Origin of the sequence: Pseudomonas putida (assembly GCF_028682175.1) — a bacterium.
In the GTDB taxonomy this organism is placed as follows: Bacteria; Pseudomonadota; Gammaproteobacteria; order Pseudomonadales; family Pseudomonadaceae; genus Aquipseudomonas; species Aquipseudomonas putida_AD.
The window spans coordinates 1-56,355 of record NZ_JANHKS010000010.1 but is presented as its reverse complement, the minus strand read 5'-3'; the positions used below and the strand labels follow the sequence as shown (position 1 = coordinate 56,355).

53 protein-coding genes, 3 tRNA genes and 1 pseudogene are annotated in these 56,355 nt (G+C 62.1%); 48 read left to right on the top strand and 9 right to left on the bottom strand.

All coding sequences use genetic code 11. The annotated features are described in order from the left end of the window. The first annotated feature begins 155 nt into the window (after positions 1–155). On the top strand, positions 156–1,061 hold the full coding sequence (locus NPS29_RS09615) for a LysR family transcriptional regulator (RefSeq protein ID WP_274132227.1): 906 nt from the start codon (positions 156–158) through the stop codon (positions 1,059–1,061). Positions 1,062–1,182: 121 nt separating this feature from the next. On the opposite strand, the gene NPS29_RS09610 is transcribed toward NPS29_RS09615, so the two are convergent. The 4 genes from NPS29_RS09610 to NPS29_RS09595 form a co-directional block, all read right to left on the bottom strand. Further along, positions 1,183–2,271: an LLM class flavin-dependent oxidoreductase gene (locus NPS29_RS09610; protein WP_274132226.1), complete on the bottom strand. Its 1,089-nt coding sequence runs from the start codon at positions 2,269–2,271 to the stop codon at positions 1,183–1,185. Positions 2,272–2,505: 234 nt separating this feature from the next. Further along, complete coding sequence (locus tag NPS29_RS09605) at positions 2,506–2,916, bottom strand: PA2817 family protein (protein ID WP_274132225.1); 411 nt, start codon at positions 2,914–2,916, stop codon at positions 2,506–2,508. A 100-nt stretch (positions 2,917–3,016) separates the two neighbouring features. Further along, positions 3,017–3,220, bottom strand: a complete 204-nt coding sequence (locus NPS29_RS09600; RefSeq protein ID WP_274132224.1) for a hypothetical protein — start codon at positions 3,218–3,220, stop codon at positions 3,017–3,019. A 204-nt stretch (positions 3,221–3,424) separates the two neighbouring features. After that, positions 3,425–5,869: an acyl-CoA dehydrogenase gene (locus NPS29_RS09595; RefSeq protein ID WP_274132223.1), complete on the bottom strand. Its 2,445-nt coding sequence runs from the start codon at positions 5,867–5,869 to the stop codon at positions 3,425–3,427. A gap of 224 nt (positions 5,870–6,093) precedes the next feature. Here NPS29_RS09595 and NPS29_RS09590 point away from each other — a divergent pair, with 224 nt between their 5' ends. The 3 genes from NPS29_RS09590 to NPS29_RS09580 all read left to right on the top strand — a co-directional run bounded on the left by NPS29_RS09590 (position 6,094) and on the right by NPS29_RS09580 (position 8,595). Further along, the gene (locus NPS29_RS09590) at positions 6,094–6,717 is read left to right on the top strand and encodes a glutathione S-transferase family protein (RefSeq protein WP_274132222.1); all 624 of its coding nucleotides are present in this window, start codon (positions 6,094–6,096) and stop codon (positions 6,715–6,717) included. A 169-nt stretch (positions 6,718–6,886) separates the two neighbouring features. Beyond that, positions 6,887–7,819, top strand: a complete 933-nt coding sequence (locus NPS29_RS09585) for an ABC transporter ATP-binding protein (RefSeq protein ID WP_274132221.1) — start codon at positions 6,887–6,889, stop codon at positions 7,817–7,819. After that, positions 7,816–8,595: an ABC transporter permease gene (locus tag NPS29_RS09580; RefSeq protein WP_274132220.1), complete on the top strand. Its 780-nt coding sequence runs from the start codon at positions 7,816–7,818 to the stop codon at positions 8,593–8,595. Before NPS29_RS09585 ends, NPS29_RS09580 begins: the two co-directional genes overlap by 4 nt. Before the next feature lie 119 nt (positions 8,596–8,714). Here NPS29_RS09580 and NPS29_RS09575 read toward each other — a convergent pair whose 3' ends face one another. Then, entirely contained in the window at positions 8,715–9,233 is a 519-nt protein-coding gene (locus tag NPS29_RS09575; protein WP_274132219.1) for a DUF2062 domain-containing protein, read from the bottom strand. Between the two features lie 154 nt (positions 9,234–9,387). Between NPS29_RS09575 and NPS29_RS09570 the strand changes: the two genes are divergently transcribed. From NPS29_RS09570 to NPS29_RS09535, 8 genes are all read left to right on the top strand, one after another. Further along, the gene (locus NPS29_RS09570; protein WP_274132218.1) at positions 9,388–11,604 is read left to right on the top strand and encodes a DNA internalization-related competence protein ComEC/Rec2; all 2,217 of its coding nucleotides are present in this window, start codon (positions 9,388–9,390) and stop codon (positions 11,602–11,604) included. An 84-nt stretch (positions 11,605–11,688) separates the two neighbouring features. Continuing rightward, positions 11,689–12,363, top strand: a complete 675-nt coding sequence (locus NPS29_RS09565) for a MotA/TolQ/ExbB proton channel family protein (RefSeq protein WP_274132217.1) — start codon at positions 11,689–11,691, stop codon at positions 12,361–12,363. Continuing rightward, positions 12,360–12,791, top strand: a complete 432-nt coding sequence (locus tag NPS29_RS09560; protein WP_274132216.1) for an ExbD/TolR family protein — start codon at positions 12,360–12,362, stop codon at positions 12,789–12,791. Before NPS29_RS09565 ends, NPS29_RS09560 begins: the two co-directional genes overlap by 4 nt. After that, positions 12,791–13,786 (top strand): tetraacyldisaccharide 4'-kinase, encoded by a 996-nt coding sequence (gene lpxK, locus NPS29_RS09555; protein ID WP_274132215.1) that lies wholly within the window; start codon positions 12,791–12,793, stop codon positions 13,784–13,786. Before NPS29_RS09560 ends, lpxK begins: the two co-directional genes overlap by 1 nt. 17 nt (positions 13,787–13,803) lie before the next feature. Next, positions 13,804–13,989, top strand: coding sequence for a Trm112 family protein (locus tag NPS29_RS09550; protein WP_274132214.1), 186 nt, complete (start codon positions 13,804–13,806; stop codon positions 13,987–13,989). Beyond that, positions 13,986–14,750 carry a 3-deoxy-manno-octulosonate cytidylyltransferase gene (kdsB, locus tag NPS29_RS09545; protein ID WP_274132212.1) on the top strand — a complete coding sequence of 255 codons (765 nt, stop codon included), beginning with the start codon at positions 13,986–13,988 and terminating at the stop codon, positions 14,748–14,750. The genes NPS29_RS09550 and kdsB overlap by 4 nt, the downstream gene beginning before the upstream one ends. Further along, a complete protein-coding gene (murB, locus tag NPS29_RS09540; RefSeq protein ID WP_274132210.1) occupies positions 14,747–15,766 on the top strand; it encodes a UDP-N-acetylmuramate dehydrogenase in 1,020 nt (339 codons plus the stop codon). Before kdsB ends, murB begins: the two co-directional genes overlap by 4 nt. A gap of 63 nt (positions 15,767–15,829) precedes the next feature. Then, positions 15,830–16,429: a nucleotidyltransferase family protein gene (locus tag NPS29_RS09535; protein WP_274132209.1), complete on the top strand. Its 600-nt coding sequence runs from the start codon at positions 15,830–15,832 to the stop codon at positions 16,427–16,429. A gap of 369 nt (positions 16,430–16,798) precedes the next feature. Here the strand turns inward: NPS29_RS09535 and rne are convergent, their stop codons facing one another. After that, on the bottom strand, positions 16,799–20,029 hold the full coding sequence (rne, locus tag NPS29_RS09530; RefSeq protein WP_274132208.1) for a ribonuclease E: 3,231 nt from the start codon (positions 20,027–20,029) through the stop codon (positions 16,799–16,801). Positions 20,030–20,744: 715 nt separating this feature from the next. On the opposite strand from rne, the gene rluC reads away from it, so the two are divergent. Genes rluC through sppA form a run of 3 tightly spaced genes read left to right on the top strand, consistent with a single transcriptional unit; the run spans position 20,745 to position 23,374 of the window. Beyond that, a complete protein-coding gene (gene rluC, locus NPS29_RS09525; protein WP_274132206.1) occupies positions 20,745–21,704 on the top strand; it encodes a 23S rRNA pseudouridine(955/2504/2580) synthase RluC in 960 nt (319 codons plus the stop codon). Further along, positions 21,694–22,356, top strand: coding sequence for an HAD-IA family hydrolase (locus NPS29_RS09520; RefSeq protein WP_274132204.1), 663 nt, complete (start codon positions 21,694–21,696; stop codon positions 22,354–22,356). The genes rluC and NPS29_RS09520 overlap by 11 nt, the downstream gene beginning before the upstream one ends. A gap of 25 nt (positions 22,357–22,381) precedes the next feature. Further along, a complete protein-coding gene (sppA, locus tag NPS29_RS09515) occupies positions 22,382–23,374 on the top strand; it encodes a signal peptide peptidase SppA (protein WP_274132203.1) in 993 nt (330 codons plus the stop codon). Positions 23,375–23,527: 153 nt separating this feature from the next. On the opposite strand, the gene NPS29_RS09510 is transcribed toward sppA, so the two are convergent. Beyond that, positions 23,528–24,106, bottom strand: a complete 579-nt coding sequence (locus tag NPS29_RS09510; RefSeq protein WP_274132201.1) for a Maf family protein — start codon at positions 24,104–24,106, stop codon at positions 23,528–23,530. A 106-nt stretch (positions 24,107–24,212) separates the two neighbouring features. Here NPS29_RS09510 and NPS29_RS09505 point away from each other — a divergent pair, with 106 nt between their 5' ends. The 13 genes from NPS29_RS09505 to NPS29_RS09445 all read left to right on the top strand — a co-directional run bounded on the left by NPS29_RS09505 (position 24,213) and on the right by NPS29_RS09445 (position 34,479). After that, positions 24,213–24,740: a YceD family protein gene (locus NPS29_RS09505; RefSeq protein WP_274132199.1), complete on the top strand. Its 528-nt coding sequence runs from the start codon at positions 24,213–24,215 to the stop codon at positions 24,738–24,740. A 13-nt stretch (positions 24,741–24,753) separates the two neighbouring features. Continuing rightward, positions 24,754–24,936, top strand: coding sequence for a 50S ribosomal protein L32 (gene rpmF / locus NPS29_RS09500; protein ID WP_003179396.1), 183 nt, complete (start codon positions 24,754–24,756; stop codon positions 24,934–24,936). A gap of 4 nt (positions 24,937–24,940) precedes the next feature. After that, positions 24,941–25,948 carry a phosphate acyltransferase PlsX gene (plsX, locus tag NPS29_RS09495; protein ID WP_274132198.1) on the top strand — a complete coding sequence of 336 codons (1,008 nt, stop codon included), beginning with the start codon at positions 24,941–24,943 and terminating at the stop codon, positions 25,946–25,948. 129 nt (positions 25,949–26,077) lie between these two features. Continuing rightward, the gene (gene fabD, locus NPS29_RS09490; protein WP_274132197.1) at positions 26,078–27,016 is read left to right on the top strand and encodes an ACP S-malonyltransferase; all 939 of its coding nucleotides are present in this window, start codon (positions 26,078–26,080) and stop codon (positions 27,014–27,016) included. Between the two features lie 17 nt (positions 27,017–27,033). Further along, positions 27,034–27,771 (top strand): 3-oxoacyl-ACP reductase FabG, encoded by a 738-nt coding sequence (fabG, locus tag NPS29_RS09485; RefSeq protein ID WP_274132196.1) that lies wholly within the window; start codon positions 27,034–27,036, stop codon positions 27,769–27,771. Between the two features lie 186 nt (positions 27,772–27,957). Beyond that, positions 27,958–28,194 carry an acyl carrier protein gene (gene acpP / locus NPS29_RS09480; protein ID WP_003175607.1) on the top strand — a complete coding sequence of 79 codons (237 nt, stop codon included), beginning with the start codon at positions 27,958–27,960 and terminating at the stop codon, positions 28,192–28,194. A 107-nt stretch (positions 28,195–28,301) separates the two neighbouring features. Then, positions 28,302–29,546: a beta-ketoacyl-ACP synthase II gene (gene fabF, locus NPS29_RS09475; protein WP_274132195.1), complete on the top strand. Its 1,245-nt coding sequence runs from the start codon at positions 28,302–28,304 to the stop codon at positions 29,544–29,546. Next, entirely contained in the window at positions 29,543–30,361 is an 819-nt protein-coding gene (gene pabC / locus NPS29_RS09470; protein ID WP_274132194.1) for an aminodeoxychorismate lyase, read from the top strand. The genes fabF and pabC overlap by 4 nt, the downstream gene beginning before the upstream one ends. Positions 30,362–30,364: 3 nt before the next feature. Then, positions 30,365–31,630, top strand: coding sequence for an endolytic transglycosylase MltG (mltG, locus tag NPS29_RS09465; protein ID WP_274132193.1), 1,266 nt, complete (start codon positions 30,365–30,367; stop codon positions 31,628–31,630). 19 nt (positions 31,631–31,649) lie between these two features. Beyond that, positions 31,650–32,294: a dTMP kinase gene (gene tmk / locus NPS29_RS09460; RefSeq protein ID WP_274132192.1), complete on the top strand. Its 645-nt coding sequence runs from the start codon at positions 31,650–31,652 to the stop codon at positions 32,292–32,294. Further along, positions 32,287–33,273 (top strand): DNA polymerase III subunit delta', encoded by a 987-nt coding sequence (locus NPS29_RS09455; protein WP_274132191.1) that lies wholly within the window; start codon positions 32,287–32,289, stop codon positions 33,271–33,273. The genes tmk and NPS29_RS09455 overlap by 8 nt, the downstream gene beginning before the upstream one ends. Before the next feature lie 43 nt (positions 33,274–33,316). Beyond that, positions 33,317–33,673 (top strand): PilZ domain-containing protein, encoded by a 357-nt coding sequence (locus NPS29_RS09450; RefSeq protein WP_037011754.1) that lies wholly within the window; start codon positions 33,317–33,319, stop codon positions 33,671–33,673. A 14-nt stretch (positions 33,674–33,687) separates the two neighbouring features. Continuing rightward, positions 33,688–34,479 carry a TatD family hydrolase gene (locus NPS29_RS09445; RefSeq protein ID WP_274132190.1) on the top strand — a complete coding sequence of 264 codons (792 nt, stop codon included), beginning with the start codon at positions 33,688–33,690 and terminating at the stop codon, positions 34,477–34,479. 229 nt (positions 34,480–34,708) lie between these two features. Here the strand turns inward: NPS29_RS09445 and NPS29_RS09440 are convergent, their stop codons facing one another. Beyond that, positions 34,709–35,842 (bottom strand): aminotransferase class V-fold PLP-dependent enzyme, encoded by a 1,134-nt coding sequence (locus NPS29_RS09440; protein ID WP_274132189.1) that lies wholly within the window; start codon positions 35,840–35,842, stop codon positions 34,709–34,711. 78 nt (positions 35,843–35,920) lie between these two features. Between NPS29_RS09440 and NPS29_RS09435 the strand changes: the two genes are divergently transcribed. Next, the gene (locus tag NPS29_RS09435; RefSeq protein WP_274132188.1) at positions 35,921–36,583 is read left to right on the top strand and encodes a TetR/AcrR family transcriptional regulator; all 663 of its coding nucleotides are present in this window, start codon (positions 35,921–35,923) and stop codon (positions 36,581–36,583) included. Between the two features lie 107 nt (positions 36,584–36,690). Continuing rightward, a complete protein-coding gene (locus tag NPS29_RS09430; RefSeq protein ID WP_274132187.1) occupies positions 36,691–37,659 on the top strand; it encodes a GTP 3',8-cyclase MoaA in 969 nt (322 codons plus the stop codon). A gap of 656 nt (positions 37,660–38,315) precedes the next feature. Here the strand turns inward: NPS29_RS09430 and NPS29_RS09425 are convergent. After that, complete coding sequence (locus NPS29_RS09425; protein WP_274132337.1) at positions 38,316–38,543, bottom strand: hypothetical protein; 228 nt, start codon at positions 38,541–38,543, stop codon at positions 38,316–38,318. Between NPS29_RS09425 and NPS29_RS09420 the strand changes: the two genes are divergently transcribed. The 18 genes and pseudogenes from NPS29_RS09420 to NPS29_RS09335 all read left to right on the top strand — a co-directional run bounded on the left by NPS29_RS09420 (position 38,494) and on the right by NPS29_RS09335 (position 56,279). Next, positions 38,494–39,099: a DUF4823 domain-containing protein gene (locus NPS29_RS09420; RefSeq protein WP_274132186.1), complete on the top strand. Its 606-nt coding sequence runs from the start codon at positions 38,494–38,496 to the stop codon at positions 39,097–39,099. The two genes, NPS29_RS09425 and NPS29_RS09420, sit on opposite strands and share 50 nt — an antisense overlap. A 10-nt stretch (positions 39,100–39,109) precedes the next feature. Beyond that, the gene (locus NPS29_RS09415; protein WP_274132185.1) at positions 39,110–39,673 is read left to right on the top strand and encodes a DUF1285 domain-containing protein; all 564 of its coding nucleotides are present in this window, start codon (positions 39,110–39,112) and stop codon (positions 39,671–39,673) included. A gap of 85 nt (positions 39,674–39,758) precedes the next feature. Further along, positions 39,759–40,769, top strand: coding sequence for an aspartate-semialdehyde dehydrogenase (locus NPS29_RS09410; RefSeq protein ID WP_274132184.1), 1,011 nt, complete (start codon positions 39,759–39,761; stop codon positions 40,767–40,769). A gap of 116 nt (positions 40,770–40,885) precedes the next feature. Continuing rightward, positions 40,886–43,654 carry a FimV/HubP family polar landmark protein gene (locus NPS29_RS09405; RefSeq protein ID WP_274132183.1) on the top strand — a complete coding sequence of 923 codons (2,769 nt, stop codon included), beginning with the start codon at positions 40,886–40,888 and terminating at the stop codon, positions 43,652–43,654. A gap of 310 nt (positions 43,655–43,964) precedes the next feature. Then, positions 43,965–44,789 (top strand): tRNA pseudouridine(38-40) synthase TruA, encoded by an 825-nt coding sequence (gene truA / locus NPS29_RS09400; protein ID WP_274132332.1) that lies wholly within the window; start codon positions 43,965–43,967, stop codon positions 44,787–44,789. A 58-nt stretch (positions 44,790–44,847) separates the two neighbouring features. Continuing rightward, entirely contained in the window at positions 44,848–45,468 is a 621-nt protein-coding gene (locus tag NPS29_RS09395) for a phosphoribosylanthranilate isomerase (RefSeq protein WP_274132182.1), read from the top strand. Positions 45,469–45,757: 289 nt separating this feature from the next. Beyond that, entirely contained in the window at positions 45,758–46,678 is a 921-nt protein-coding gene (gene accD / locus NPS29_RS09390; protein ID WP_274132181.1) for an acetyl-CoA carboxylase, carboxyltransferase subunit beta, read from the top strand. After that, a pseudogene (gene folC / locus NPS29_RS09385) lies at positions 46,675–47,981 on the top strand (bifunctional tetrahydrofolate synthase/dihydrofolate synthase). Before accD ends, folC begins: the two are co-directional and overlap by 4 nt. Beyond that, on the top strand, positions 47,965–48,651 hold the full coding sequence (locus NPS29_RS09380) for an SPOR domain-containing protein (protein ID WP_274132180.1): 687 nt from the start codon (positions 47,965–47,967) through the stop codon (positions 48,649–48,651). The pseudogene folC and the gene NPS29_RS09380 overlap by 17 nt, the downstream one beginning before the upstream one ends. 353 nt (positions 48,652–49,004) lie before the next feature. Next, positions 49,005–49,592: a CvpA family protein gene (locus NPS29_RS09375; RefSeq protein WP_274132179.1), complete on the top strand. Its 588-nt coding sequence runs from the start codon at positions 49,005–49,007 to the stop codon at positions 49,590–49,592. A 12-nt stretch (positions 49,593–49,604) separates the two neighbouring features. Continuing rightward, complete coding sequence (purF, locus tag NPS29_RS09370; protein WP_274132178.1) at positions 49,605–51,113, top strand: amidophosphoribosyltransferase; 1,509 nt, start codon at positions 49,605–49,607, stop codon at positions 51,111–51,113. 21 nt (positions 51,114–51,134) lie between these two features. Continuing rightward, positions 51,135–52,346, top strand: coding sequence for an O-succinylhomoserine sulfhydrylase (locus tag NPS29_RS09365; protein ID WP_274132177.1), 1,212 nt, complete (start codon positions 51,135–51,137; stop codon positions 52,344–52,346). A gap of 24 nt (positions 52,347–52,370) precedes the next feature. Continuing rightward, positions 52,371–53,135, top strand: a complete 765-nt coding sequence (locus NPS29_RS09360; protein WP_274132330.1) for an SDR family oxidoreductase — start codon at positions 52,371–52,373, stop codon at positions 53,133–53,135. A 136-nt stretch (positions 53,136–53,271) separates the two neighbouring features. After that, a tRNA-Val gene (locus NPS29_RS09355) sits at positions 53,272–53,347 on the top strand. 77 nt (positions 53,348–53,424) lie between these two features. Beyond that, positions 53,425–53,501: transfer RNA gene (locus NPS29_RS09350), tRNA-Asp, on the top strand. Between the two features lie 130 nt (positions 53,502–53,631). Further along, positions 53,632–53,708 (top strand) — tRNA-Asp (locus tag NPS29_RS09345). Between the two features lie 189 nt (positions 53,709–53,897). Beyond that, positions 53,898–55,163 carry a 3-phosphoshikimate 1-carboxyvinyltransferase gene (locus tag NPS29_RS09340; protein WP_274132176.1) on the top strand — a complete coding sequence of 422 codons (1,266 nt, stop codon included), beginning with the start codon at positions 53,898–53,900 and terminating at the stop codon, positions 55,161–55,163. 261 nt (positions 55,164–55,424) lie between these two features. Further along, complete coding sequence (locus tag NPS29_RS09335; RefSeq protein WP_274132175.1) at positions 55,425–56,279, top strand: DUF2242 domain-containing protein; 855 nt, start codon at positions 55,425–55,427, stop codon at positions 56,277–56,279. Positions 56,280–56,355 lie beyond the last annotated feature (76 nt).

Below are 56,355 nucleotides of genomic sequence, written 5' to 3'. Positions count from 1 at the left end.
GCATAATGCCGGCGTTTAATATGCTATTTATTAATGATTAGGTTATAACGAAAAAGCATTTGATAACCGCAAGGAAGGTGGATGGGCTATCCACGGGCGGCAATTGGAATTATGCTTTTTGCCTATCTCCTGCCTTTTTTATATGTGTCTTTCGAATGAAAATTGATGATATCGATGCCTTCGTAGCGGTGATTCGCTGTCAGTCGATCAGCCATGCAGCCGAATCCCTGGCGCTGACTCAGCCGGCGATCACCCGGCGAGTGCAAAATTTTGAGCAGGCGCTGGGGGTCGAGCTGTTCGACCGCAACACCAAACCGCTCAAGCCGACGCCTATGGGCACACAGGTGTATCAGAAGTGTCTGGCCATCCTGCGGGAAATGGACTCGCTGCGTGAACTGGTGGCCAACGATACCCCGCCCAGCGGCCTTCTGCGCCTGGGCGTGCCGCAGACCATCGGCGATGTGGTGCTGCTCGACGCGCTGAAACAGCTGCGCGGGCAATTCCCGGAGCTGCGTGCCCAGGTATCGACGGGCTGGGGCAGCCACTTGGTGAGCAAGATCGAGAATGGCGAGATTGATGCGGCGGCAGCGCTGTTTCCCGCGGGCAAGATTTTTCCGGAAGGCATCATTGGCGAGTCCATTGGCAAAATGGAGCTGGTGGTGGTTTGTGCTGCGGACCGTGTACCGAAAAAGCCGGTCAAGCTGGCCGACTGTTATGACCAGGGCTTTGTGCTCAATCCGGATGGTTGCGGTTTCCGCGCGGGGCTGCAGCGTACCCTGGCCGATCAGGGGTTGAGCCTGAAGGTCAATCTTGAGACCTTCGGCACTGAATTGCAGTTGGGGCTGGTGGCTGACGGCATGGGCCTTGGACTGGTACCGCGACCTTTGCTTGAGCGCAGCGCCCACCGGGAATCCCTGGCGGTGCTGCCGCTCAAGGATTTCAAACCGGTGATGGATTTGTGGCTGATCTACCCAAGGTTCCTGGGCAACCTGCAGGCGCCGGTGGCGTCCTTCGGGCGCCTGGTGGCGGATGCGTTGAGGCAGGGGCGGGAAGCAGCGTAATCAGTTGCCTCCCTGCTCCCGTAGCAGCACGGCCGGGCGGCGTTCCGATGCCGGCGGGGGCGATCTTGAGGCCGCCCCCGCCGGCAAGCCGTGCTGCTACGAAAAGTACACCCGAAAATCCTCAGGCAACTTTTTCGCGCTTCTCCCGTTCGCGCCGGGCCACCAGCTCGCGGGTCAGCGGGATCAGTTTCCTGCCGTAATCGATGGCATCGTCCAGCGGGTCGAAACCGCGGATCAGGAAGGTGGTTATCCCCAGGTCGTAGTAATCGAGCAGCGCGTCGGCCACCTGTTCGGCAGTGCCAACCAGTGCAGTCGAGTTGCCCTTGGCGCCCAGAAGACCCGCAATTCCGGTCCACAGGCGCTTGTCCAGGCGCGCACCCTGCGCGGCCGCTTGCAGCAGGCGTTTCGAGCCTTCGTTGGCTGGCTCCCGGCGCTCGAATCCGCTGGCCTGCGCCAATGCCTTGGCTCGCTCCAGAATACTGTCGGCGCGGGCCCAGGCCTTTTCCTCGGTCTCTGCCAGAATCGGCCGCAATGACAAACTGAAACGTACCGTACGCCCGTGCTTCGCGGCTTCGGCACGCACCTGTTTGACGATATCCCTGACCTGCTCGTAGGTCTCACCCCACAATGCATAGACATCGGCATGCTTGCCCGCGACTTCGATGGCCGCCTGTGAAGCACCGCCGAAGTACAGCGGGATATGCGGCTGTTGTGGCGACTTGACCAGCGAATGGGCGCCTTCGAACTGGTAATAGGTGCCGTGGTGGTCGAAGGGCTTTTCTTCAGTCCATTCCTTGCGCACCACGCTCAGGTATTCATCGGTGCGTGCATAGCGCTCGTCCTTGCCGATGAAACTGCCGTCGGCGCGCAGCTCCTGATCGTCACCCCCGGTAATGATATGCACCGCCGTGCGCCCACCGTTGAACACATCCAGCGTGGTGAATTGCCGGGCGGCGACGGTGGGGGAGATGAAGCCTGGGCGGTGAGCGACGAGGAACTTCAGCTTTTTCGTGACGCTGGCGGCGTAGGATGCAACGAACGCGCTGTCCGGGCTGTTGGAGTGGTAGGCGACCAATGCGCGATCGAAGCCCGCTTCCTCGTGGGCGCGAGCGACCTTTTCGACATATTCAGGCTGAATCGTCTGACCGCTGCGTGGGTGGATTTCCGAGCCGGGTTGCGTGGCGATATAGCCGATGAATTCGACGCTCATGACAATTCCTTGTGTTGTTGAAAGACCGGGCGCAGGAGTAGGCGCCAGCGCTAGTCAGCAACATAAGGGGATGGGCGCAAGCTGTGAAATTCGATTTGGCGCTAAGCTAATTATAAAAATAATGCATTTACTTGAAATGCTTATATTACAAAACTGTAGCAGCACGGCTTGCCGGCGTCAGCGATCCCAGATACGCCGACGCCGGCAAGCCGGATTGCTACCTGCGTGTCGATATCAGTGGCGCGGGCCGTCCTGTCCCAGGGCCAGCAACTGCTTTTCCTGTTCCCAATCGAACGGTTCTTCGTTTTCTTCAGCCTCGAAACGGCGCTCTTCGAGGGCGGTGTACATGTCGATTTCTTCGTCGGGCATGAAGTGCAGGCAGTCGCCGCCGAAGAACCACAAAAGGTCGCGGGGCACCAGATGGGCGATTTGCGGATAGCGCTGGATCACCTGGCAGAGCAGGTCCTGGCCCAGGTACTGGCTTTCGATCGGCTCCACAGGCAGCAGGGCCATCAGTTCGTCATAACGCTCCAGGAACAGGTCATGGCTTTCTTCGGGAACCTGTTCTGCTTCACCCAGCGCGACCAGGATGCCGCGCAGGTGCGTCAGCAGGTTCAGAGTGTGGTCGAGATTGGCGTTGGCCATGATGAGGTCCTCAGAGACAAAAACAGGCGCGGGAGTATAGATCTCCCCAAGGCCTGCCGATAGTCCGCCGAGGACCTGCGGTCGTGCAAGGCGTGCGGGTTCAGTGCCAGAGGCCGGCCAGGTATCGGTGCCCGGCTTCGGTCAGGGCGATGTGGGAGAAGGTGTTGTCAGGGCTGGGCTGGCGTGTCACGAAGCCGATGAGTAACAGGGTTTGCAGGGTCTGGGTGGGTTTGCCGCTGTGAAGGTCCTCCCCCGAGGCGATTTCAGCAAGCAGGCAGCGATGAGTCATGCGTTGATCGATCATGATGCGTCCCCTTGGTGTTTTCTTGTTGTTACCGGGGAGTGTAGGACAATGTTGGGGGATGTGCAGGCTAGAGCGGTATTTCATGCGCTAGCCCTGTAGGAGTGAGCTTGCTCGCGATAGGTTTCATCGGCTGCCAGATGTGTGTCTGATGTACCGCTATCGCGAGCAAGCTCACTCCTACAGGTGCGCGTTTTCATTACTGATTCAGCGGATTTTGCCTTCGGACGCGGTCAACTGCTCCTTGTCGAAATCATTTACGTCAATCACCTTGCGCCGCGCAGTTTCGGCGGCGCGCAGTTTCTCGGCTTCGGCCACCTGCAGCACCCCGGCATTGAGTGCGGCATCGACCACATGCTCGCCGGCAGCGGGTTTCACCTGCCCACCTTTGAGCGCCTGATGCAGCCGAACATGCAGCGGCTTGGCTTCGTGCAGGCGGTCCGCCGCGTGTTGCAGGGCACCGACCGGATCGTCTTCGGCGGTGGGGCGGTAACAGCCGGCCAGCACCGACTCCAGCGCCGGATCGCCCTTGGCGCGGCCGATGATCTGCGCGACCTCGGCATCCAGTGCATCGGACGGGCCTTTGTGGCGGCGGCCAAACGGGAACACGATCACCCGCAGCATCCCGCCCAGAATCCGGTTCGGGAAGTTGCTGAGCAACTCATCCAGTGCGCGTTCCGATTCGCCAAGCGCCTCTTCCATCGACCAGCGCAAAAGCGGCGCCAGCGCTTCGGGGTAGTCCAGGTCGTGGTAGCGCTTGAGGGCCGCCGAGGCCAGGTACATGTGGCTCAGCACATCACCCAACCGCGCCGACAGACGCTCGCGGCGTTTCAGTTCGCCGCCCAGCAGCATCATCGACAGGTCGGCAAGCATGGCGAAGGCCGCAGCCTGACGATTCAGCGCGCGGAAGTAGCCCTGGCTCAGGCGGTCCCCCGGCTGGTTTTCAAAATGCCCGAAGCCCAGGTTCAGCACCAGGGTGCTGGCGGCGTTGCGCACGGCGAACCCGATGTGTTGCAGCAGCAGGTCATCGAATTCGACCACGGCCTGGTCGTGATCTTCACGTCCGGCCAGGGCCATTTCCTTGAGCACGAATGGATGGCAACGGATCGCGCCCTGACCGAAGATCATCAGGTTGCGCGACAGGATGTTCGCGCCTTCCACCGTGATGAAGATCGGCGCACCTTGCCATGCGCGGCCGAGGTAATTGTTCGGCCCCATGATGATGGCCTTGCCGCCGTGCACGTCCATGGCGTGGGTGATGCACTCGCGGCCGCGTTCGGTCAGGTGGTACTTGAGTATCGCCGACAGCACCGACGGTTTTTCGCCCAGGTCCACGGCATTGGCGGTCAGCATCCGCGCGCTGTCCATCAGCCAGGCATTGCCGCCGATGCGCGCCAGGGCTTCCTGAATCCCTTCGAACGCCGCCAGTGGCACGTTGAACTGCTCGCGGATCTGCGTGTACTGGCCGGTGACCAGGCTCGCGTGCTTGGCCGCGCCGGTGCCTACAGCAGGCAGGGAAATCGAACGGCCTACTGACAGACAATTCATCAGCATCATCCAGCCTTTGCCGAGCATGTCCTGGCCGCCAATCAGATACTCCAGCGGGATGAAAACGTCCTTGCCGGAGTTGGGCCCGTTCATGAACGCGGCGCCCAGCGGCAGGTGACGACGACCGATTTCCACGCCCGGCGTGTCGGTGGGGATCAGCGCCAGGCTGATGCCCAGATCTTCTTCCTCACCCAGCAGGTGTTCAGGGTCGTAGGCCTTGAACGCAAGGCCCAGCAGGGTGGCGACGGGCCCGAGGGTGATGTAGCGCTTTTCCCAGTTCAGGCGCAGGCCAATCACTTCTTCGCCCTGCCACTGGCCTTTGCAGATGATCCCGGTGTCGGGCATGGCGCCTGCGTCGGAGCCTGCCAGCGGGCCGGTCAAGGCAAAGCAGGGAATGTCATCGCCACGGGCCAGGCGCGGCAGGTAGTGATTGCGCTGCTCGTCAGTCCCGTAATGCAGCAGCAGTTCCGCTGGCCCAAGGGAATTGGGCACCATGACAGTGGACGCCAGATCGCCGCTGCGGGTCGCCAGCTTCATCGCCACCTGCGAGTGGGCGTAGGCCGAGAAACCTTTGCCGCCGTACTCCTTGGGGATAATCAGGGCAAAGAAGCCGTGGGTCTTGATGTGCGCCCAGGCTTCGGGCGGCAGGTCCATCGCCTGGCCGATTTCCCAGTCGCTGACCATGGCGCACAGCTCGTTGGTCGGGCCATCGATAAACGCCTGTTCTTCTTCGGTCAACTGACTTTTCGGATAGCTGAGCAGGGTGTTCCAGTCCGGGCGGCCACTGAACAGTTCGCCGTCCCACCAAACCGTGCCAGCGTCGATGGCATCACGCTCGGTTTCTGACATAGGCGGCAACACTTTCTGGAACCAGGCGAACATCGGCGCGCTGAAATACTTGCGGCGCAGGTCCGGCAGCGCCAGCGGCAAGGCCACTGCCAGCCACAACGCCCAAGGGACTATCATCCAGCCATGGGCATGGCTGAGCGCCCCCATCACCAGCAGGTAAACCGCCACAATTCCAAGGGCGGGGAAGGGCGCGACGCGCCGATGGGCCAGCCAGGCCACGCCGATCACCAGAACCACGATCCACAACAACAGCATAGGAATCCCTCCATAAAGACGGCGAAACAGGCGCCATCGAGCACGCAGACAAGGCTCTGCCCTGCGCATCGATAGTGACCCCTGCCTGCCATGGGAGTTCGAACCGTGGCCGATGCGCGTGAGGGTGTGGCTCTAATACCCCCTTGGCCCTGCGGTCGGGTAGACTGCCTGCCCACAGGCATATGCCACTAATTCATTGTCACCGTACGCAGGAGAATAAAAAGATGCTGAAGATCTGGGGTCGCAAGAATTCGTCCAACGTTCGCAAGGCGTTGTGGATCGCGCAGGAACTGGGGCTCCAATACGAGTCGATCAACGCGGGCGGCGCGTTCGGCCTCAACGATCAGCCTGAGTACCTGGCAAAGAACCCCAACGGCGTGGTGCCGATGATCGAAGACGGCGACTTCGTGCTGTGGGAATCCAACGCCATCGTGCGCTACCTGGCGGCGCAGTACGGTGCCGATGCGGCGCTTTATCCTGCCGACCCCAAAGCCCGGGCCCAGGCCGATAAATGGATGGACTGGACCACCTCGACTTTCGCCGGCCCTTTCCGCACCGTGTTCTGGGGCGTGCTGCGCACCCCGGCCGAGCAACAGGACTGGAACCAGATCAACGCCGCCAGGGCGACGGTCGAAAATCTGCTGCGCATCGTCGACAAGACCCTGGCGAGCCAGCCGTACCTCTCGGGCAATGAATTCGGCATGGGCGACATCCCGCTGGGCAGCTTTATCTACGCCTGGCTGGAAATGCCGATTGAACGTAGCGAGCTGCCTCACCTCAAAGCCTGGTACGAGCGCTTGCAGCAGCGTGAAGCCTATCGCACGGCGGTCATGACGCCGCTGACCTGAACGCCCGCCGCGTTGAATTAATATCTACTATCAATAGAACTCGCTGTACTTGCGCGGCCTCGGCAAGCACCATGGCTATCCGGGCCGCGTTTGCAACGGAATGTTTCAGTGGCGGTCGTTTTGTATCAGTCCTCTTTTCCCTTTTCCTTTTATTGGTGTGTTTTCAGTCATGAGTTCAGCTCTGTCCATCCGGCAGCTAACCAAGACCTACGGCAATGGATTCCAGGCCCTCAAGGGCATCGATCTGGACGTTGCCGAGGGTGATTTCTTCGCATTGCTCGGCCCTAACGGTGCCGGCAAATCCACCACCATCGGCATCATCTCGACCCTGGTCAACAAGACCACCGGCACGGTGAACATCTTCGGCAACGACCTGGACCGCAATCCGGCGCAACTCAAGCGCTCGATTGGCGTAGTGCCCCAGGAGTTCAACTTCAACCAGTTCGAGAAGACCTTCGACATCGTGGTGACCCAGGCCGGTTACTACGGCATTCCGCCGAAGATCGCCAAGGAGCGCGCCGAGCAGTACCTGACCCAGCTCGGGCTGTGGGACAAGCGCGCAGTGCCGTCGCGGTCACTTTCCGGCGGCATGAAACGCCGTTTGATGATCGCCCGCGCGCTGATTCACGAGCCGCGCCTGTTGATCCTTGATGAGCCGACTGCGGGCGTGGACATCGAACTGCGCCGTTCGATGTGGACCTTCCTCACCGAGCTCAACGAGAAGGGCATCACCATCATCCTCACCACCCACTATCTGGAGGAGGCTGAGCAGCTGTGCCGCAACATCGGCATCATCGACCACGGCACCATCATCGAAAACACCGGGATGAAGACGCTGCTCAACAAGCTGCACGTCGAGACTTTCCTGCTGGACCTCAAGGATCCGATGGCCGTTGCGCCGCTACTTGCCGGCTATCCGTCGCGTCTGGTGGATAACCATACTCTTGAAGTGCAGGTGGACAAGACCATCGGCATTACCGCGCTGTTCGGTCAACTGGCCCTGCAAAACGTTCAGGTGCTGAGCCTGCGCAATAAAACCAATCGCCTTGAGGAGCTGTTCGTGGGGCTGGTCGAGAAGAATCTGTCGAAGGTGGCGGTATGAGTTCGGAGCTGCGCCCCAACCTGATCGCCATGAACACCATCGTCTACCGGGAAGTGCGTCGCTTCATGCGCATCTGGCCGCAGACCCTGCTGCCGCCTGCGATCACCATGGTTCTGTACTTCGTGATCTTCGGCAACCTGATCGGGCGGCAGATCGGCGACATGGGTGGCTTCACCTACATGCAGTACATCGTGCCGGGCCTGATCATGATGTCGGTGATCACCAACTCCTATGGCAACGTGGTGTCCAGCTTCTTCGGCGCCAAGTTCCAGCGCTCGGTGGAAGAGCTGATGGTGTCCCCGGTGTCGCCGCACACGATTCTGATCGGCTTCACCCTGGGCGGGATGCTGCGCGGGTTGATGGTGGGTGTCATCGTCACCATTCTGTCGATGTTCTTCACTGACCTGCAGGTGCACCATCTGGGCGTGACCATCGTCGTGGTGCTGCTGACCGCAACGATCTTCTCGCTGCTGGGTTTCATCAACGCTGTCTTCGCACGTAACTTCGACGATATCTCGATCATCCCGACCTTCGTCCTGACCCCGCTGACGTACCTGGGCGGTGTGTTCTACTCGATCAACCTGCTGCCGCCGTTCTGGCAGACAGTGTCCCTGGCCAACCCTGTGCTGCACATGGTCAACGCCTTCCGCTTCGGGATCCTGGGTGTGTCGGACATCAAGATCAGCATCGCCCTGGCGTTCATGGTCGTGGCGACCATCGTGCTGTACCTGGGCTGCGCTCGCCTGCTGGTGAGTGGGCGCGGGATGCGGCAATAGCTATCTGCCAACCCTGTGGGAGCGGGCTCGCCCGCGAATAGGTCCATTCGACACATTCGTTGTGCCGGTCGGGCCCGATTCGCGGGCGAGCCCGCTCCCACAGTGGATTGCCTTGAGTTTCAAGAGCTGCGTTTGTGCTGACGCGCTTTCCACTGCCGTCCCACCCACCAACGCCAATACCCCATCGTCCCGAAGTACCCCACCAGCCCCAGCACGATCCCCGCCACCACAGATCCCAGCAAGAACGGCTGCCACAGCGTCGACAGCTGGCCGCTGATCCATTCCCAGCTCATTTCGTCCGGAAAACTGCGCGGCGGCAGGCCCATCAGCAGCGCGCCGATCTTGTAGGTGCAGTAGAACACCGGCGGCATGGTCAGGGGGTTGGTCAGCCAGCACAGGCTGACGGCAATCGGCATGTTGGCCCGTACCCAGACAGCCAGAAAGGCGGCCAGCAACATCTGCAGCGGCATGGGCATCAGCGCGGCGAACAGACCGATGCCCATGGCACGAGCCACGGAGTGCCGGTTCAGGTGCCAGAGGTTCGGATCGTGCAGCAGGCGCCCGAGAAAACGTAAGGACTTGTGTTCCCGGATGCTGTGCGGATCGGGCATGTAGCGTTTGATCAAGTGACGTGGCATTCGGTAATCCGGCGGCTGGACGGAAAAGTGCGGGCAAGTATGCATGGATGGTGACCGATGCAAATTCAGACTTTGTGACAATTAATAAAAAGCGCTCGCTGTCCAGTGGGCTAAGCCATGGGGGTGTCTTTCATACGTCTGCAAGGAAAGCCTTATGCGCACAGGGATGGTGGCGCTTGCGCTGGGGCTGTTGACCCTGCGCTTTCTGCCGGAATTACCGCCGGTCTGGTTGCTGCTGGTCATGCCGGTGCTGGGGTTGATGCTGCTGCCGTTTCGCACCTACCCGCTGGCGTTGTTTCTGTTCGGGCTGACGTGGGCCTGTGTGTCGGCCAAGTCCGCGCTGGATGATCGGCTGCCCGCGCGCCTCGATGGCCAGACCTTGTGGCTGGAGGGCAAGGTAGTGGGCCTCCCGGGTGCCGTGGACGGCGTGGTGCGGTTTCAGATCGACAGCCCGCAGTCCCGGCGTACGGCGCTGCCGCAACGCATCCGCGTCGCCTGGTACAACGGCCCTGCGGTGGGTTCAGGCGAGCGCTGGCGGCTGGCGGTCAAGCTCAAGCGTCCGGCGGGCCTGGTCAATCCGGGTGCGTTCGACTACGAGGCCTGGCTGCTGGCGCAGCGTGTGGGCGCAACCGGGACGGTGATCGACGGGCAGTTGCTTCAGGCGGCTGCTCCTTCCTGGCGCGATGGCGTTCGTCAGCGCTTGCTGGCGGTTGACGCACAGGGGCGTGAAGGCGCGCTGGCGGCACTGGTGCTGGGGGACGATTCCGGGCTGAGCGCCGCCGACTGGAAAGCCTTGCAGGACACCGGGACAGTTCATCTGCTGGTGATTTCCGGCACCCACATCGGGCTGCTGGCCGGGTTGCTTTATGCACTGGTAGCGGGCCTCGCACGCCTGGGCCTGTGGCCGCGCTTTGTGCCGTGGCTGCCCTCGGCGTGCGGCCTGGCGTTCGGCGGGGCGCTGGCCTATGGCTTGCTGGCGGGTTTCGAGGTGCCGGTGCAGCGCGCCTGCGTGATGCTCGGGCTGGTGCTGTTGTGGCGGCTGCGCTTCCGGCATCTGGGCATGACCTGGCCTTTTCTGATCGCCTTGAATCTGGTGTTGATCGCCGAACCGCTTAGCAGCCTGCGGCCGGGGCTGTGGCTTTCGTTCGCGGCGGTGGCGATCCTCATGCTGATTTTCGGTGGTCGCCTGGGAGGCTGGAGCTGGCTGCAGAGCTGGTCGCGGGCACAGTGGCTGATTGCCCTGGGGTTGCTGCCTGCGTTGCTGGCGTTGAATCTTCCGGTGAGCCTGAGCGGTCCGCTGGTCAATCTGGTGGCAGTGCCCTGGGTCAGCGTTTTCATCCTGCCGCTGGCGCTGTTCGGCACACTTCTTCTCGGGCTTGAGCCGATTGGCCAGGGATTGCTCTGGCTGGCAGGCGGCTCGATGGAGTGGCTGTTCGCTTTTCTGGGCTGGGCGGCGGACCTGCAGCCTGCCTGGACCGGCCCGGCCGTACCGCCTTGGGTCTGGCCGCTGAGCCTGCTGGGCGCGTTCCTGCTGTTGCTGCCCAGAGGCTTGCCAATGCGCCCGCTGGGTTGGCCCATGTTGTTGCTGTGTGTGTTCGCGCCGCAGAAGAGCCTGGCGCCCGGCCGCGTCGAAGTGATGCAACTGGACGTGGGGCAGGGCCTGGCAATCCTGCTGCGCACTAAGGGGCACAGCTTGCTGTATGACGCGGGGCCCAGGGTCGGGGATGTCGATATCGGCGAGCGGGTGGTGCTTCCCGCGATCCGCCGGGCGGCAGTCAGGCAACTGGACATGATGCTGCTCAGTCATGCCCATCTGGACCACATCGGCGGTGCCCAGGCCATCGTGCGCGCGCTGCCGGTGACCAGAGTCCTGGCCGGTGACCATCAGCGCATGCCCCGCTCACTGCGCGGCGACGCCTGCCGGGATGGCGAGACATGGACCTGGGACGAAGTGACGTTCACCACCTGGGTCTGGAGTCAGGCGAAAGAGAGCAACCCTGCCTCCTGCGTGCTGCGGGTCGAAGCCAACGGCGAACGGCTGCTGCTGACCGGCGACATCGATGTGCACGCCGAACGCGCCATGCTGGCCCAGGGGTTTGATGTCAGGGCCGACTGGCTGCAATCGCCCCATCACGGCAGCCGCAGTTCTTCGTCCCAGGCGTTCCTGCGGGCCGTGGGGCCTCGCGCTGTGTTGATTTCCCGTGGACGCAACAACACCTTTGGTCATCCACACCCGCTGGTGATGGCACGCTATCAGCGACTGGGCATGCAGATTCACGACAGTGCCGAGCTGGGTGCCATCACCTTGCAATTAGGCGAGTTCGGGGACGCCCGGGCCGAGCGTAGGACGCGTCACTTCTGGCGTGAATGAAATGGCTGGTTTTTCGTCGCCGGGTTCGGTGAGGCTGCGACGCTATGTTAGAGTACCGCCACTTTTTTTCAGGGGGTGGTCGCTGTGTGGGAGCTGGTCAAATCTGGTGGCTGGATGATGCTACCGATCATTTTGAGTTCCATCGCCGCCGTCGGGATCATCATCGAGCGCCTGTGGACCCTGCGCGCCAGCCGCATTACGCCACCGCATCTGCTCGGTCAGGTGTGGCGCTGGATCCAGGACAAACAACTGAGCAGCGACAAGCTCAAGGAGCTGCGCGCCGACTCGCCGCTGGGTGAAATCCTGGCGGCAGGCCTGGCCAACTCCCGGCATGGTCGCGAGATCATGAAAGAGTGCATCGAGGAAGCCGCCGCCCGGGTCATTCATGATCTGGAACGCTATCTGGCAACCCTGGGTACCATCGCCGCGATGGCGCCGCTGCTGGGGCTGCTGGGCACCGTGCTCGGCATGATCGACATCTTCAGTTCGTTCACTGCCACCGGCATGACCGGCAACGCAGGCATGCTCGCCGGCGGTATCGCCAAGGCGCTGATCTGCACCGCTTCGGGCCTGACCGTGGCGATTCCTGCGATTTTCTTCCATCGTTACCTGCAAAACCGGGTCGATGAGCTGGTCGTCGGCATGGAGCAGGAAGCCATCAAGCTGGTGGAAGTGGTGCAGGGCGACCGTGACGTCGACCTGACCGACGCCCAGCCAGACCTCAAGGCCGCAGCCCGTGGCGAGGGTCGCAAGAAGTGAAATTCCGCCGTCGCAAACCCCGGGAGACCATCGACATCAACCTGGTGTCGCTGATCGACGTGGTGTTCATCCTGCTGCTGTTCTTCGTGGTCACCACCACATTCACCCGCGAAACCCAGTTGCGCGTGGATCTGCCCCAGGCCGTGACCGGCGCCTCGGCCGACGATGTCGACAAGAAGCACGTCGACATCACCATCAATGCCGATGGCGTCTATTCGGTGAACAACACCCTGCTGGTCGACAGCAAGCTGGACACGTTGATCGATGCCCTGCAGAAGGAATCCGGGGGCGACACCAGCCTGCCGCTTTCCATCAGCGCCGACGGCAAGACCCCGCACCAGGCCGTCATCACTGCCATGGACGCTGCCGGGAAAATGGGCTTCGCCCATCTGCGCATGACCACTGTCGAGGCCGCCTCGGGTAACTGATGGCACTGACCGACCGCTTGCTCGATGCCTGGTACAACGGCCATCCGGCCCTGGCCTTGCTGCGTCCGCTGGAATGCCTGTATCGCCGGGTGGTCAACGGCAAGCGCGCGCGGTTCGTGGCGGGGCAGGGCGACATCTACAAGGCGCCGGTACCGGTAATCGTGGTGGGCAATATCACGGTGGGCGGTACGGGCAAGACGCCGCTGATCCTGTGGATGATCGATTACTGCCGCCGTCGCGGGTTGCGGGTGGGCGTGGTCAGCCGTGGCTACGGTGCCAGGCCGCCGAGCCTGCCGTGGCGGGTATTGGCGCAGCACAGCGCCGATCAGGTCGGGGACGAGCCGCTGCTGATCGTCAAGCGCACCGGCGTGCCGCTGATGATCGACCCGGATCGCGCACAAGCGGTCCGTGGCCTGCTGGCACAGGAGCCGCTGGACCTGATCCTCACCGACGACGGCCTGCAGCATTATCGCCTGGCCCGGGACCTTGAACTGGTGCTGATCGACGCCGCCCGTGGCCTGGGCAATCGCCGCTGCCTGCCTGCTGGTCCCTTGCGTGAGCCGGTGGAGCGTCTGCAGAGCGTCGATGCGCTGCTGTACAACGGCGCCAGCGAGGACCGCGACGATGGCTACGCCTTCAAGCTGCAGCCGTCGGCACTGGTCAACCTGCTGACCGGCGAGCGCCAGCCTGTGGACTATTTCCCGGCCGGCCAGGCGCTGCACGCGGTCGCCGGTATCGGTAACCCCCAGCGTTTCTTCAACACCCTCGAAGGGCTACACTGGCGGCCTGTTCCCCATGCATTCGCCGATCATGCCGTTTTCAGCCCGCAGGCGCTGGCGTTCACGCCGGACCTGCCGTTGGTCATGACCGAAAAAGACGCCGTGAAGTGTTCATCCTTTGCGGCGGCCAACTGGTGGTACCTGGCGGTAGAGGCCGTGCCCTCCGCAGCGTTCGTCAGTTGGTTCGATTCCCAGTTAAACCGCCTTCTTCCATGACTCGTTCAGGATCTCCTATGGACACCAAATTGCTCGACATCCTCGCCTGCCCGGTCTGCAAGGGTCCGCTCAAGCTCAGCGCCGACAAGACCGAGCTCATCAGCAAGGGCGCAGGCCTTGCGTTCCCGATCCGCGACGGCATTCCTGTCATGCTGGAAAGCGAAGCCCGCACCCTGACCACCGACGAGCGTCTGGACAAATGACCGCAGCGTTTACCGTTGTCATCCCGGCGCGTTACGGCTCCAGCCGTTTCCCCGGCAAGCCGCTGAAAACCATCGCCGGCAAGCCGATGATCCAGCACGTCTGGGAACAGGCGCGCAAGAGCAGCGCCCAGCGCGTAGTCGTGGCCACCGACGATCAGCGCATCGTCGAGGCCTGCCAGGCATTCGGCGCCGAGGTCCTGATGACCCGCGACGACCACAACTCCGGCACCGACCGCCTGGCTGAAGTGGCTTCGTTGCTGGGGCTGGCCAACGATGCCATCGTGGTCAACGTTCAGGGCGACGAGCCTATGATCCCGCCTGCAGTGATCGACCAGGTCGCTGATAACCTGGCGGCGCACACCGAGGCGCGCATGTCGACCCTGGCCGAGCCTATCGATGACGTGGCCGCGCTGTTCAATCCCAACGTGGTCAAGGTCAGTTCCGACCTCAATGGCCTGGCCCTGACCTTCAGCCGCGCGCCGCTGCCATGGGCGCGTGATGCCCTGGCCAAGAGCCGCGACGAATTGCCTGAAGGCGTGCCGTACCGTCGTCACATCGGCATCTATGCCTACCGCGCCGGTTTCCTGCATGACTTCGTCAGCTGGGGCCCGTGCTGGCTGGAAAACACCGAGAACCTGGAGCAGTTGCGCGCCTTGTGGCATGGCGTGCGTATCCACGTTGCCGACGCGCTGGAAGCACCGCCCGCCGGTGTGGACACTGCCGAGGATCTGGAACGCGTGCGCCGTCTGCTGGAGGTTTGATGTTGCACGTGCAATCGGATGTTTCTCTCAAGCCGTTCAACACCTTTGGCGTTGAGGTCAAGGCGCGCTGGTTCGTCGAAGCTCACAACGACAGCGACGTGCGTGATGCGCTGGCCTGGGCCTCTGAAAAGAACGTCGAAGTGCTGGTGGTCGGCGGCGGCAGCAACCTGCTGCTGACCGGCGACATCGATGCGCTGGTGCTGCGCATGGCCAGCCGCGGGATTCGCATCACCCACGAAGACTGTGGAGGGGCGATTGTCGAGGCCGAGGCAGGCGAACCCTGGCATCCCTTCGTGCAGGATATGCTGGCGCGCGGATTGTCGGGGCTTGAAAACCTCAGCCTGATTCCCGGCACGGTCGGCGCTGCACCGATGCAGAACATCGGCGCTTATGGCGTCGAAATCAAGGATGTTTTCCACAGTCTGGTCGCGCTGGACCGTCAGACTGGCGAGTTGCGCGAGTTTGCGTTGCAGGACTGCGCCTTTGGCTATCGCGACAGCGTGTTCAAGCATCAGGTGGGGCGCTGGCTGATTCTGCGGGTCCGGTTCAAGCTGAGCTTTGCTGCGACGCTGCATCTGGATTACGGCCCAGTGCGCCAGCGTCTGCAGGAGCAGGGCATCGAGCAGCCGACGCCGATCCACGTCAGCCGTGCGATCTGCGCAATTCGCAGCGAGAAGTTGCCGGATCCCGCCGTGCTGGGCAATGCCGGCAGTTTCTTCAAGAATCCTGTGGTTCCTGCTGAACTGGCGGCGCGCATCAAACAGGAACATCCGGGGCTGGTGGCTTATCCACAGGCCGACGGGCAAGTGAAGCTTGCTGCTGGCTGGCTCATCGAGCAAGCCGGCTGGAAGGGCTTTCGCGAGGGAGATGCCGGTGTTCACGCCTTGCAGTCGCTGGTACTGGTGAACTACGGCGCTGCCACCGGGCTTGAGTTACTGAAGCTGGCGCAGCGCATCCAGGCCGATATTCTTGAACGCTTTGGTGTTTCGCTGGAAATGGAGCCTAACCTCTACTGAGGTTGGGCGTTCAGGCCCGGCTTTTGCTTTTACGACCTCATCGGCCATCCATGAGTAAGCGCCATGAACCAGACCCTGTGCGCCATCGTCCTTGCCGCCGGGCAGGGCAGCCGCTATCGGCAGGTGGCCGGCGAGCATCGCAACAAGCTCCTTGCGCAATGCACGGGGCGTGATGGCGTCGAGCGCTGCGTCCTGGAGCATGTGCTGTTCAATCTGAGCGCAACGGTCGACAAGATCGTGTTGCTGACCCGTCCCGATTATTCCTGTGTGGCAGAGATCGGCCTGCGCCATGGCTGTGAGGTGGTGGTGCTGGATTCATCAGGCATGGGCGACAGCATCGCTGCTGCGGTAGCGGCGCAGCCGAACCATCGCGGTTGGCTCATCGCCCTGGGCGACATGCCATTCATTCATCCGGATACCCTCGAAAAGGTGGCTGCCTCTCTGGAGCCGGGGGGGATCAGTGTGCCTGTCCATGATGGGCGGTACGGGCACCCCGTGGGGTTTGGTCGAGAGTTTGGACCTGCACTGATGGGGCTAGCCGGGGAGAAGGGCGCCAGACGCCTGTTCGAGGCCGCCGGGGTAATCGAGCTGGAGCTGAATGACCCAGGTGCTCTGTGGGATGTGGACGTGCCTTCGGCGCTGGTGTTCAGAGAAAAGCCTTGACGCACACTTCGTAGGAGCGCGCTTGCCCGCGATTGGCCGTGCAGGCGATGAAGATGAGTGGATGTGCCCGCGACAGGGCCGTGTCAGGCGATGAAGATGTGTCGGATGTACTCTGCGGGTGTAGGAGCGCGCTTGCCCGCGACGGGGCCGTGTCCGGCGATGGAGATGTGTCGGGTGTACCCCCGTCATCGCGGGCAAGCGCGCTCCTACAGGGCGGTGGTGTTCTTTCGTCTGGTGCAGATCCTGTAGGAGTGAGCTTGCTCGCGATTGGGCGGGTCAGACGATGGTGGATTGGCGGATGTGCCACCAAATCCCGGGCATAAAAAAGCCCCAGCTGCTTGCGCAGTTGGGGCTTTTTTTACCTGGAGATTACACGAGCGGTTTGTGCTCTTTGTTTTCTTCCAGTTCTTCACCGTTTTCAGTCACGACTTCCCGCGCTGGCTCGAAAGCTGGCGCAGGTGCTGCGGCTGCAGCGGCCTCCGCTTCTTTCTGCAGGCGTTCTGCTTCCAGGCGGCGACGGCGGACTTCACGAGGATCGTTCGGTGCGCGACCTGAGCTTGCCATTGGCAGCGCAGGCTTGTCTTCTACCGGAGCTGGAGCCGGCTCGACCGCAGCAGGGGCTGCGACGATTTCCGGGGCGGCCAGTTCAACCGGTGCAGGTGCCGGAGCAACCACTTCAGCGACGACTGGCTGTTCAACCACTGGCTTCTCGACAACCGGCTGTTCAACCGCAGGCTGTTCAACAACGATCTCGGCGGCTTTCGGCGCTTCGACAGGAGCTGCGGCAACAGGGGCCTCGACGACCGGAGCCGGTGCCGGAGCAACAGGCGCTGGGGCGACAGCTTCAACCGCTGGCGCTTCAACATCAGCTGGGGCGTCAACTTGTTCGGCTTCAGCGGCGGCTTTCACCTGGCGCTCGAACGGGCTGAGGCTGGCGTCGAACTGTGCCACTGCAACTTCCGGCAGGATCGAGCGCTTGGCCGGTGCTGCTGGAGCCTCGACAACTTCCTGCTGAACCACTTCGGCTTCAACGACAGTCGCTTCGACAGCGGCAGTTGCACGCTCGGCCTGACGATTCGCATCGGCTTCGGCTGGGGCGCTGATCACGCTTTCTGCAACGGCGGCAGTCACAGCCAGGCCTGCGGCGATTTCCGCGCCGGTGCCTTCGCTGCGTACGGTTGCGTTCGCGGCGGACGGTTCCTGTTCGCCTTCGTTGCCTTCGCCGTTCTCGATCACGTCACCGTTGGCGTCACGTTGACGCTCACGGCGGTTGCTGCGACGACGCTGGCCACGGGAGCGACGACGAGGACGATCGCCTTCGGCGGCTTCCTGGTTGTCATCCTGCAGCTCTTCGCTGTTCGGCAATGCTTCGTCTTCGGCTGCTACAGCGGCCTGTTCGGCGCGTGGCTGGCGTTCTTCACGCGGTGGACGTGGCTGACGCTCTTCACGCGGGGCGCGCTCAGGGCGTTCTTCACGTGGCACGTTGACGGCAGGAGCGGCGTCCAGCGGCTCGCGCAGTTCACGCACGCGCTCTTCACGCGGCTTGCGCTCACGCGGTGCACGCTCTTCACGAGGGGCACGCGGTGCGCGTTCTTCACGCGGTGCGCTGTCTTCGCGGGCTTCACGTGGCTCGCGAGGAGCACGTTCTTCACGCGGGGCACGTTCCTCGCGCGGTGCACGCTCTTCACGAGGTGCACGCTCTTCGCGTGGGGCGCGTTCTTCACGCTCGGCACGCGGCGCACGTTCTTCACGCGGCTTGCGCTCTTCATCGCGGCGGCCGTTACGGCTGCGGCTCTGCTGGCGACCGTTGCGGCGCTCTTCGTTGCGCGCAGGACGCTCGGCAACCGGTTTCTCGACCACGGCAGCCGGTGCGACAGGCTCTTCCTTGGTGGCGAACAGGCTCACCAGGGATTTCACCAGGCCCTTGAACAGGCTTGGCTCGTGAGCGACCGGAGCAGGGGCCACCGGTGCTGCGACTTCGGTCGGGACCGGAGCGTTGGCACGGGCAGGTGCGGTCTTGACTGCTGCTTCCTGGCGAACCAGGGTGCGGGTGGCTGCGGTCGGCTGGACTTCTTCGACTTCGGCGGCAGCGGCTGCGATCTCGTAGCTCGATTGCAGGCTGTGGGCTTCAGGGCTGTCGTCACGCAGGCGCTGCACTTCGAAGTGCGGCGTTTCCAGGTGATCGTTCGGCAGGATGACGATGCGCGCACGAGTACGCAGTTCGATCTTGGTGATCGAGTTGCGTTTCTCGTTGAGCAGAAACGCGGCGACCGGGATCGGCACCTGGGCGCGGACTTCGGCAGTACGGTCCTTCAGGGCTTCTTCTTCGATCAGGCGCAGGATCGCCAGCGACAGCGACTCGACGTCACGGATGATGCCGGTGCCGTTGCAACGCGGGCAGACGATGCCGCTGCTTTCGCCCAGGGATGGACGCAGGCGCTGACGGGACATTTCCAGCAGGCCGAAGCGCGAGATGCGGCCAACCTGAACGCGGGCGCGGTCGGCTTCCAGGCTTTCGCGGACTTTCTCTTCCACGGCGCGCTGGTTCTTGGCCGGGGTCATGTCGATGAAGTCGATGACGATCAGGCCGCCGATGTCGCGCAGACGCAGTTGACGGGCGATTTCCTCAGCCGCTTCAAGGTTGGTCTGCAGGGCGGTTTCTTCGATGTCGCTGCCTTTGGTGGCGCGCGCCGAGTTGATGTCGATGGACACCAGGGCTTCGGTCGGATCGATGACGATGGAGCCACCGGAAGGCAGTTCGACGACGCGCTGGAAGGCGGTTTCGATCTGGCTTTCGATCTGGAAGCGGTTGAACAGCGGAACGCTGTCTTCGTACAGCTTGATCTTGCTGGCGTACTGCGGCATCACCTGGCGGATGAAGGTCAGGGCTTCTTCCTGGGCTTCGACGCTGTCGATCAGGACTTCACCAATGTCCTGGCGCAGGTAGTCGCGGATGGCGCGGATGATGACGTTGCTTTCCTGGTAGATCAGGAACGGCGCGGCGCGATCCTGGGACGCTTCCTTGATGGCGGTCCACAGTTGCAGCAGGTAATCGAGGTCCCACTGCATTTCTTCGCTGCTGCGGCCAAGGCCGGCAGTGCGCACGATCAGGCCCATGTCGGCCGGGGCGATCAGGCCGTTCAGCGCTTCACGCAGTTCGTTGCGCTCTTCGCCTTCGATGCGGCGCGAGATGCCGCCGGCACGCGGGTTGTTGGGCATCAGCACCAGGTAACGACCGGCCAGGCTGATGAAGGTGGTCAGGGCGGCGCCCTTGTTGCCACGTTCTTCTTTCTCGACCTGAACGATGACTTCCTGGCCTTCGCTCAGGACGTCCTTGATGTTGACGCGGCCTTCAACGGACTTCTTGAAGTATTCGCGGGAGATTTCCTTCAGCGGCAGGAAGCCGTGACGCTCGGAGCCGAAGTCGACGAAAGCCGCTTCCAGGCTCGGCTCGATGCGCGTGATCCGGCCTTTGTAGATGTTGGCCTTCTTCTGTTCGCGGGCCCCGGATTCGATGTCCAGGTCGTATAGGCGCTGGCCGTCTACCAGCGCAACACGCAACTCTTCGGGTTGAGTTGCGTTAATCAGCATTCTTTTCATGTAGTACCGTCGGTTTCCGGGCTGCCGGAAACGGCGTTCGGCACACACGACTTCTCACGGTCGGTGTCAGGGCACGTCAGGAGTGCTTGAACACTCCAGTGTCTAACGATGTTCGGCCAGCGGGGCCGGAGTCGCGACGACGTTTCCTGCTTGCTGTGGTGACAAATGACACCCTGTCAGCAAAAGCTTTGTCAGGAGGAGGAATCAACCATCGGTAGCGGACGGGGTTAAGCGTCTTGATAAAGCCTTGTGCTACACAGTCCGACGGTTGTGCGTCTCCACCCCACACGTATCCCTGATAATTCGGGTGCTGCCGCGCGCTGAATCCGCAGCGGGTTTGCATTTACGCGAGCTTCGATGGGAAGTTCGCGCCTCATGGCTCAAATTAAGGCGTGGTTTGCGAAACGTTCGCCCGGATCGATCACCAGCGACTGCACTTTGTGAACTGCCCTGGAACGTGGGCCTCGATGGCGAGTGATTGACTCTGCGATCGGACTTGGTTCAGGCCTCATGTCACCTGCGCCTGTTACGCCTGCTGACCTTCCGTTGTCACCGAAAGTCCCGTGGGACGGCCTCGCGCCCCTGTGAATTGCGTTGGTCAGGGCCGGCTGTTTTGCCGTTGGTCCGCTGTCCAGGCCGCTTTTGGCGGCGTTCGCGACTATAGCAGCAATCATTAAGTGCTTCAAATCCATAAAAAATTGTTATGATTTGCGGCATGACGAATTCTACTCCTCCAACCCCCGGCGTTCAGCTGGTAGAGGTTGCCCCGGAACTTGCCGGTCAACGCATCGATAATTTTCTGATCACGTACCTCAAGGGCGTTCCCAAGACCTTGATTTACCGCATATTGCGCAAGGGCGAAGTGCGAGTGAACAAGGGCCGGATCAAGCCGGAGTACAAGCTTCAGGCGGGCGATATCGTGCGCGTTCCACCCGTTCGAGTGCCTGAGCGCGACGAACCGGTGCCTGTCGCCCAGGCTTTGCTGCAGCGTCTGGAAGCGGCCATCATCCACGAAGACAAGGGCCTGATTGTCCTCAACAAGCCCGCTGGCATCGCGGTTCATGGCGGCAGCGGCCTGAGTTTCGGCGTGATCGAAGCCTTTCGTCAGTTGCGTCCCGACGCCAAGGAGCTGGAGCTGGTCCATCGCCTTGACCGGGACACCTCGGGCCTGCTGATGATCGCCAAAAAGCGCAGCATGCTGCGGCATCTGCACGAGCAGTTGCGCGGTGACGGCGTCGACAAGCGCTACATGGCGCTGGTGCGCGGCAACTGGCCGACGTCGCAGAAGCAGGTCCGCGCGCCGTTGCTCAAGAGCAACCTGCGTTCGGGCGAGCGCATGGTCGAGGTCAACGACGAGGGCAAGGAGGCGCTGACCCTGTTCAAGGTGCTGCGCCGCTTCGGCGATTTCGCGACCATGGTCGAGGCGCGGCCGATTACCGGGCGTACCCACCAGATTCGCGTGCATGCCCTGCATGCCGGGCACAGCATTGCCGGCGACAGCAAGTACGGCGACGAAGATTTCACCAAGGAAATTCGTGATCTGGGCGGCAAGCGTCTGTTCCTGCATGCCTACGCCCTGACCGTGCCGCTGCCCGATGGCAGCAAGCTCGAATTGACAGCCCCTGTCGATGACATGTGGGCCAGTACCGTGGAGCGATTGCTGAGTGCGCCGTGATTACGATCTGCTGATTTTCGACTGGGATGGCACGCTGTCCGATTCCATTGGCCGGATTGTCGTCGCCATGCGCGAAGCCGCAGGGCTTGCCGGGCGGCCGGTGCGTGATGATTTCGCGATCAAGGGCATCATCGGCCTCGGCTTGCCGGAGGCGATCCGCACCCTTTACCCGGATATCACCACCAACGACCTGATAGATTTTCGCCAGCACTACGCCGATTGCTACATGGCGATGGATGTCGAGCCGTCGAAGCTGTTTGACGGTGTGCTTGAATCCCTGGAAGCGTTCCGCGCCGAGGGCTATTGCATGGCTGTCGCGACCGGCAAGGCCCGCCGCGGGCTGGACCGAGTGCTCAAGGCCCATGGCTGGCTGGATTATTTCGATGCCACCCGCGCGGCGGATGAAACTGCCAGCAAGCCCGACCCTCTGATGCTCAATGAAATCATGGCGCATTGCGCGGTGCCGCCTGCGCGCTCGCTGATGGTGGGCGATGCGTCGTTTGACCTGATGATGGCGCGCAATGCGGGCATGGATTCGGTCGCGGTCGGTTACGGCGCCCAGGCGCTGGACTCCCTGCGCCAGTACGAGCCGCGTCTGGCCATCGAACATTTTTCCGAATTGCGCACCTGGTTGGGTGCGCGGACTGCCTAATCTCTGTTGTCGGGGTAATTGATCTATGTCGGACGAATGGAAATCACCGTCTTCGCAAGAGCGCGACGATACCGGTGACGCAAAAAGCTGGAAGCTTTTGGAGAAGACCCTGCTGGCGGGCGTGCAGGAGCAGCGCCGCTCCCGTCGCTGGGGGATTTTCTTCAAATCCCTGACCTTTGTTTATCTGTTTGTTGCGCTGGCGATCTTTTCGCCGCTGATGGACCTGGGCAAGGGTGCGTCACGCAAGACCAGCCACACTGCGCTGATCGAAGTGAAGGGCATGATCGCCGACACTGAGCCTGCGAGTGCGGACAACATCGTCGGCAGCCTGCGCGCGGCCTTCGATGACGAGAAAACCAAGGGCGTGATCCTGCGCATCAACAGCCCGGGCGGCAGTCCGGTGCAGTCGGGTTACATCTACGATGAAATCCGCCGTCTGCGCGCCAAGAAGCCGGAGATCAAGGTCTATGCGGTGATCACCGACCTGGGTGCATCCGGTGCGTACTACATCGCCAGCGCCGCCGACCAGATTTATGCCGACAAGGCCAGTCTGGTGGGTTCAATCGGCGTGACTGCTGCCAGTTTCGGTTTCGTCGGGACCATGGACAAACTGGGCGTGGATCGTCGCGTCTACACCTCGGGCGAGCACAAGGCGTTTCTCGATCCGTTCCAGCCGCAGAAGCCTGATGAGACAGCGTTCTGGCAGGGTGTGCTGGATACCACTCACAAGCAGTTCATTGCCAGCGTGAAAGCCGGTCGCGGTGACCGCCTGAAGGATAAGGATCATCCTGAGCTGTTCTCGGGCCTGGTCTGGACCGGTGAGCAGGCAGTCGGCCTGGGGTTGGTGGACGGGTTGGGCAGTGCCAGTTATGTGGCGCGGGATGTGATCGGCGAGAAAGAGATGGTCGATTACACCGTGCAGGAATCGCCGTTTGATCGTTTCTCCAAGAAGCTGGGTTCCAGCGTGGCGGAGAAGATTGCAATGTGGGCGGGTTTCAACGGGCCGTCGTTGCGTTGATCGATGCGTCATAAAAAGAACCCGGCCATTGGTCGGGTTTTTTTGTGTGTCCGAGAATGTCCCCGCCGGCAAGCCGTGCTGCTACGGGGGAGCGGTGGAGGCTTTGTAGCAGCACGGCTTGCCGGCGGGAGCGGTCTTGAGGGTGTCGCTGGATCAGGGGATCTCGACCCCCTCGGCCAGCAGCATATCCACCAGCCTTATTAAAGGCAGGCCGATCAGGCTGGTGGCGTCCGAGCCCTCGGTGCTGCGGAACAGGCTCACTCCCAGGCCCTCGGCCTTGAAGCTCCCTGCACAGTCATACGGCTGCTCGGCATTGAGGTAGCGCGCGATGCGGTCGGTGTCCAGCTCGCGCATGTGCACGGTAAACGCCACGCAATCGACCTGGCACTGCCCGGTCTGGCTGTTATACAGCGCAAGGCCGGTCAGGAAGCTCACACTCTTGCCGCTGCTTGCACTCAGTTGCTCCAGCGCGCGTTCAAAGGTGTGAGGCTTGCCGAGAATCTGCTCGCCCAGCACGGCCACCTGGTCGGAGCCAATGATAAGATGGCCCGCAAATCGCCCTGCCAACGCCTGCGCTTTCTCGCAAGCCAGGCGCTTGACCAGTTCGATGGCAGGCTCGCCCGGACGATGGCTTTCGTCGATGTCAGGCGATGCGCAGACGAACGGTAGGCGCAGGCGTTCGAGCAATTCCCGGCGATAGGGCGAGCTTGAGGCAAGGAGCAGAGGCAGCATGGGGTTCTCCGAAACATGAAAGTCGAGTGTAATCAGCAGGTCAGGTTGCGAACAGCCCTGAATTTCCTTTGACAGTCGCAGGGCTCGTCCCTAGAATGCTGCGCCTATGTTGAATGACCCGATTCCACCTCACGTTGACCCGCGCAAATTGGCTGATCGCGGCACTACCCTTCAAGGGGAGTTGCTGCTGGCCGATTTGGAGAGACTCTGCGACCCGCTTGCTGACAATCTCGGTACAGTGCAGGCGAAATTCGTTTTTGAACGAGACGAGCGACGCTCTGTGGTTATCCACAGTGACATCGACGTCGAAGTCAAAATGGTTTGCCAGCGTTGTCTTGAGCTGGTCACCCTGCCGATCCACAGCGAATGCAGTTACGCCGTGGTGAAGGAGGGTGCAAATACCCAGTCGTTGCCGAAAGGCTATGACGTGCTGGAACTCGGCGAAGATCCATTGGATCTGAAGGCGCTAATCGAGGAGGAGCTTCTGCTCGCCTTGCCTATCGTGCCTGTTCATGATCCGAAAGAATGCCAGCAGCCGGCGGGCGCCGATGAGCCCGAACCGAGCGTGGACGAGGTAACGCGGTCCAACCCGTTCAGTGTATTGGCGCAGTTAAAGCGTGACCCAAACGTTTAGGAGTTAATCAATTATGGCTGTTCAGCAGAACAAAAAATCCCGCTCTGCCCGTGACATGCGCCGTTCGCACGACGCGCTCGAGGCTAGCACCCTGTCCGTGGAAAAGACCACTGGTGAAGTTCACCTGCGTCACCACGTATCGCCAGAAGGCGTATACCGTGGTCGTAAAGTGATCGACAAGGGCGCTGACGAGTAATTTCTTGTCCGCTCCGGTCATCGCGATCGACGCAATGGGCGGGGACTTCGGTCCCCGCAACATTGTTCAGGCCAGCATTGCCTGCCTGCTCGCACACCCCTCGCTCCACCTGACCCTCGTCGGTCACGCCTCCCTTCTTGAAGAGCTCATCGCCCACCACTCTGGTGTCGATCGTTCACGCCTGCACGTCGTCCATGCCAGCGAAGTGATCACGATGGATGACCGTCCGTCCCTGGCCCTGCGCGGCAAGCCGGATTCGTCCATGCGCGTGGCGCTGCGGCTGTTGGCCGATGGTCACGTCAAAGCGTGCGTGAGTGCGGGAAACACCGGCGCATTGATGGCGCTCTCCCGCTTCGTGCTCAAGACATTGCCCGGCATCGACCGCCCGGCGATGGTGGCGGCGATCCCGACGCAGACCGGTTACTGCCAGTTGCTGGACCTGGGGGCGAACGTCGATTGCAGTGCAGAGAATCTCTATCAGTTCGCCGTGATGGGCTCGGTGGCCGCCGAAGCGCTGGGAGTGCCGCGACCAAGGGTCGCACTGCTCAACGTCGGCACCGAAGACATCAAGGGCAACCAGCAGGTCAAGCTGGCCGCAAGCCTGTTGCAGGCGGCGCCTGGTCTCAATTACGTGGGCTTCGTCGAGGGTGACGGGCTGTACCGTGGCGAGGCCGATGTGGTGGTGTGCGACGGATTCGTCGGCAACATCCTGCTCAAATCGAGCGAGGGCCTGGCGACCATGATCGGTGAGAGAATCGAAACATTGTTCCGCCAGAATGTGCTCTCCAGGGCGGTAGGCGCGCTGGCGATGCCGTTGCTCAAGCGTCTCAAGGCGGATCTTGCGCCTGCGCGGCACAATGGCGCGAGCCTGCTGGGCCTGCAGGGGATCGTGGTCAAGAGCCATGGCTCGGCGGGCGTGCAGGGGTTCCAGAGCGCCATCGAGCGGGCGCTGATCGAGATTCAGGAAAACCTTCCACAGCGCCTTCATGGGCGTCTGGAAGAGTTGCTGTAGCCCGTCTTGCGCTAATATGTGACGCCTGTGACTGCTCAGTCATCCAACTGACCAGTTGCAACACATTGAATTTACTCATATTCGGTTCGTCCGGGTGTGTTTTTGACGACAATAATCAGGGGCTTGTTCATGTCTGCTTCCGTCGCATTCGTTTTTCCGGGCCAGGGCTCGCAGTCCCTCGGCATGCTCGCCGAGCTGGGCGCGCAGTACCCGCTGGTGCTGGATACGTTCAAAGAAGCCTCCGATGCCTTGGGCTACGACCTCTGGGCGCTGACCCAGCAGGGTCCGGAAGAAAACCTCAACCAGACCGACAAAACCCAGCCCGCCATCCTGACCGCCTCCATCGCCCTGTGGCGCCTGTGGCTGGCTGAAGGTGGCGCGCGTCCGGCATTCGTCGCCGGTCACAGCCTGGGCGAATACAGCGCGCTGGTTGCCGCTGGCAGCCTCTCGCTGGGCGATGCGGTCAAGCTGGTGGAGCGCCGCGGTCAACTGATGCAGGAAGCCGTGCCGGCCGGGCAGGGCGGCATGGCGGCCATCCTGGGTCTTGAAGACGCCGACGTGATCGCCGCCTGCGCCGAAGCTGCGCAGGGTGAAGTGGTCAGTGCCGTTAACTTCAACTCCCCGGGCCAGGTCGTGATTGCCGGTGCCAGAGCGGCGGTCGATCGCGCCATTGAAGTGTGCAAGGCCAAGGGCGCCAAGCGCGCACTGCCACTGCCGGTCAGCGTACCGTCGCACTGCGAACTGATGCGCCCGGCTGCCGAGCGTTTCGCCGAATCCGTGGCTGCCATCGCCTGGCAGGCGCCGCAGATTCCGCTGGTGCAGAACGTCACGGCCAGCGTGCCGGCCGATCTGGAAACGCTGAAGACCGATCTGCTGCAACAACTCTACAAGCCGGTTCGCTGGGTCGAATCGGTTCAGGCGCTGGCTGCCAAGGGTGCCTTGCAACTGGTCGAGTGCGGCCCGGGCAAGGTCCTGGCAGGCCTGAACAAGCGTTGCGCCGATGGCGTCAACACCTACAACCTCAATACACCGGACGCTTTCGCCGCCACCCGCGCGGCGCTGGCCTGATTTAAGGAGACGCTCACATGAGTCAGGGTAAAGTTGCACTGGTCACCGGCGCGAGCCGTGGCATTGGCCGGGCTATCGCTCTGGAATTGGGTCGTGCCGGTCTGACTGTCGTGGGTACCGCGACGTCCGAAGCCGGTGCCGAGAAGATCACCGCCTATTTCAAGGAAAACGGCGTCGAAGGCTTCGGCCTGGCGCTGGACGTGGGCAGTGACGAGTCGGTCAGCGCCGTGCTGGCCCAGATCACCGAGCGCGTTGGCGCGCCGTTGATCCTGGTCAACAACGCCGGCATCACCCGTGACAACCTGATGATGCGCATGAAGGATGACGAGTGGCATGACGTCATCAACACCAACCTGAACAGCCTGTATCGCCTGTCCAAGGGCGTTCTGCGCGGCATGACCAAGGCGCGTTGGGGTCGTATCATCAGCATTGGCTCGGTGGTGGGTGCCATGGGCAACGCAGGTCAAGTAAACTACGCCGCCGCGAAAGCGGGCCTTGAAGGTTTCAGCCGCGCACTGGCGCGTGAAGTCGGCTCGCGGGCAGTGACCGTGAACTCGGTGACCCCGGGCTTTATCGATACCGATATGACCCGCGAGCTGCCTGAGGCACAACGTGATTCCCTGACGGCCCAGATTCCTCTGGGTCGACTGGGGCAGGCAGAAGAGATCGCGCACGTGGTCGCTTTTCTTGCCTCGGAAGGTGCAGGCTACGTTACCGGGGCTACAATCCCCGTGAACGGCGGCATGTACATGTGACTTCCCGTATCGAAAAAATGTCATACGGGCTGTCTAAAATCCGTTATAAAGCTGAAATCTATTAATGGGTTGAGGGTCGATGGGCGTAGCGGGAATTGCGTTGAGCTTGAAAAGCGCAAAACCTCTTCTATACACTTACCCACCGGCCAGCTGCCCGAATTTGTCCACTAGGAGTTAAAACACGGTATGAGCACCATCGAAGAGCGCGTCAAGAAAATCGTTGCCGAACAACTTGGCGTCAAGGAAGAGGAAGTGGTCAACACTGCTTCTTTCGTTGAAGACCTGGGTGCCGACTCCCTTGACACCGTTGAGCTGGTAATGGCTCTGGAAGAGGAATTCGAGACCGAAATCCCAGACGAAGAAGCCGAGAAGATCACCACTGTTCAAGCTGCTATCGATTACGTCACTAGCCACCAGGCTTAAGACTTTTTAATCGTCGCTTGCTGTCATGGGAAAACCGCACTGCCTCAGGCGTGCGGTTTTTTCTTTAAGCAGGGCAGCGTTTCGTCAATAGAAATAAGGAGAGTCCTGTGTCGCGTAGACGCGTCGTGGTCACCGGTATGGGTATGCTGACGCCATTGGGCAACGATGTGCCCAGCACCTGGCAAGGCATTCTGGCCGGCCAGAGTGGCATTGGCCCCATCGAACACACGGACCTTTCGGCTTACACGACCCGCTTTGGCGGCTCGGTCAAGGGATTCAAGGTCGAGGAATATCTGTCGCCCAAAGAGGCGCGCCGTCTTGATCTCTTCATCCAGTACGGTCTGGCTGCCAGCTTTCAGGCAGTGCGCAATGCCGGTATTGAAATCACTGATGCCAACCGTGAGCGCGTCGGCGTTGCCATGGGTTCGGGTATCGGTGGTCTGACCAATATCGAGAACACTGCCCGCCTGATGCAGGATCAGGGGCCTGGCAAGATCTCCCCGTTCTTCGTACCGGGTTCGATCATCAACATGATTTCCGGCTTCCTGTCGATCCATCTGGGCGCACAGGGGCCTAACTACGCGATTGCCACGGCGTGCACCACCAGCACCCATTGCATCGGCATGGCGGCACGCAACATCGCCTACGACGAAGCCGACGTGATGATCGCCGGCGGCGCCGAAATGGCTGCCTGCGGCCTGGGCATGGGCGGCTTTGGCGCCTCGCGCGCACTGTCGACCCGCAACGATGAGCCGGCCCGTGCCAGCCGTCCGTGGGACAAGGGCCGTGATGGCTTCGTGCTGTCCGATGGTGCCGGTGCGCTGGTGCTCGAAGAGCTCGAACACGCCAAGGCGCGCGGTGCGACCATCTATGCCGAGATCATCGGCTTTGGCATGAGCGGCGACGCGTTCCACATGACCTCGCCTCCCGAAGATGGCGCAGGTGCCGCACGCTGCATCACCAATGCGCTGCGTGACGCGAAGATCAGCCCTGACCAGGTGCAGTACATCAACGCTCATGGCACTTCGACCCCGGCCGGTGACCTGGCTGAAGTCAACGCGATCAAGTCGGTGTTCGGCGAGCACGCCTACAAGCTGGCCGTCAGTTCAACCAAGTCCATGACCGGTCACTTGCTGGGTGCGGCGGGCGCGATCGAAGCGATCTTCAGCGTGCTGGCGATCAACGGCCAGGTGGCACCTCCGACCATCAACCTGGACGAGCCGGGCGAGGGTTGCGATCTGGACTTCGTGCCGCACGAACCGCGTCGCATGCCGATCGATATCGTCGTCTCCAACTCCTTCGGCTTTGGTGGCACCAACGGCTCGCTGGTGTTCCGCCGGTACGCCGAATGACGTTGTGCTGGATCGATGGCGCGCCCGGCGACTCGCTGTCCGTCAAGGATCGCGGGCTCGCCTACGGTGATGGCCTGTTCGAGACCATTCTGGTCAAGGCTGGCCAGCCATTGCTCTTCGAGCGTCACCTGCAGCGCCTGGCGCTGGGCGGGCGACGCCTGGCGCTGGGCCTCGATCTTGCCTTGATCGAGAGCGAGTGCCAGGGGTTCGCCGCGCAGTTGGTCGAAGGGGTGATGAAGCTGATCGTCACCCGTGGCGATGGCGTGCGCGGTTATGCGCCTGCCACCGATGCCCGACCGCGCCGTATCCTGCAAGGCAGCCCGCTGCCTGCTTACCCTGCGGCGCACGCGGAGCAGGGCATCAAGTTGTTTCCCTGCCGGACGCGGCTCGCCGAACAGCCTCTGCTGGCCGGGCTCAAGCACCTCAACCGGCTGGAGCAGGTCATCGCCCGCAGCGAGTGGAGCGATACCGAGCACGCCGAGGGCCTGATGCGCGACACTACCGGGCGCATCATCGAAGGGGTCTACAGCAACCTGTTTCTGGTCAAGGGCGGCGTATTGCTCACCCCGGACCTGAGCCGTTGCGGTGTGGCCGGAGTCATGCGCGGCGAACTGCTGGCGCAGGCCGAGCAGATCAACCTGCCGGCGCGGGCACTGGACCTGCAACTGTCCGATCTGCAAAAGGCCGACGAAGTCTTTGTCTGCAACAGCGTCTATGGTATCTGGCCTGTTCGCCGATTCGAGCAACACAACTGGCCGCTCGGGCCTGTCACCCGTAAACTGCAAAACCTTGTTCGCGGGCTTCTGGATATCTGATTCGTGATCCGAAAATTATTCGTCTTGCTGGAAACAGGTGTGGTTCTGGCGGGGCTGTTACTGGGTCTGGCCTACTGGCAGCAGAACAACGCGCTGCAGCAACCCCTGAAACTGACTCAAGAGCAACTGCTCGATGTGCAATCCGGCGCGTCGCCTACCGGCGTGCTCAACCGCCTGCAAGCAGAAGGCGTGATCAAGGACGCCTTCTGGTTGCGTCTGTACTGGCGCTTCAACCTGTCCGGACAGGCGCTGCACAGCGGTGAATACCGCATGACCCCAGGCATGGATGCGCGGTCCCTGCTGGGCCTGTGGGAGCGCGGCGAGGTGGTGCAGTACAGCCTGACGCTGGTCGAAGGCTGGAATTTCCGTCAGGTTCGCGCGGCGCTGGGCAAGCAGCCCAAGCTCGAACAGACCCTGGCTAACCTGAGCGACAGCGAGCTGATGGCAAAAATCGGCCATCCGAACATTTTCCCGGAAGGCCGGTTCTTTCCCGACACCTACCGTTACACCCGTGGCATGACCGACGCCGAGCTGCTCAAGCAAGCCTATAACCGCCTGGACGATGTCCTTCAGGAAGAGTGGGAAAAGCGCGCCGCCGACGTGCCCTATGTCGACCCGTATCAAGGGCTGATCATGGCCTCGCTGGTGGAAAAGGAAACCGGCGTGCCGCAGGAGCGTGGGCAGATCGCCGGGGTGTTCGTACGCCGCCTGCAACTGGGCATGCTGCTGCAGACCGACCCGACCGTCATCTACGGCCTGGGTGAACGCTACAACGGCAAGATCACCCGCGCATTCCTCAAGGAAGCGACGCCCTACAACACCTACGTCATTTCCGGCCTGCCGCCGACCCCGATTGCCATGGTGGGGCGCGAAGCGATTCACGCGGCAATGAACCCGGTGCCGGGCAACAGCCTGTATTTCGTGGCCCGTGGCGATGGCAGCCACGTGTTCTCGGCTGATCTGGACGCGCACAACGCTGCGGTCAAGGAATTCCAGCTCAAACGCCGCGCCGACTACCGCTCAAGCCCTGCACCGATGACGGCGCCGACGACAGCGCCTGCCGTCGAGGCTGCCCAGCCGCCTGAGGCAATCCCGGAAAAGCCGGCAGAAGCCCCGATTCCGGCGCCTGAGGCCTCGGTGCCGCAGATTCCCGAGTCTGAACCGGTGCCTGACACGAGCAAGCCAGAGAAGCCGGCGACCGAGACGCCGGACCCTGCGCCCGAAGCAACTGACAAGGCCGAAACGAAGGCCGGGCAGAGCCCGCAATGAATCTGATTAAGGACGCCCTGTGACTGGTTTGTTCATTACCCTGGAAGGGCCTGAAGGCGCTGGCAAAAGCACCAACCGCGAGTACCTGGCCGAGCGCCTGCGCAGCCATGGCATCGACGTGGTGCTGACCCGCGAGCCCGGTGGCACGCCGCTGGCCGAACGCATTCGCGAGCTGCTGCTGGCCCCCAGCGATGAAACCATGGACGCCGACACCGAGCTGCTGCTGGTGTTCGCCGCCCGAGCCCAGCATCTGGCCGGTGTGATCCGCCCGGCGCTGGCCCGTGGGGCTGTCGTATTGTGTGACAGATTCACCGATGCCACCTACGCCTATCAAGGCGGGGGCCGTGGCCTGTCGGTCGAGCGCATCGCCGCGCTGGAAACCTTCGTTCAGGGCGACCTGCGTCCGGACATGACCCTGGTGTTCGACTTGCCGGTGGAAATCGGTCTGGCCCGCGCCACCGCTCGCGGTCGGCTGGACCGCTTCGAGCAAGAGGGCCGGGCGTTCTTTGAAGCTGTTCGTAACACTTATCTGAATCGCGCCCAGGCCGCGCCCGAGCGTTATCGCCTGGTGGAAGCGGCGCTGCCGCTGGATCAGGTACAGGCGTCGCTGGATGTGATGCTCCCGGATCTGCTCAAGCTGATGTCGGACCGCCAGAATGGCTGAGGCCTATCCTTGGCAGAACAGCCTCTGGCAGCAACTGGCCGGTCGCACTCAGCATGCCCACGCCTATCTGCTGCATGGTCCGGCCGGTATCGGCAAGCGCGCGCTGGCCGAGCGTCTGATGGCGCTTTTGTTGTGTCAGCAGCCTCAGGGGCTTGAGGCGTGCGGGCACTGCAAGTCGTGCTCGCTGCTGGCGGCAGGGAGCCATCCGGACAACTACGTGCTGGAACCGGAAGAGGCGGACAAGGCGATCAAGGTCGACCAGGTTCGTGATCTGGTGAGTTTCGTGGTCCAGACCGCGCAGATGGGCGGGCGCAAGGTGGTGCTGATCGAGCCGGTGGAGGCGATGAACATCAATGCCGCCAACGCCTTGCTCAAGAGCCTGGAAGAGCCTTCGGGCAATACCGTGCTGTTGCTGGTCAGCCATCAGCCGAGCCGCTTGCTGCCTACCATCAAGAGCCGCTGCGTGCAGCAGGCCTGTCCGTTGCCGAGCGAGGCGATGAGTGTCGCCTGGCTGGCCGATGCCTTGCCTGAGTGCAGCGAAGAAGAACGTCGCGAGTTGCTGACGCTGGCCGCAGGTTCGCCCTTGGCGGCGGTCAAGCTTCAGGCCCAGGGCGTGCGTGAACAGCGCGCACTGGTGGTCGATGGCGTGAAAAAGCTGCTCAAGGGCCAGCAGTCGCCCACCCAACTGGCCGAAGGCTGGAAGGACGTACCGCTGTTGTTGCTGTTCGACTGGTTCTGCGACTGGTCCAACCTGGTGCTGCGCTATCAGTTGACCCAGGATGAAGACGGCCTTGGCCTAGCCGACATGCGCAAGGTGGTGCAGTATCTGGCGCAGAAGTCGGCCCAGGGTAAAGTGCTCGCCATGCAGGACTGGGTGCTGTTGCAGCGTCAGAAAGTGCTGTCCAAAGCGAACCTGAACCGCGTTCTGTTGCTCGAAGCGTTATTGGTGCAGTGGGCATCGCTCACCGGACAGGGTTAGACTGGCCATCTGCATGACATCAGTATTGACCGAGGAAGTTGAGATGAGCGTGCCTCTGAGCCCGGGTCCACGGAATGGCATCCTGTCCCTGACCATCAAGGACAAATCTGTCCTGTATGCCGCGTATATGCCGTTCATCAAGAATGGCGGGCTGTTCATCCCCACCAGCAAGAGCTACAAGCTGGGCGATGAAGTGTTCATGTTGCTCAACCTCATGGACGAGCCGGAAAAGATCCCGGTCGCGGGCAAGGTCACCTGGATCACCCCCAAGGGTGCCCAGGGCAACCGTGCGGCGGGGGTCGGCGTGCAGTTCAACGACGGCGACAACACCGCGCGAAACATGATTGAAAACTATCTGGCGGGCGCCCTGAAGTCCGACCGTCCTACCCATACGATGTAAGTGCTGCGATCCCCATGCTTGTAGATTCCCATTGTCACCTTGATCGTCTCGATCTCACCCAGCACGCAGGCTCGCTCGATCACGCCCTGCAGGCGGCGCGCGAACGGGGCGTCGGGCATTTTCTGTGTATCGGCGTCAGCGCCGACAACGCGGCAGACGTCAAGGCGCTCGCCGAACGCTTCGATGATGTGGATTGCTCGGTCGGCATTCACCCCCTCGACCTCAAGCCAGGCGAAGCGCCGGCACTGGAGTGGCTGCTCAACGAGTTGAATCACCCGCGTGTGGTGGCCATCGGTGAAACGGGCCTGGACTATCACTACGAGCCGGAAGCGGCCGAGCTGCAACAGGCCTCGTTCCGCTTGCACCTGCAGGCCGCGAGCCAGACGGGCAAGCCGGTCATCATTCATACCCGGGGCGCGCGATCCGACACACTGGACCTGCTGCGTGAAGCGGCCTTGCCTCAGGCAGGCGTGCTGCACTGTTTCACCGAAGACTGGGACATGGCCAAGGCCGCGCTGGACATGGGTTATTACATCTCGCTGTCCGGCATCGTCACCTTCCGCAACGCCGACGCCCTGCGTGACGTGGCCAGTAAAGTGCCCGCGGACCGCCTGCTGGTGGAAACCGATTCGCCGTATCTGGCGCCGATCCCGTATCGCGGCAAGCCCAACTTGCCACAGTACGTGCGTGAAGTGGCTGAATTCCTGGCGATGCTGCGCGGCGAAAGCTATGAGCGCTTCGCCGAGCAGACCACTGAGAACTTCAAGCGCCTGTTTCCTTTGGCGCGGGTGAAGGCCAGCGACTGAGGTCGTCGAATCGCAGGCAAAAAAAACCCGGGTTCTGGGGGGTGAATCCGGGTTAAGACCATTAGGAGTAAAACAAAGACACGCTATCCGTTGGTGCCTTTACCGATGCTGGCACTTGGGGGAGATGCCGCATCAGCGAATTTAAGTATTGGCCAGAATCGGCTGGCGTCCAGCGCGCTGCTGTACGTTTTTTAAACAGATTTGGAATACCCAGTTCCCTGTTGATACCTCAAAGCATGGCAATGCGCTGCACAATGGCCAGTGTCTCTTCGATCACCCGCGATTGTGTATAGAAATGCGGTGAAAAGCGGATGCCAGGGCCTCTTGGCAGGCAAACCACCTGCTCTTGCATCAACGCCTGCCACACCTGCGCAGCCGGCTTCGCATCCAGGCTGAAGGTCAGTATTCCCGAGCGCCTTTCGGTCAGTCGGGATGAATGCAGCACCACGCCCTTGATACTCGCCAGCCCCTGCTCAAGCCAGTTCACGCGTTCTATGACGGCTTTTCCTACCTCATCCATGCCAGTTTCTTCCAGCAATGACAGGCTGGCGTCCAGCGCCATGGCGCCCAGGGTGTTGGGGCTGCCGCATTCGAAGCGCATGGCGCTGGCAGCAGGTTGCCATTCGTTGCGGCCATAGTCGCCGGAGTTTTCCAGCATGTGCCAGCCGTACTCGTGAAGCTTGAGTTGCGGGCGCAACTCGGCACGGCAATAGAAAACGCCCAGACCTTCGGGGCTGCACATCCATTTATGGCCGTCGGCCATGGCGAAGTCGCACTGACTCGCCTGAACGTCGAAGGGCAGGGCGCCGATGTGCTGGATCGCATCGATGCAAAACAACACACGCCGCTGCTTGCAGCCCTGGCCGAGCCGTTCGATGTCCAGCCGCATGCCGGTGGAAAACTGCACCGAGCTGATCGACAGCAGGCGCGTACGAGGACCGCAGGCGGCGAGCAGGGCGGCTTCCGGGTCTTCGCCCTTGAGGCTGACCTGGATGACCTCGACGCCCTGTGGTTTGAGCGCTTCCCACACCACGCGATTGGAGGGGAATTCCTCATCGCTGATGACCACGTTGTCGCCACTTTTCCAGTCAAGGCCAAAAGCGACAAATGACAGGGCTTCCGAGGTGTTTTTGACCAGGGCGATGTCATCGGTCGATGGCGCGTTCAGCAGGCGAGCCAGGCGTTCACGAAGGCGATACTCGGCGCGGGTCCAGTCTGGATAGTCCCGCGCGCCCTGTAAAACGTTCTGTTCAGCGAATTTTTGCACGGCAATGGCCGTGCGTTTTGGCCAGGGTCCGACGGCTGCGTGGTTCAGATAACGCAGATCCGGGGCTTGGGCGAATTCGTCGTGAAGCGTAGACATGGTCGGATGTTCCGTGCAATTTGCCGCAATTTAGGCATAATGTGCGGCTTCGATTTTGAACCCGAACAGCCTCTTCCTATGCAGAAAGAACCTCGTAAGGTCCGTGAGTTTCGCCGCCGTGAGCAGGAAATTCTCGACACCGCGTTAAAGCTGTTTCTCGAACAGGGTGAAGACAGCGTCACCGTCGAGATGATTGCTGATGCCGTGGGTATTGGCAAAGGCACGATCTACAAACACTTCAAATCCAAGGCGGAGATCTACCTGCGCCTGATGCTCGACTACGAGCGCGATTTGAACGAGTTGCTGCACTCGGCCGACGTCGACAAGGACAAGGAAGCGCTGTCCCGGGCCTACTTCGAATTCCGCATGCGCGATCCGCAACGTTACCGCCTGTTTGACCGTCTCGAAGAGAAAGTGGTCAAGGGCAACCAGGTTCCGGAGATGGTCGAGCAACTGCACAAGATTCGCGCCTCGAACTTCGAGCACCTGACGCTGCTCATCAAGGGCCGCATCACCGAAGGCAAGCTCGAAGACGTTCCGCCGTATTTCCACTATTGCGCGGCGTGGGCGCTGGTGCATGGCGCGGTGGCGCTGTACCACTCGCCGTTCTGGAGCAATGTGCTGGAAGATCAGGAAGGTTTTTTCCAGTTCCTGATGGACATCGGCGTGCGCATGGGCAACAAGCGCAAGCGCGACCCTGAAGCCGGCCACGACCTCAAGCCGGAAATCTCCGGTAACTGAGGTACCTCAGACGCTTAGCCATTGATGTGATCTGTCCGGAATGACCCTTGCAAAAAGTTGATTTATGAGTCAACTTTTTGCTCGCTGCGTTCTTCCCGGAGTTCACCATGATCGTTGATCGCCAAGGCCGACGTTTCCGCAACCTGCGGATCAGTCTGACGGCCGCCTGCAACTATGCCTGTACCTACTGCGTGCCCGATGGCAAGCGGTTGGTGGCTGCGCAGAACGAGCTGTCGGCGGATCAGATGGCCCGTGGCGTGGAGTACCTGATCGAGGCGGCGGGCATCGAGCGATTGCGCATCACCGGTGGCGAGCCGCTGGTGAGCCCGCGTCTTGAAGGTTTCATGGGGCAGGTGGGGAAGATGGGGCTGGGTGATATCAGCCTGACCACCAATGGGCAGTTGCTGGCGCGCAAGCTGCCTTTGTTGCTGGAGGCGGGGATTGGGCGGATCAATGTGTCGCTCGACACCCTCGATCCTTCCGCGTTTCGGGCGATTGCGCGGGGCGGCGACCTGGCGACCGTGCTCGATGGCATGGAGCAGGCGAGTGCGGCGGGGATCCGTATCAAGGTCAACATGGTGCCGCTGCGCGGGCAGAATCTGGATCAGGTGCTGCCGCTGCTGGATTACTGCCTGGCCCGCGGCTATGAGCTGCGTTTCATCGAGCTGATGCGGATGGGGCATCTGGCGAGTGATCGCAACGGCTTCATCCAGCAGTTCGTCAGCCTTGGGCAGTTGCTGGAACTGATCGGCGAGCGTCACGAATTCCTCCAGGCCGACGCGCCGGTGGATGCGACGGCGGTGCGCTACCGGATTCCGGGCAAAGGTCATTTTGGCGTGATCGCCAACGAAAGCGTGCCGTTCTGCCGCACCTGCTCGCGATTGCGGCTGTCTTCGACAGGGTGGCTGCATGGCTGCCTGTCGTCGAGCAACCGGCATTATGTGGGCGACCTGTTCGACAAACCCCGGCATCAGGCCTTGCCGGCGTTGCAGCGGCTGTTGATAAAAGCGCTGGATGACAAGCAGGCCGTGGCGTTTTCGGGTGGGGCGACGGTGATGAAGATTATTGGCGGGTGAGGCTGAGGCTGTCCCCGGCAGCATACGCCATGAAGATGATCGTTCCCACGCTCCGCGTGGTAACGGTTGGTTTGACGCTCCGCGTCTTTGGGTGACTTTGGAATCGGGTTCAAATCCGTTTTTGCGGTGGTTGGGGGTTAGGGTTTCGCCCCTTACGGGCGACCTACTTTCCTTACGGGGAAAGTAGGCAAAGCCATTGCGACAGGCTGGGGTCCTTCGGACTTCCCTCGACTCCGGCGCCGTTCCGGGGGCACGCCGTGATGGGCCGTCCCTGGCCCGCACGGCTTTCGCGGCATCCATGCCGCTCATCCCCCTCCACGACACCTGCGCTCGGCCTGGCGCCTTAACGTCGCGCTCTGCGGCGCCTGTACCACCGCGCACCAAGATCAAAAGCAAGATCAAAGTCTTTGGTTGTACACCGCCCCGTAGCAGCACGGCTTGCCGGCGGGAGCGATCTCAAGAACGCCATCGCGAGCAAGCTCACTCCTACAAGGTTGAGGTGACAAACCCGTAGCAGTCCGGCTTGCCGGCGTTGGCGATCTTGAGGACGCCATCGCGAGCAAGCTCACTCCTACAAGGTTGAGGTGACAAACCCGTAGCAGTCCGGCTTGCCGGCGTCGGCGATCTCGAGAACGCCATCGCGGGCAAGCGCGCTCCTACAAGGTTGAGGTGACAAACCCGTAGCAGTCCGGCTTGCCGGCGTTGGCGATCTTGATGATGTTCCCGCCGGCAAGCCGTGCTGCTACGGGATCGGTGGCTTTTTCCAGAGCTGGCGCAAAAGCTGCATTACCCGGCCATTCGCCGGTTTTCCGTCGCCGGACTTTGGAGGAAATAATGCGTAGCCTGGTTTTACTGCTGACGTTTTTGGCTTTGAGCGGCTGCATGCACGTCAGTGATCTGGCTCAGGGTGCCCATGACGAGCTCAGCGATGCGGGTCTTCTGGACCACAGCTCGACGCGTCGGATCAACAATTTCCGCCTGCAACCGGACTCTTTCATCTACATCGCGCAGGGTGCGTTCGCGCCTCCCGGCGGTGCCTACCCGCGGCCGAACGTCGTCGCCGAAGAGGCCTTCAACGGCTTCGTCGAGTACTTCCCGATGGTCCGCCGCGCCCGTGCGCCGGAAGGGCTGGACGAGGCGATGACCGAGGCCCGGGCTGCTGGCGCGCATTATCTGCTGTACACCCGCTTCGCCAAGGCCGACGACCGCATCGGCACCTTCGACGAATGGTCCGACCAGGAAGCGGTCGATCGTCTGGGCATCGACAGTGGCGTGATCCAGCTCATGCTGATCGAAACCAATACCCGCTATCTGATCGACTCGGCGCGCATCCGCAGTCGTGGTGGCCTGCTGACACTTTACGACACCAAGCCTGAAGATTTGCTTGGACCGCCCATGGAGGCTTACGCTCGTTCACTTATGGGGCTGGAATCCCACTGAGGAGCGACGTATGAGTGGTCCGGGCAAGGCCAACGATTTGTTGGCGCAATTACCCAAGACCGGCAAGGGTTTGCCGCCTGTGCATCTGTGGAACCCGGATTTTTGTGGCGATATCGACATGCGTATCGCCCGCGACGGTACCTGGTTCTATCTGGGGACGCCTATCGGCCGCAAGCCGATGGTGCGCCTGTTTTCCACGATCATTCGCCGCGACGGCGATGACTACTTCCTGATCACGCCGGTGGAGAAAGTTGGCATCAAGGTCGACGACGCCCCGTTCGTGGCCGTGCTGTTGCAGGTCGAGGGCGCGGGCGAATCCCAGGTGCTGACCTTCACCACCAACGTCGACGACCAGGTGCAGGCGGGCGCCGAGCATCCGCTGCGCGTGAGCATCGATCCTGCCACTCAGGAACCTGCGCCCTACATTCTGGTGCGCAGTAATCTCGAAGCGCTGATTCATCGCAACGTTTTCTATCAGTTGGTGGATCTGGCGGTAACGCGCATGATCGACGGGCAACGCTGGCTCGGTGTATGGAGTCATGGCGAGTTTTTCCCCATCGGTCTTGAGCCCTGACCGACTCGCAGCGCGTGCCAGGCCATTTGCCTGGCCTTCATCTCGCGGTTAAAGTGCCGCCCCCCGATTTTTCTGAGGTTTTTCCATGAGCCAGTCCTTTGACATCGCCGTGATCGGCGCCACCGGCACTGTCGGCGAAACCATCGTCCAGATCCTCCAGGAGCGCGACTTTCCGGTCGGCCAGTTGCATCTGTTGGCGAGCGCCGAGTCTGCAGGCAGCTCGGTGCCTTGGCGCGGGAAGAACGTTCGCGTGCGGGAAGTCGATGCCTTCGATTTCAGCACGGTACAGATCGCCTTTTTTGCAGCCAGCGCAGCCGTGACCCGCAGCTACTCCTCGCGGGCCACTGCAGCGGGTTGCGCGGTGATCGATCTGTCCGGCGGGCTGCCGGTGGAGCAGGCGCCGAACCTGGTGCCTGAGGTCAATGGCGATGTGTTGCAGGGCTTGAGTCAGCCATGGCAGGTAGCCTGCCCAAGTTCCAGTGCGGCGGCGCTGGCATTGGTGCTTGGGCCGTTGCGCGGCTTGCTGGAGATTCAACGGGTCAGCGTGACGGCGTGCCTGGCGGTGTCCAGCCAGGGCCGCGAAGGGGTGACGGAGCTGGCGCGCCAGACCGCCGAACTTTTGAACATGCGCCCGCTGGAACCCAAGGTGTTTGACCGGCAGATGGCCTTCAACCTGCTCGCTCAGGTCGGCGCCCCGGACGCGCAAGGCCATGTGCCCCTTGAAAAACGTTTGGTCAGCGAGTTGCGCGAGTTGCTGTCGCTGCCTTTAATCAAGGTCGGCGTGAGCTGCATTCAAGTCCCGGTGTTTTTCGGCGATAGCTTGAGCGTGTCGGTACAGACCGCCAGTGCGGTGGACATCGCTGCCATCAGTGCCGCGCTGGACGCTGCCGATGGAATCGACCTGGTAGACGCTGGCGATTATCCGACTCCGGTCGGTGACGCTGTAGGACAGGATGCTGTCTATGTAGGACGTTTGCGCGGGGGAGTCGACGACGCCTGTGAGCTCAATTTCTGGGTGACGTCCGACAATGTGCGCAAGGGCGCGGCGTTGAACGCTGTGCAGGTGGCTGAATTGTTGATAAAAGATGTTTCGTAAAAGATACTTGCCCACAATTCAAAGAATCATTCTAGCTGTGGCGTGTTGACACGCCCTACGCCCTAGCAGGCTTTATCTTCTCGCTCGCCGGGGAAATTTTAAACAAGGGATGGGCTATGGTTCAGGTTCGTAAACTGGTTTTAGCAATCGCTGCGGCTTCGGCGCTGTCATCCGGGATGGCCCAGGCGCTTGGCTTGGGCGGGCTGACCGTCAAGTCGAGCCTGAATCAACCGCTGCTGGCCGAGATCGAACTGACACAGGTGCAGGACCTGAACTCGGCGCAAGTGGTGCCGAGCCTGGCGACCTCGGCCGAATTCGCCCAGGCGGGTGTCGGCCGCATGGCGATCCTCGACGACCTGACGTTCACCCCGGTGGTCAATCCTGCTGGCAAGAGCGTCTTGCGCATCACCTCGACCAAGCCCATTCGTGACCCTTACGTGAAATTCCTTGTGCAGGTGCTCTGGCCGAACGGCCGGGTGCTGCGCGAATACAGCCTGCTGCTGGATCCGCCCAAAGTGCTGCCACAGGCCGCAGCCGCTGCAGCTGCGGCGCAACTGCCGTCTACCGCACCGGCAGTCGCGCCGGCCCAGGCACCCGCTGCACAAGCTCCGGCGCCTGCACCGACGCCTGCACCGGCAACGCCGGCCGAACCCAAATACACCCAGTACACCACCGCCAACAACGACACCTTGTGGGAAATCGCCGAGCGCGTGCGCAACGGCGGTACGGTCCAGCAGACCATGCTGGCGATCCAGGCGCTCAACCCGGATGCCTTCATTGCAGGCAACATTAACCGCCTGAAGAAAGGCCAGGTGTTGCGCCTGCCATCCCCGCAGGAAGTCAGCGCCACGCCACAACCGCGTGCCGTGGCCGAAGTGGCCGAGCAGAACCGTGCCTGGCGTGAAGGCCGTCGCCTGCCAACGGGCGCGCGTCAGGTCGATGCCACCCGTCGCGAGCGTGCCGGCGCTGCGCCGTCGCAGATCGAAGCCAAGGACAACCTCAGCCTGGTCTCGGCCAACAAGCCGGGCGCCAAAGGTGCGGCAGGGGACAACGCCGAACTGAGCAATCAGCTGGCGACCACCCAGGAGAGCCTGGACAGCACCCGCCGCGACAACGCCGAACTGAAAAGCCGCATGAGCGATCTGGAAAGCCAGGTCGACAAACTGCAACGCCTGATCCAGCTGAAAAACGACCAGTTGGCCAAGATGCAGGCCGCAGGTGCCGCCGTTCCGCCGCCGGTGGACAACGCTGCCAGCACCGTCAGCCCCAACAGTGTGACCAACCCGAACAACGCTGCGAATCCGGCGATGCCTGCCGAGATCGTCCCCAAGCCCGCAGCACCGGACACCGCTGGCAAACCGCCGAACGAAATCGCGCCGGAGGATGCGCTGCCGGTCGATGGCGCCAAAGTCAGCAATGCCACCCCGGACCAGCCGCTGGTGGTGCCGCCGGATGCAGCCGCACCGGATGACCGCAGTGCGCTGGACAAGATTCTCGCAAGCCCGCTGCTGATGGGCATCATCGGTGGCGGTGCGCTGCTGGTGCTGCTGTTGCTCCTGCTGCTGTTGGCCCGTCGCCGCAATGCGCTGATCGAGGCCGAGAAGCATCGGCAAATGGCCCGCGCACTGGCCGAAGAGTCCGATTTCGCCGCCGACATGGACATGCCCGAAAGCAGTTTCGAGGGTCTGGAGGTTCCTCCGCCTGCGGTAAAGCAGGCACCGCTGGCGGCCGTCATCATTGAGCCGACCCGCGAACGCCCGGCGGATGTACTGGTACAAGCCGAGATCCACATCGCTTATGGCCGCACCAACCAGGCCGCAGCGCTGCTCGAAGAAGCCATCAAGGAAGAGCCGCAGCGCAGTGACCTGCGTCTGAAGCTGATGGAAATCTACGCCCAGCAGGACAATAAGTCCGGTTTCGTTGCCCAGGAGCGCCAACTGGTCGCGACCGGCAAGAACCACGCTGAAGTCGAACAACTGAAGACCCGCTACCCGGCGATGGCTGCTGCTGCAGCGGCGGCAGCGGGTGTCGCGGCGGCCGCTGCGCTGGCGGCGGAGATGGACGCCAAATACGTCGAGGACCTGCTCAACGACAAGTCCGAGCCTGAAGCGGCCGCTGAACCGGTCAGCGAGCCAGTGGCAGAGGCGCCTGAAGATTTCGACACCGCGTTCGACCTGAGCCTGGACGATCTGGAAAGCCCGACGCCGGCCCCGGCGCACGAGACGCCAGTGGCTGATGCCGGGCTGGACGATCTGGATCTGGACGCGCCATTCGGTGGTTCGACCCCCGATGACCTGGATTTCGATTCGATCCTGCGCGAGCAGACCGAAGCCAAGGCCGTCGAGCCCGATGAGCTGGCGGACTTCGACCTGAACCTTGCCGAGGATCAGCCTGAGCTCAAGGCCGAAGACGACCATCTGCTGGGCCTGGAAGACGATCTGCGCGATCTGCCGCCATTCGAGGAGACGGCTGATCTGGGTGCGAGCAAACCAGCGGTCGATGACGAACTGGAATTGCCGGCCGATTTCGATCTGTCGCTGGCCGACGAGATGGAAACCGACCACGCCTCTGCGGCGTTCGCTTCGGAAATCGATGATGTCAACGCCGAGCTTGAGCGTCTGTCCCAGAGCCTGGAACAGCCGCCGATGGCCAAGCCGTTCGATGATCCTGCGATGTTTACTGAGGATACACTGGCCGCCGACGACGAGCCGGAGTTCGATTTTCTGTCCGGCACCGACGAGGCGGCGACCAAGCTGGACCTGGCCCGCGCCTACATCGAAATGGGCGACGCCGACGGCGCCCGCGACATTCTCGATGAAGTCGTGGCCGAAGGTGATGACGGGCAGAAAACCGAGGCCCGCGAGATGCTTTCGCGCCTGGCCTGATCGGGCATTATCTGCGCTGCAAAACGACCGCTTCGGCGGTCGTTTTCGTTTTCAGCCTCACCTCCGTTCCCTGCACGGCCCATCACGCCCCGTAGCAGCACGGCTTGCCGGCGGGAGCGGTGTGTCAGTCACCCATGCAGGGGCAGGCATATCGTCCCCGCCGGCAAGCCGTGCTGCTACGGGATGTATGGTAGCCGTTTGAGAATGGCGTCTTTCGCCGCCATCCGTATAATGGCCGCCCTTGCGCACATCGACAGGCTTCAAGCTCTTGGCAACTACAGATACTCAGGCAGAGACCGCGGCCGCCGAAATGGCCGCCGAAGGCTTTTTCCGAATCGCCCTGGGCGTTGAATACAAAGGTTCTCGCTACAGCGGCTGGCAGCGTCAGTCCACCGGCGTGCTGACCGTTCAGGAAACCCTGGAGAATGCACTGTCCAGGGTCGCCGATTCGCCGGTATCCCTGATGTGCGCCGGGCGCACCGATGCCGGCGTGCATGCCTGCGGCCAGGTGGTGCATTTCGACACCCAGGCGGTGCGCACCATGAAGGCCTGGACCATGGGCGCCAACATCAACTTGCCCCATGACATCAGCGTCACCTGGGCCCAGGAGATGCCTGCGCACTTTCACGCACGCTTCAAGGCCATTGCCCGGCGTTATCGCTACGTGATCTACAACGATCAGATTCGTCCGGCGCACCTGGGTCAGGAAATCACCTGGAACCACCGTCCACTGGACGTCGAGCGCATGGCGCTGGCGGCTGAGTATCTGGTGGGCACCCATGATTTCAGCGCGTTCCGTGCCGGGCAATGCCAGGCCAAGTCGCCGATCAAGCAGCTGCACCACCTGCGGGTGACCCGTCACGGCAAGATGATCGTGCTCGACATTCGCGCCAATGCCTTCCTGCATCACATGGTGCGCAACATCGCCGGTGTACTGATGACCATCGGGGCAGGGGAGCGGCCCATCGAATGGGCCCGTGAAGTGCTGGAGAGCCGGGTGCGTCGCACCGGTGGCGTGACGGCGCATCCGTTCGGGCTGTATCTGGTGCAGGTGGAGTACCGTGACGAGTTCCCGTTGCCCGAGCGTTACATCGGGCCGCATTTTCTGACAGGTTTCTCGGAACTGGACGGCTGACGCCTACACAAGCATTTGCTACCATCCGGGACTTTCGTCGTACTGAGGCCTTCACCACATGTCAGCCGTTCGCAGCAAGATCTGCGGGATTACCCGCATAGAAGATGCGCTGGCCGCTGTCGAGGCGGGTGCCGATGCGATCGGTTTCGTGTTCTACCCCAAGAGCCCGCGGGCGGTCACCATCGAGCAGGCACAGCGCATCATTGCCCAGTTGCCCCCCTTCATCAGTACAGTCGGGCTGTTCGTCAACGCTGACCGCGAGGAGCTGAAGGCGTTGCTGGAAGTGGTGCCCCTGGACCTGATCCAGTTCCACGGCGATGAAACCCCCGAGCAGTGCGAAGGCTACGGCAGGCCATGGATCAAGGCCCTGCGGGTGCAGGCCGGTGACGACATCGCCGCCAGTTGTGCCCTGTACGACAAGGCCAGCGGCATCCTGCTCGACACCTTCGTCGCGGGCGTGCCCGGTGGTACCGGCGAAACTTTCGATTGGGCGCTGATTCCAAAGCAATTGAGCAAACCCATCGTCCTGGCGGGCGGGCTGACTTCGGCTAACGTCTCTCAGGCCATCGCACAGGTACGGCCTTACGCGGTGGATGTCAGCGGCGGGGTAGAAATGTCCCGGGGCATCAAGGATCACGACAAGATCCGTGCGTTCATGAGCGCGGTCCATGGGGCGTGATGTTTTTTAGCGCAGGTATCGCTCGTCGATGTGACGGCAGACAGGCGGTTGCCGTCCACTAGCCTGCGGCCAGGGTTTATGGCTGGCCAAAAATTTAACAGGCGAAGACGTACAAGCGTCTCGCTGCAGGAAATCGAGGGCAGTCTCGAAGAAACGCCGTTCGGCAGGTCAGGCACCTGTGTCGATCGTCGCAGGGTGTTTCGCGAAGCTGCACATGAATTTAGTTTAAGGGCTGGCGTTGGCATTGATTGCCATCGCGTTCCAGCCGTAGGTACTGGAGAAAGAAAGCATGAGCAACTGGTTGGTAGACAAACTGATCCCTTCGATCATGCGTTCCGAGGTGAAGAAAAGCTCGGTACCTGAAGGCCTCTGGCACAAGTGCCCATCGTGCGAGGCGGTGCTGTATCGTCCGGAGCTGGAAAAGACCCTGGACGTCTGCCCCAAGTGCAACCACCACATGCGTATCGGTGCGCGCGCTCGTCTGGACATCTTCCTGGACGTTGAAGGGCGTCAGGAAATCGGTGCAGACCTTGAGCCGGTTGACCGCCTGAAATTCCGCGACAGCAAGAAATACAAGGACCGCCTGGTCGCTTCCCAGAAGCAGACCGGCGAGAAAGACGCCCTGATCTCCATGAGCGGCACTCTGCTGGGCATGCCGGTGGTGTGCAGCGCGTTCGAATTCTCCTTCATGGGCGGCTCGATGGGCGCCATCGTCGGCGAGCGTTTCGTTCAGGCGGCCAACTACGCGCTGGAAAACCGCTGCCCGATGATCTGCTTCGCCGCTTCCGGTGGCGCACGCATGCAGGAAGCGCTGATCTCCCTGATGCAGATGGCCAAGACCTCGGCCGTACTGGCCCGCCTGCGCGAAGAAGGCCTGCCGTTCATCTCCGTGCTGACCGACCCGGTCTACGGTGGTGTGTCGGCGAGCCTGGCAATGCTGGGTGACGTGATCGTTGCCGAGCCCAAGGCGCTGATCGGCTTCGCCGGTCCTCGCGTGATCGAGCAGACCGTGCGCGAAAAACTGCCGGAAGGCTTCCAGCGCAGTGAATTCCTGCTGGACCACGGTGCCATCGACATGATCATTTCCCGTCAGGAACTGCGTCCGCGCCTGGGTAACCTGCTGGCGCAGATGATGGGCCTGCCGACGCCGAAATTCGTCGCGCCGAAACTCGAACCTATCGTCGTTCCACCTGCACCGGCCAACATATGACCGCACGCTCTCTGAGCGACTGGCTCAGCTACCTGGAGCAACTGCATCCTTCTGCCATCGACATGGGGCTGGAGCGTTCGCAACAGGTAGCGCAGCAGGCTGGTCTGAGCCGCCCGGCACCTCGCGTCATCACCGTCACCGGCACCAACGGCAAGGGTTCTACCTGCGCGTTCGTTGCCTCGTTGCTGCAGGCGCAAGGGCTCAAGGTCGGTGTCTACAGCTCGCCGCACCTGGTCCGCTATAACGAGCGGGTCCAGTTGCAGGGCGTCGAGGCCACCGATGCACAGCTCTGCCAGGCCTTCGAGGTGATCGAGAAGGCTCGTGGCGATATTTCCCTGACCTACTTCGAGATGGGCACCCTGGCGGCGTTCTGGCTGTTCGAGCAGGCGGCGCTCGATGCTGTGGTGCTGGAAGTCGGCCTGGGCGGGCGCCTGGACGCGGTGAACCTGATCGACGCCGACATGGCGCTGGTCACCAGCATTGGCGTGGATCACGCCGAGTGGCTGGGCAATACCCGCGAATCGGTGGCGTTCGAGAAGGCCGGGATCTTCCGCGAAGGACGCCCGGCGCTCTGTGGTGATATCGATCCTCCGCAGCCTCTGCTGGACAAGGCTGCCGCGCTGAACTGCCCACTGTCGCTGCGCGGTCGTGATTTCGACCTGGACGTGCAGGCCGCGGGCTGGAACTGGTCTGGCACCGATGCGGGCGGTCAGCGTGTCGAACTGCGCGACCTGCCGTTGCTCGATCTGCCGATGCAGAATGCCGCGCTGGCGCTGCAGGCCTTCCTGCTGATGGGTCTGCCCTGGCAGGAGGCCTCGATCCGCACCGCGCTGCTGAGCACTCGCGTGACCGGGCGGCTGGATCGTCGCTCGTTCGAGTGGCAGGGCAAGCCACTGCACCTGTTGCTGGATGTGGGCCACAACCCGCATGCAGCGGTGTTCCTGGCCCAGCGCCTGGATCAGCGCGCAGTGTCCGGCAAGCGCTTGGCGGTGTTCGGCCTGCTCGGCGACAAGGACTTGCAAGGCGTGCTCACCGAACTCGTGGGCAGCTTCAGCAGTTGGGCGGTGGCGCCATTGCCGACGCCGCGCAGCCGTTCGGAACAGGAAATCGCGCAGGCGTTGCAGAACCTTGGCGCTCAGGTGGCGTCCTACCCGAGTGTCGCACTGGCCCTCGAGGCTCAGTGCGCGCAGGCAACAGCCGACGATGAAATCGTGCTGTTCGGGTCTTTTTATTGCGTCGCCGAGGCCCTGGAATGGCTTGCTGGCACGTCACGGAGGAAGTGACACATGGCTTTGCTGGATAAGGCGTACAAGCAGCGCATGGTTGGCGCGTTGGTGTTGATTGCCATTGCGGTGATTTTCCTGCCGATGCTGTTTTCGCGTCAGGACGAAGCGCGTCATGTGCAGGTGGACGCGCCAGCCGCGCCACAGGCGCCTGTCGTGCCTCAGGTCAAGGTCGATCCGGTCGCGGTGCCCGAGCAGCAGCCGCTGCCGCAGGAGCCTGTGCCCAGCGACGAAGAGCTGGCGCAACCCAGCCAGCCCGTGACCAGCCACCAGCCGCCGTCCATGCCGATTGCACCGGCGCCTGCACCTGCCAAGCCTGCAACTGCCGCCAAGCCAGCGCCGGCACCGGCGCAAGCTCCGGCACCTGCGCCTGCCAAACCGGCAACCGCTGCACCGGCACCGGCTCCCGCCGCGCCGGCCGCCGAGCCAAGCCGCGTCGATGCCAATGGCCTGTCGGTCACCTGGGCGGTCCAGGTGGCCAGCCTGTCCAACCGCGCCAACGCCGACAACCTGCAGAAAACCCTGCGCACCCAAGGCTACAACGCCTACATTCGCACCTCCGATGGCGTGAACCGGGTGTTCGTCGGTCCCTTGATCGAACGCGCCGAGGCCGACCGCCTGCGCGACCAGCTCGACAAGCAGCAAAAGCTCAAGGGCATCGTCGTACGCTTCCAGCCAGAGCGCAAATAACCCGCGACGCCACACCCCGTAGCAGCACGGCTTGCCGGCGGGGGCGTCCTTGAGGTCGCCCCCGCCTGTAGGAGCGCGCTTGCCCGCGACAGCGCCCGGTCAGACACCACGATGTGGAATGACCCACCGCTCTCCTGTAGGAGTGAGCTTGCTCGCGATGGCGTCAGATCAGCGACTGATGCGGTGATTGGATAACTGCCATCGCGAGCAAGCTCACTCCTACAGGTCTGGGCCTTGGTGACCGGGGCAAAGTCCAATAGTTCGCCTTTATTGCCCGACACCCGCAATCCCCGCTTACCGCCACGCGCGGGCTCTGCTAAAATGCGCCGCCTCATCAGTCTGTAGGCTGCAACGTGTCATTTACTCCGGTTGACTGGGCAATCATCGCGATTGTCGTCATTTCCGCTTTGATCAGTCTCAAGCGCGGCTTCGTCAAGGAAGCGCTGTCCTTGCTGACCTGGATCATCGCAGGTGCTGTTGCCTGGATGTTTGGCGGTTCGCTGGCCCAGTATCTGGTCAATTACATCGAAACACCCTCGGCGCGCGTCATCGCGGGCTGCACCATTCTTTTCGTCGCCACCCTCTTGGTCGGCGCCATGGTCAACTTTCTGATCGGGGAACTGATTCGCGTCACCGGGCTTTCCGGGACCGATCGTTTTCTGGGCATGGTCTTCGGCGCTGCGCGCGGAGGCCTGCTGGTCGTGGTAGCGGTAGGGCTGTTGAGCCTGGGCCCGGTACAACAGGATCAATGGTGGCAGCAGTCCAGGCTGCTTCCGCAATTTGTCATGGTCGCTGACTGGTCGAAAAACCTGATTCTCGGGATGTCCAGCAAGTGGCTAGCCAGCGGGGTCAGCGTACCTGTTGATATCCCGTTCAAGGATCACCTCCTGCCGTCGGTAACGCCGCAGGATGTGATCGGTAAATCCAGTTCCACTAAGTAGGGGTTGTGTCGCATGTGTGGCATCGTCGGTATCGTCGGCAAGTCGAACGTCAATCAGGCGCTGTATGACGCGCTCACCGTCCTCCAGCACCGCGGCCAGGACGCTGCCGGTATCGTGACCAGCCACGACGGCAAGTTGTTCCTGCGCAAGGACAACGGTCTGGTCCGTGACGTGTTCCAGCAGCGCCATATGCAGCGCCTGGTCGGTCACATGGGCATTGGTCACGTACGCTATCCAACAGCGGGCAGCTCGACTTCGGCCGAAGCCCAGCCGTTCTACGTCAACTCGCCGTACGGCATCACGTTGGCCCACAACGGCAACCTGACCAACGTCGAGCAACTGGCCAAGGAGATCTACGAATCTGACCTGCGCCACGTCAACACCAATTCCGACTCGGAAGTGTTGCTCAACGTGTTCGCCCACGAGCTGGCCGTTCGCGGCAAGCTGCAGCCGACCGAAGAAGACATCTTCGCGGCAGTCACCGACGTGCACAACCGCTGCCGTGGTGGCTACGCAGTCGTAGCGATGATCACCGGCTACGGCATCGTCGGCTTCCGCGACCCTGACGCCATCCGCCCGATCGTGTTCGGCCAGCGTCATACCGACGAAGGCGTCGAGTACATGATCGCCTCCGAAAGCGTCTCCCTGGACGTGCTGGGCTTCACCCTGATCCGTGACCTGGCCCCGGGCGAAGCGGTGTACATCACCGAAGACGGCAAGCTGCACACCCGCCAGTGCGCCGCCAACCCGAAATACGCGCCGTGCATCTTCGAACACGTCTACCTGGCGCGTCCGGATTCGATCATCGACGGCATCTCGGTCTACAAGGCGCGTCTGCGCATGGGCGAGAAGCTGGCCGACAAGATCCTGCGCGAGCGTCCGGATCACGACATCGACGTGGTCATCCCGATTCCCGACACCAGCCGTACCGCCGCCCTGGAGCTGGCGAACCACCTGGGCGTCAAGTTCCGCGAAGGTTTCGTCAAGAACCGCTACATCGGCCGTACCTTCATCATGCCGGGCCAGGCTGCGCGGAAAAAATCCGTGCGCCAGAAGCTCAACGCCATCGAGCTTGAGTTCCGCGGCAAGAACGTGATGCTGGTGGACGACTCCATCGTGCGCGGCACCACCTGCAAGCAGATCATCCAGATGGCCCGCGAAGCTGGTGCCAAGAACGTGTATTTCTGCTCCGCGGCCCCGGCCGTGCGCTTCCCTAACGTCTACGGCATCGACATGCCGAGTGCTCACGAGCTGATCGCTCACAACCGTACCACCCAGGACGTGGCCGACCTCATCGGTGCCGACTGGCTGGTGTATCAGGATCTGAACGACCTGATCGAGGCGGTCAGCGGCAGCAAGAAGATCAAGATCGACAACTTCGATTGCTCGGTCTTCGACGGCAAGTACGTGACCGGCGACATCGACGAGCACTACCTGAACCGGATCGAGCAGGCGCGCAATGACGCCTCCAAGGTCAAGAATCAGGCAGTGAGCGCGATCATCGATCTGTACAACAACTAATTCAGACAAGGAGTAGACGGCATGACTCAGCAATGGGATGCCGGACGACTGGACAGCGATCTGGACGGCGTGGGTTTCGATACCCTCGCTGTCCGTGCTGGTCAGCACCGCACGCCGGAGAGCGAACACAGCGATCCACTGTTTTTCACCTCCAGCTACGTGTTCCGCACGGCGGCTGATGCGGCTGCCACCTTTGCCGGTGACCAGCCGGGCAACGTCTATTCGCGCTACACCAACCCGACCGTGCATTCCTTCGAGGAGCGCATTGCGGCCCTGGAAGGTGGCGAGCAGGCCGTGGCGACGTCCACCGGCATGTCGGCCATTCTGGCCACCGTCATGAGTCTGTGCAGCGCCGGCGACCACGTTCTGGTGTCCAAGAGCGTGTTCGGCTCGACCATCAGCCTGTTTGAAAAGTACTTCAAGCGTTTTGGCGTGCAGGTTGATTACGTGGCCCTGGCCGAGCTGTCTGGCTGGGACGCGGCGATCAAGCCCAACACCAGGCTGCTGTTTGTCGAGTCGCCATCCAACCCGCTGGCCGAACTGGTCGATATCGCCGCACTGGCCGAAATCGCCCATGCCAAGGGTGCGATGCTCGTGGTGGACAACTGCTTCTGCACGCCTGCGCTGCAACAGCCGCTGCGCCTGGGCGCGGACGTGGTGGTGCATTCGGCGACCAAATTCATCGACGGTCAGGGTCGCGCCATGGGTGGCGTGGTCGTTGGCCGCAGCGAGCAGATGAAGGAAGTCGTCGGTTTCCTGCGCACCGCAGGCCCGAGCCTGAGCCCGTTCAATGCCTGGTTGTTCCTCAAGGGCCTCGAAACCCTGAACATCCGCATGCGTGCGCACTGCCAGAACGCGCTGGAGCTGGCGCAATGGCTGGAGCAGCAGGACGGCATCGAGAAAGTGCACTACGCCGGTCTCGAAAGCCATCCACAGCACGAACTGGCCAAGCGTCAGCAGAAAGCCTTCGGCGCGGTGGTGAGCTTTGAGGTCAAGGGTGGCAAGGACGGCGCCTGGCGCTTCATCGATGCCACTCGGCTGATTTCCATCACGGCCAACCTGGGCGACACCAAGACCACCATCACCCATCCGGGCACCACCTCCCACGGGCGCCTCTCGCCGCAGGAGCGTGAAGCCGCCGGTATCCGCGACAGCCTGATCCGGGTTGCCGTGGGCCTGGAAGACGTTGCCGACCTCAAGGCCGACCTGGCACGTGGCCTGGCTGCGTTGTGAGTGACGCTCGTGACTGAATACGCAATGGACGCCGCGAGCGTGCACAACGGTCGTGTTGCGCTGGTCACCGGTGCCGCGCGCGGCATCGGCCTGGGCATCGCCGCCTGGCTGATCACCGAAGGCTGGCAGGTTGTGCTGACCGACGTGGATCGCCAGCGCGGTGAGGCTGTGGCGGATGTGCTGGGTGACAATGCCTCGTTCATCACCATGGACGTCGCCAGCGAAGAGCAGGTGGCCAAGGGCGTTGCCGAGGTGCTGGGCATCTTTGGCCGGCTCGATGCGCTGGTGTGCAACGCGGCGGTGGCCGATCCGCGCAATACCGTGCTGGAAAGCCTGGACCTTGCGCACTGGAATCGCGTGCTGGCGGTCAACCTCACAGGGCCCATGCTGCTGGCCAAGCACTGCGCGCCTTATCTGCGTGCCCATGGCGGCAGTATCGTCAACCTCAGCTCGACGCGCGCCCGGCAATCGGAACCCGATACCGAAGCCTATGCGGCGAGCAAGGGTGGCCTGCTGGCACTGACCCACGCCCTGGCCATGAGTCTCGGTCCGCAAGTGCGGGTCAATGCGGTCAGCCCCGGCTGGATCGATGCCCGTGATCCTTCCGCACGCCGTGCCGAGCCTCTGACCGATGCCGATCATGCGCAGCATCCGGCGGGCAGGGTAGGGACGGTGGAAGATGTCGCGGCGACGGTGGCCTGGTTGCTGTCGAAGAACTCCGGGTTCGTCACCGGGCAGGAGTTCGTCGTCGACGGCGGCATGAGCAAGAAGATGATTTACGTCGAATGATCTGAAGGCGGGCCTGATGGCCCGCTTTTTCGTTTATGGCCTGCCGCTCAAAATCGACTTTTTTAAAAAAAACTTCAAGCAGGGTATTGACTTAGGTTCGGTACCTGCGTAAATTTCGCGGCCTCAGCGAAGCAAAGGGTGATTAGCTCAGCCGGGAGAGCATCTGCCTTACAAGCAGAGGGTCGGCGGTTCGATCCCGTCATCACCCACCATCGTTGAGCAGCTTTATAAGCTGGTAACAAAACGCTGAAGGTTACTGAGATTCAGCAGGACGAACAGTCCACTCTGCGCAGCGGTAGTTCAGTCGGTTAGAATACCGGCCTGTCACGCCGGGGGTCGCGGGTTCGAGTCCCGTCCGCTGCGCCATATTTTCCAGAGTCGTCTTGCTTAGGCAGACGGATCTGAGATTGAAGCCAAGGCATTCAATCAGTGTTTCACGAAGTATGCCTCACGGCATGTTTCAACAGAGTTAAACAGATGAAAGTCTGTGCGACACGCAGCGGTAGTTCAGTCGGTTAGAATACCGGCCTGTCACGCCGGGGGTCGCGGGTTCGAGTCCCGTCCGCTGCGCCATACATAGCTTCAAGGCCCTTGAACTCCTTGAAGCGACAAAGAAAGCGACCTCAGGGTCGCTTTTTTTGTGCCTGTCGTTCAGGCCCCGGTGGTCAGATGCGACAGCGATTGCTGCACAGCGCAACGATAAATGCCATTATTGGCGGCTTGTTTGAAGCGTCGCTGATTTCGAATCTGGAGAGCTGGACCATGGGCATGAACCAAACGATCACTGTGATCCCACCGGGCGTACCGTTGACGGGGCATGTCGCACCACCTGGCTCCAAATCGATCACCAACCGCGCGCTGCTGCTGGCGGCGCTGGCCAAGGGCACCAGCCATCTGCGCGGCGCGCTCAAGAGCGATGACACCCGACACATGTCCAATGCGTTGCGGCAGATGGGCGTGACCATCGAAGAGCCGGACGACACCAGTTTCGTGGTCACCGGCAACGGCACGCTGCAGGTGCCGGAAGGCCCGTTGTTCCTGGGCAATGCCGGTACGGCCGTGCGCTTCCTGACCGCTGCCGTGTGCACCGTCAACGGCAGTGTCACCCTGGACGGCGACCACTACATGCAGAAGCGCCCCATCGGCCCGCTGCTCGAATCCCTGCGCAAGGGCGGCCTGAGCGCCGAGAGCGCCACCGGTTGCCCGCCGGTGTTGGTGCAGGGCACTGGTTCGATCAAGGCCAGTCGTTTCGAAATCGACGGCGGCCTGTCCAGCCAGTACGTGTCGGCGCTTCTGATGGTCGCGGCCTGCGGCGACGCACCGATCGAAGTGGCACTGACCGGCAAGGAAATCGGTGCGCGCGGCTACGTTGACCTGACCATCGCCTGCATGCGCGCCTTTGGTGCAGAAGTGGAAGTGGTCGACGAAGCGCTGTGGCGCGTGTCGCCGACCGGGTACACCGCGTGCGATTACTACGTCGAGCCTGACGCTTCTGCCGCGACCTACCTGTGGGCCGCTGAAGCCCTGACCTCCGGCAAGATCGACCTGGGCGTGGCCGCTGACGCCTTCACCCAGCCCGACGCCAAGGCGCTGGAAGTGATTGCGCAGTTCCCGAACATGCTGGCGGTGGTCAACGGCTCACAGATGCAGGACGCCATTCCGACCCTGGCGGTGCTGGCTGCCTTCAACCAGACCCCGGTGCGCTTCGTTGACCTGGCCAACCTGCGGGTCAAGGAATGCGACCGCGTCCAGGCGCTGCACGATGGCTTGAACCAGGTGCGTCCGGGACTGGCTTCGGTCGAAGGCGACGATCTGCTGGTAGCGGCTGATCCGGGCCTTGCAGGCACCAGCAGCACTGGCCTGATCGACACCCATTCCGACCACCGCATCGCGATGTGCTTCGCCCTGGCGGGCCTGAAGGTGTCCGGCATCCGCATCCAGGACCCTGATTGTGTCGCCAAGACCTATCCAGGCTACTGGCGCGCGCTGGAGTTTCTGGGCGTGCGTCTGGAACGCGGCGAGCTCTGATCGCGCCTCAGGAGGTCAGGAGCGACGACCGTCAGTCAATCCGGCCTCCGTTCGGCGATTTCCCGCACGTGACATCGTCTGGCCATAAGTCGCCTGAACGACCCTGTTCAGGCCGCCGCCAGCAACTGGCTGGTAAGCTGAAACCTTCGATGTATCCACATCCTTGCAAACTCTGCGTTGATCCTGCGCTGGCCTTGTTGCAGACTTGGCGGCGATTTTCTGTGGTCTACTGTTCTGTCGGCCTTTTTCCCGGGATGTTTGATGTCTAAATTACTGAGCTTTCGTACCGCATGCTGGGCGATCACCCTGCTGGCCGCCGCAGGCTGTTCGTCGAAGAAGCAGACTGTCTACGAACACGAAAACTTCGATGACGCTGGAACATTCTCGCGCAACTACCCTGTCTCCGATGCGGCCACCTGTGAAGCCGGCCGCCGCGCACTGCTGAGCCAGGGCTACATCATCACCAGCAGCGATCCGAAGATGATTGCCGGTCACAAGAGCTTCCAGCAGACCGGCGAGACCCACATGGAGATCAGCTTCAACGTGGTCTGCGCCGCGGACGGCGGCGCCGATGGCAAGGCGACCATGTTCGCCAACGCCCTGCAGGACCGTTATGCGCTGAAGAAGGTGAACAACTCGGCGAGCCTTGGTGTGGGCGTGCTGGGTTCGGTGTCGATGCCGATCGGCTCGACCGACGATTCGATGGTCAAGGTCGCCAGTGAAACCGTGGCGTCCTCCAAGTTCTACGACCGTTTCTTCGCGCTGGTGGAAAACTTCCTGCCGCCGGAAGTGAAGAAGGCTGCGCACATTGAAGAAAAACCCAAGACCGACCTGGGCATGCCGGAGCCTAGCGCCAAGCCGGCTGCGCTGACCGAGCAGAAGCCGGCTGAAGCCCCAGCCCCTGCACCGGCCGCCGCGCCTGCACCTGCTGCGGCACCTGCGGCCTTGGCCACGCCTGCCACGGCACCGGCCACCACCGCCGAGCAGAGCAGTGAACCAATGCCTGCACCTGCCGAGCCTGAGCCGTTCAAGGCCGAGGCTGCAGCACCTGTCGAAGCCGCGCCTGCTGCGGAGCCAGCGCCCGAGCCGACCCCAGAGGCCACCCCGGCGCAGTGATGGGTTGATGTAACCGCCCCTGTAGGAGCGCGCTTGCCCGCGACGGCGGTGTATCTGTCACACCAATGTCGTCTGA

Bases quoted from the DNA above. Each gene is read 5' to 3' on its own strand.
- NPS29_RS09455 (WP_274132191.1), top strand. From the start codon at position 32,287: ATGGCTGAGGCCTATCCTTGGCAGAACAGCCTCTGGCAGCAACTGGCC.
- pabC (WP_274132194.1), top strand. From the start codon at position 29,543: ATGACGTTGTGCTGGATCGATGGCGCGCCCGGCGACTCGCTGTCCGTC.
- NPS29_RS09580 (WP_274132220.1), top strand. From the start codon at position 7,816: ATGAGTTCGGAGCTGCGCCCCAACCTGATCGCCATGAACACCATCGTC.
- NPS29_RS09365 (WP_274132177.1), top strand. From the start codon at position 51,135: ATGACTCAGCAATGGGATGCCGGACGACTGGACAGCGATCTGGACGGC.
- NPS29_RS09570 (WP_274132218.1), top strand. From the start codon at position 9,388: ATGCGCACAGGGATGGTGGCGCTTGCGCTGGGGCTGTTGACCCTGCGC.
- NPS29_RS09590 (WP_274132222.1), top strand. From the start codon at position 6,094: ATGCTGAAGATCTGGGGTCGCAAGAATTCGTCCAACGTTCGCAAGGCG.
- NPS29_RS09610 (WP_274132226.1), bottom strand. From the start codon at position 2,271: ATGAGCGTCGAATTCATCGGCTATATCGCCACGCAACCCGGCTCGGAA.
- sppA (WP_274132203.1), top strand. From the start codon at position 22,382: ATGTCGGACGAATGGAAATCACCGTCTTCGCAAGAGCGCGACGATACC.
- NPS29_RS09615 (WP_274132227.1), top strand. From the start codon at position 156: ATGAAAATTGATGATATCGATGCCTTCGTAGCGGTGATTCGCTGTCAG.
- lpxK (WP_274132215.1), top strand. From the start codon at position 12,791: ATGGCACTGACCGACCGCTTGCTCGATGCCTGGTACAACGGCCATCCG.
- NPS29_RS09415 (WP_274132185.1), top strand. From the start codon at position 39,110: ATGAGTGGTCCGGGCAAGGCCAACGATTTGTTGGCGCAATTACCCAAG.
- acpP (WP_003175607.1), top strand. From the start codon at position 27,958: ATGAGCACCATCGAAGAGCGCGTCAAGAAAATCGTTGCCGAACAACTT.
- fabG (WP_274132196.1), top strand. From the start codon at position 27,034: ATGAGTCAGGGTAAAGTTGCACTGGTCACCGGCGCGAGCCGTGGCATT.
- NPS29_RS09585 (WP_274132221.1), top strand. From the start codon at position 6,887: ATGAGTTCAGCTCTGTCCATCCGGCAGCTAACCAAGACCTACGGCAAT.
- rpmF (WP_003179396.1), top strand. From the start codon at position 24,754: ATGGCTGTTCAGCAGAACAAAAAATCCCGCTCTGCCCGTGACATGCGC.
- NPS29_RS09410 (WP_274132184.1), top strand. From the start codon at position 39,759: ATGAGCCAGTCCTTTGACATCGCCGTGATCGGCGCCACCGGCACTGTC.
- NPS29_RS09440 (WP_274132189.1), bottom strand. From the start codon at position 35,842: ATGTCTACGCTTCACGACGAATTCGCCCAAGCCCCGGATCTGCGTTAT.
- rne (WP_274132208.1), bottom strand. From the start codon at position 20,029: ATGAAAAGAATGCTGATTAACGCAACTCAACCCGAAGAGTTGCGTGTT.
- NPS29_RS09380 (WP_274132180.1), top strand. From the start codon at position 47,965: ATGGCTTTGCTGGATAAGGCGTACAAGCAGCGCATGGTTGGCGCGTTG.
- NPS29_RS09430 (WP_274132187.1), top strand. From the start codon at position 36,691: ATGATCGTTGATCGCCAAGGCCGACGTTTCCGCAACCTGCGGATCAGT.
- NPS29_RS09340 (WP_274132176.1), top strand. From the start codon at position 53,898: ATGGGCATGAACCAAACGATCACTGTGATCCCACCGGGCGTACCGTTG.
- fabD (WP_274132197.1), top strand. From the start codon at position 26,078: ATGTCTGCTTCCGTCGCATTCGTTTTTCCGGGCCAGGGCTCGCAGTCC.
- accD (WP_274132181.1), top strand. From the start codon at position 45,758: ATGAGCAACTGGTTGGTAGACAAACTGATCCCTTCGATCATGCGTTCC.
- rluC (WP_274132206.1), top strand. From the start codon at position 20,745: ATGACGAATTCTACTCCTCCAACCCCCGGCGTTCAGCTGGTAGAGGTT.
- NPS29_RS09395 (WP_274132182.1), top strand. From the start codon at position 44,848: ATGTCAGCCGTTCGCAGCAAGATCTGCGGGATTACCCGCATAGAAGAT.
- kdsB (WP_274132212.1), top strand. From the start codon at position 13,986: ATGACCGCAGCGTTTACCGTTGTCATCCCGGCGCGTTACGGCTCCAGC.
- truA (WP_274132332.1), top strand. From the start codon at position 43,965: ATGGCCGCCGAAGGCTTTTTCCGAATCGCCCTGGGCGTTGAATACAAA.
- NPS29_RS09360 (WP_274132330.1), top strand. From the start codon at position 52,371: ATGGACGCCGCGAGCGTGCACAACGGTCGTGTTGCGCTGGTCACCGGT.
- NPS29_RS09575 (WP_274132219.1), bottom strand. From the start codon at position 9,233: ATGCCACGTCACTTGATCAAACGCTACATGCCCGATCCGCACAGCATC.
- NPS29_RS09550 (WP_274132214.1), top strand. From the start codon at position 13,804: ATGGACACCAAATTGCTCGACATCCTCGCCTGCCCGGTCTGCAAGGGT.
- NPS29_RS09435 (WP_274132188.1), top strand. From the start codon at position 35,921: ATGCAGAAAGAACCTCGTAAGGTCCGTGAGTTTCGCCGCCGTGAGCAG.
- NPS29_RS09605 (WP_274132225.1), bottom strand. From the start codon at position 2,916: ATGGCCAACGCCAATCTCGACCACACTCTGAACCTGCTGACGCACCTG.
- NPS29_RS09425 (WP_274132337.1), bottom strand. From the start codon at position 38,543: ATGCAGCCGCTCAAAGCCAAAAACGTCAGCAGTAAAACCAGGCTACGC.
- NPS29_RS09445 (WP_274132190.1), top strand. From the start codon at position 33,688: ATGCTTGTAGATTCCCATTGTCACCTTGATCGTCTCGATCTCACCCAG.
- NPS29_RS09450 (WP_037011754.1), top strand. From the start codon at position 33,317: ATGAGCGTGCCTCTGAGCCCGGGTCCACGGAATGGCATCCTGTCCCTG.
- NPS29_RS09600 (WP_274132224.1), bottom strand. From the start codon at position 3,220: ATGATCGATCAACGCATGACTCATCGCTGCCTGCTTGCTGAAATCGCC.
- NPS29_RS09420 (WP_274132186.1), top strand. From the start codon at position 38,494: ATGCGTAGCCTGGTTTTACTGCTGACGTTTTTGGCTTTGAGCGGCTGC.
- NPS29_RS09510 (WP_274132201.1), bottom strand. From the start codon at position 24,106: ATGCTGCCTCTGCTCCTTGCCTCAAGCTCGCCCTATCGCCGGGAATTG.
- purF (WP_274132178.1), top strand. From the start codon at position 49,605: ATGTGTGGCATCGTCGGTATCGTCGGCAAGTCGAACGTCAATCAGGCG.
- NPS29_RS09595 (WP_274132223.1), bottom strand. From the start codon at position 5,869: ATGCTGTTGTTGTGGATCGTGGTTCTGGTGATCGGCGTGGCCTGGCTG.
- NPS29_RS09505 (WP_274132199.1), top strand. From the start codon at position 24,213: ATGTTGAATGACCCGATTCCACCTCACGTTGACCCGCGCAAATTGGCT.
- NPS29_RS09535 (WP_274132209.1), top strand. From the start codon at position 15,830: ATGAACCAGACCCTGTGCGCCATCGTCCTTGCCGCCGGGCAGGGCAGC.
- NPS29_RS09405 (WP_274132183.1), top strand. From the start codon at position 40,886: ATGGTTCAGGTTCGTAAACTGGTTTTAGCAATCGCTGCGGCTTCGGCG.
- NPS29_RS09335 (WP_274132175.1), top strand. From the start codon at position 55,425: ATGTCTAAATTACTGAGCTTTCGTACCGCATGCTGGGCGATCACCCTG.